Genomic DNA, 57671 nt, shown 5'->3' on the forward strand with positions numbered 1-57671 from the left:
CTCAGCGAGACGTACTAACCAGAACTTGGGGGAGGTACCGGCGATACGCCGGAACGTCAGGGGCCGGGCCACATGTGGCCCGGCCCCTGACGCGTACGTGACCCGATCAACCCAACCTCACTCATGAGCTGTGTCCGACGGTTGTCTACGGATCGATCGGCCCGTGGCGTCCAATAGAGCGTGACGTTCGAGGAATACGCGTTCGCCCGCACTGCGGCGCTGGTGCGGCTCGCCCGGTTGCTGACCGGTGACGAGCACCGGGCCGAGGATCTGGTTCAGGACGTCCTGGCCAGGGCGTACGCCCGGTGGGGGCGCATTTCCCGAACGGATCGGCCCGACGCGTACGTCCGTCGAATGCTCGTCAACGCCCATCACTCGTGGTGGCGTCGGCGCAGCAGCCGGGAGATCTCCGTCGCCGCCGTGATCGACCGGCCGGGGACCGTGGACGAGGCGACCAATGTCGCCGAACGAGACGCGCTGTGGCGGCTCATCTGTGACCTGCCGACGCGTCAGCGCACCGTGATCGTCCTGCGCTACTACGAGGATCTTGACGACGCGAGGATCGCCGAGATCCTGAACTGTTCGACCGGCACGGTTCGTACGCACGCGAGTCGAGCCCTGACAACGCTCCGCAAGCGGCAGGGAGCACCCGCCGCCGCAACGACGGGAGGGTTCTGATGTCGACCGACCTCGACCAGCGGCTCGCCGCGACGCTCAGGCACCGTGCGGGCGCCGATGTCGACCCGGCGCCGATCGTCGAGCGCGCACGGCGCCGTGGTCGCCGCCTCCGGCTGCGCCGCCACGGACTGATCACCGGGGGCGCGGTGGCGGCGTGCGCCGTCCTGGCTGCGGCGGTCATGGTGATCCCGGCCAACAGGGCACCCGATGAGGTGATCATGCCGGCGACGGCGCTCGCGCTGCCGGACGCGCCGGGTCAGCCCGGAGCCATCGCGCGCCCCGAGGCTGTGGGAGTTGATCCCGGCGTGATCCATTTCAGGACCGACAGCCTGGTCGATGGTGCCGAGTACGCCACCTGGAGCGCGGGGCGCGGCGCCGAGAGCGTCGAGTTCCAGGGCCCGACCGGGCAGGCACGCTTCGTGCTGGCGCGCACCGTAGCGACGCTGGACGCGCTGCGGCAGACGTTGGCGTCGCCGGGGCGACCACAGCCGCCGACCGACGTACGCGTCGGGGAACGCCCGGGAGTCGCCTGGGTCGACCCATGGGCGTCCGGCGGCGCCGATCTGTGGTTCGTTCGTTGGCAACCGGCCGACGGCCTCTGGGCGCAGCTCGACATGTACGCGACCACGCCCGACGAGGCAACGGTCGCGGCGAGCCGGGTCCGGTTCGACGGCGCTCACCGCTGTGTGGTGCCGTTCCGCCTGCGGTCGCTGCCGTTGGGAGGTCGGCTGCTCGAATGCTCCGTCCGGCTCGGCCGGACCGAGCATGAGTCCTTCGTCGAGGGCTCGCTCGTCGTGGGTGACGAATCCGGTCGCTGGTTGACGGTTCGGGCGCAACGCGCTCCGGCGGGCTACGACGCCGGGGCCGGGGACCTCGCCGCCGGGCCGTACCGGGCACGCCGGCAGGGCGGCGACGTGCTGGAGATGTTCGTCGAGCCGTGCGCCGTCGACGCGTTCCTCGAAGGTTGGGGGAAGGGGTACACCGAGTCGGAGGGCCTGACGGTGCTGGGCGGGTACCAGCAGGCCCGCAACCTGGACCAGCCCGACACCTGGTGACATCGTCCGGTCACGGCAGAACGTACACCTTCAGTCGGTTTCGGCCGGTTTGCGTCGTCTGCGTTCGCGGGAGGCGCGCAAGTTGGCGATGTTGCCGCAGGTGGTGACGTCGTGCCAGACGCCGCTGCGGTTGCGCGAGGAGTCGTAGAAGGCCGTACGGCAGACCTCGTTGCGGCAGAGCTTGATCCGGGACCAGACGTCGCTCTGCTGGGCGAGCAGTGTCTCCGACCACAGGGCCGACGCCAGCCACCGGGACCCCTCCCCGGTCGGTACGGGTCGCACCAGGCCGCCCTCCCCCAGGGCGAGCGTCACCGTGACCTCGGGTGCCACCTGCGGCGCATTCCCGTCACGGGCGAGGAGCGCGTCGAACGTCGCCCGTAGCTCCCGGAGGGCGGCCACGTCCTCATCCGAGAGCACGCCCTCCGGGACGGTCACCCCCTGCATCGCCGCCCACCCACGGACGCTCTCGTCCCACCACGCCTGCGCCGAGCCGCGCTCGGCCAACAGGTCCGGGGTGTCCTCGACCGCGCGGGTGCAAATCAGCTCCTGCACCAGCACGGCTCCCGTGTCGGTCGTCCGTATGCCGTACCGGCCGGTTGCCATCCATGACATAACCCAACACTAGTTGGTTCTGTCGAAAGCTGCTAACCTCGGCGACACAGGCAAACAGCTTTTGGTTCTGTCGGTCATGACGGAACCCGTCCCCTCGAAGGAATCGACATGAAGATCCAAGACTCCGTGGTGTTCGTCACCGGCGGAAGCCGCGGCCTCGGAAAGGCACTGGTCGACGAGGTACTGGCACGCGGGGCGGCCAAGGTGTACGTCACCGCCCGCGACCCGAAGACGATCACGAACCCGAACGTCGTACCGCTGGAGCTGGAACTTTCCGACCCCGCCTCGGTGGCGGCCGCGACCGCACAGGCCCCGGACGTCAACCTCCTGATCAACAACGCCGGGGTCACCCTCGGCGCGGACTACCTCAACGGGGACCTGGACGAGATCCGGCGCGAATTTGAGATCAACTTCTACGGACCGCTCCAGGTCACCCGGGCCCTCGCGCCCCGGCTCATCGCGAACGGCGGCCACCTGCTCAACATCCACTCGGCGTTGTCCTGGTACGCGACCCTCGGCGCGTACGCGGCCTCGAAGGCGGCGCTCTGGTCGATGACCAACGGGCTGCGTCAGGACCTGCACCCGCACGGCGTGGGCGTGACTGGCCTGCACGTCGGCTGGATCGACACCGACCTGGCGGCCCGGTGGGCGCCGCCGACCGACCCCAAGTCCGCCCCGGCCGACGTGGCCCGACAGGCGATCGACGCGGTCGAGGCGGGCCAGCACGAGGTGCTTGCCGACGACTGGACCCGGATGGTCAAGAACGGCCTGGCGGCGGAGATCACCGCGCTCTACCCGCACGTCGCCGTCGACAACTGAGCCACAAGAGGCGGTGCCGGGTACTGGCACGAAGGCCAGTACCCGGCACCGGTCGAATCAGAGCTGCCGCACCCGGACGTTGCGGAACTCGATCAGATCGCTGTTGCCGTGGTTCTGCAACCCGACAAAACCGCTGAGGAACTGCCGCAGATCCGTGGACGGGTCGCCCTGGCGGGACGACTGCTTGCCCGGTGTGTTGTCGAACTCGCTGATCACCACACCGTTACGGATCATCGTGTAGTGCTGGCCGACGACGCGTACCTCGTAGTCGTTCCACTGGTTCTTCGGGGTGGCCCCCGCCTTGTCCAGCGGGTTCGACGCGAAGTTGTAGACCGAGCCGGTCTTCTGCGGCTCACCGGTCTCGCCGTCGTAGATCTGGATCTCGTGGCCGCAGTAGATCGCGACCCACGCCTGCGAACTGCGGGCCGATCCGACGGTGCCGCAGCTGCCCGGAGGCCGCTGCTCCAGCGGGGTTCGCGGGTCCGGGAACCGGACGAAGATCCCACTGTTGGCCCGGACGTTCTCCGGGGAGATGTCGCGGAACTGCACCTTGATCGAGTAGTCGGCGAGCTGCTGGTCGGCGTACCAGAGCATGCCGAGCCCGCCGGAACTGCGGATCGACCCGTCGCGCTGGAGGGAGAACGACCCGCTGGGAGCCTGCCGCCAGCCGGCGAGCGACTTCGCCGAACCGTCGAAGATCGGCTGGTACCCGTTGGTGGCGCCGATCGGGGACTGGGTCCCGGCCCGGCGCAGCGTCGTCGCCTCACGGTTGTCGATGACGTGCGCCGCGCTCAGCTCGGCGAGCACCGCGTCGAGGTGGGTGACGAACGAGGCCCGGTTCGGCCAGGTGGTCTCGTCGTCGATCAGGTCGTTGATCGTGCAGCCGCCGCCGACCTGACGGTTGGTCACCGTGGTGTCGGTGTCCAACATCCAGACCGTCGGGCGGGCGTCGGCCGCCGCACAACCGGCGTTGACCGGGACCGTCCCGGTGACGACCTCACCATCGGCGTACGTGACCTTCACGGTTGCCTGGAAGGTGCCGTACCGCTTGTAGGTGTGCTGCGGGTGGGCCGCGGTCGACACCTTGCTGCCGTCACCGAAGTTCCACTCCCAGGCCACGCCACCGACGTTGGCGGCCGAGAAGGCGACCGTACGCGGCTGGCTCGGCGACACGGACTGCGCGGTCGCCAGGCTCGGGTTCGGAGTGGCCTGACCACCCTGGTACGTGATCCGGATCAGCTTCTGGTTCTGGTGCAGGCTGAAGAAGCCACCGGCGTAGTCGAGCAGGTAGAGCGCACCGTCGGGGCCGAACTTCGCGTCCATCCAGGACTGGAGCTGGGTGCTGCCGTTACCGCCCTGGATGATGCTGCGCAGGTCCTCGGCGAAGGCCGGGGCCCCCGCCTGCTCGACCTTGCTCGGGTCGACGGTGACGGCGATCCGGTTGTTGGAGTTCGACTGGTCGCCGATGAACCACTTGTTGTCCCAGTACGCCGGCCAGGCGACGCCACTGTTCACGTCGACCTTGGACCGCTGGTAGGTCGGGCCGTCCATGATGGCCTGGCCGCCACCGCTGAGGTAGGGCTGGGTGTACGTCGACTGGCTGGTCACGTACGTCGGCAGGTTGCTGCCGTCGGTGCGCTTCGGGAAGACCGGGCCACCGCCCTGGGGCGAGTACCAGATCATGTTGTCCCGGGCCGGCGGGATGTTGACCAGACCGGTGTTGCGCGGCGACTCGTTCTTGAGGTTGTCGCAGTCGTACCAGCCGGTGAGCTGGGTGGCGTTGGTGTTGCTGCGGTCCCGGTACGGCTGCCGGTTGCCCATGCAGTACGGCCAACCCTGGTTGCCCGCCGAGGTGATGATCGTGGCGGTCTCGTACTTCGCCGGGCCCAGCTCCGGGCTCGGCGCACCCGCGTCCGGGCCGACCCACGCGGCGGTGAGCCAGTCGTTCACCGGGTCCCAGGCGATCCGGGCGATGTTCCGCACGCCCATCACGTAGATCTCCGGGCGGGTCTTGCCGCCGCCCTGCTCCTGACCGGTGAAGAGGTTGCCCTCGGGGATCGTGTAGGTCCCGTCGGCCTCCGGGTGGATCCGGATGATCTTGCCGTTGAGGTCGTTCGTGTTACCCGAGGTACGGCGGGCGTCCTGGAACGAGATGCCGGCGTACTCCTGGGTCCAGTTGTTGCCGGAGTAGCCGTCCGAACCACCGGAGGAGTTGCTGTCACCGCTACCGATGTAGAGGTTGCCGGACTCGTCGAAGGTCATACCGCCACCGGCGTGGCAGCAGCTGTGGATCTGGGTCTCCCAGTTCAGCAGGTCCTTGCGGGTGCCCTGGTCGATCGTCTGCTGGCCGTGGTCGTACGTGAACCGGGAAACCGTACGCTGACCGACCCGCCGTTCCCGGTCGATCGACTCGTGCGGCATCCAGTAGACGTAGAACCAGCCGTTCTCCGCGAAGTTCGGGTCGAGCGTGATGCCGACCAGACCTTCCTCGTTCTTCACCAGCTCGCTGCCGCTGCCCCGGTTACCCATCACCTTCAGCGTGGTGAGCAGCTTGACCTGCTTGGTCGTCGGGTCCCACTGGTGGATCGTGCCGCAGCCCAGACCCACGTTCGGGTTGGCCCAGTCGGCGACCGGCCCGGTGGCACAGGCGGCCTTGCCGATGTAGAAGACCTTGCCGTCGGGGGCGATGGTCAGGCCGTGCGGCTCACCGATCTGGTCGAGCTGACCGGACTGGTTGGTGGTGGTCAGCCGCTCGATCCTGTAGTTCGACGCGATGGTCGCCTGGCAGTCGCCACGGACCACGCCGGTCGTCCACTGGATCGCGCCGAGCAGGTGGCTGCGGAACTGCGCGTCGGTGGTGTAGCTGGCCTCGGTCCGGCCCATGCCGGTGTAGAAGGACCGGCCACCGTCGTAGTCGCGGCACCAGGAGATCGGGTGGAAGGCGCCGTTGCCGGCCAGCCCCGGGTTGTACGACTTCTCCTGGACCTGGGCGATCGTGTGGACCCGACCGACCGGGCTCGGGTTCCAGTTCATCCACTGGTCCGAGCGGGTCCAGTTGAGCGGCAGACCCTTGTTCGCCGGGTGCTGCCGGTCGACGACGTCCACCACCGCCTGCTGCACCGTGTTCTCCGGCGCCGGCCCGGCGTTCGGGCCGATCAGCCAGAGTTCGGCGAGCTGGATCAGCGGTTCACCGCTGTTCGCGGTGATGTTCAACCGGTAGTGCTGGTACGGCGTGGTGTTGGTGAACGTGTACTGCTTGGTCTGGAACCGACCCGAGAACGTCTCACCGCTGCGGGTGTCCAGGTTCGTCCAGGAGTTGCCGTCGGTCGAGCCCTGGAGGGTCCAGTCCCTCGGGTCGCGTCCCTGGAAGTCGTTCGCGGACGTCAGGGCGTACTGGGCGACGGCCTTCGGTTCGGCGAGCTTCGCCGTGACCCAGGCCGTGGTCGAACGGGTCAGCCACTTGGTGCCGGTCAACCCGTCGATCAGGTTCGCCTCGACCTCGCTCGGCGGGTTGCTGCCGCTGGCCGTGACACTCTGGATCCTCTCCGCGTTCGGCAGGCTCGCCGCCGGGCGGGTGCCGATCAGACCGGTGAACCACTCCGAGCTGGGCTGGGCGCGGGCGGCGTCGTGGATGCCGACGAACCCGCCACCACCCTTGACGTACGCCTGGAACGCCGCCTCCTGCGCGTCGTCGAGGGTCACGCCGTTGGCCGACAGGAACACCACGCTGCGGTAGCGGTCCAGGTTGTCCGGGGTGAAGACTGCCGGGTCGTCGGAGTCGTGGACGTAGAAGCCGTGCTCGCTGCCGAGCTTGCGGATGGCGTTGACGGCCTTGACGACCGGGTCCTCCTGGGAGGCCGCCGGCCCGTGGAAGACCAGCACGTTCACCGCCTGGCTACCCCAGGCGGGCGCCACCGCGGTCCCGCCGACACCCGGATCCGGGGCGGCCGAGACCGGCGTGGTCAGCAGACCGAGCGTGAGTACGGCGCCCGAGGCCAGGGCGACCGCGCGGCGGAACGGGCCGGCGCCGCGACGGGACGACCGGATGACGCGGGGTGGACGGTCGGCGAGGTCGGGACGGGGCCCGACCGATCGGGACAGCTGGAAATGGCGTTTTTCTGCCATTTCTCCTCCTCCAGAGGTACGGAAAGTCCTTCGGGTGGTGGAATGCGTGGTCAGGGTTGGCGGCGGATGCGGGTCAGCGGTGGTTCGTGTGAGCGCCGGGTGCCGAGCCGCCCTGCGCCGCGCCGGCCTGCGATGCACCGGCCGTGGCCGCACCGGACTGGGTGGCACCGGACTGGGTGGCACCGGACTGGGCCGGAGCCATCGGCATCGGGGTGCCGTGCGGCGGCATCGCGCCGTTCTCGTCGAGCACGTGCATCGTGGTCGACATGCCCATGTCGGAGTGGAACTGCATGTGGCAGTGCAGCATCCAGTGCCCCGGCCCGACCGAGTCCCCGGCGACGAACTGCACGCCGAAGGTGTCACCCGGCCCGAGGGTCTTGTTGTCGATCACCGGAGTCGAGTCGGCCAGGGCCTTGTTCTCCGTGGTGATCAGACCGGTACGGGTGTCCGCCCAGGAGTGTCCGTGCACGTGGAAGGTGTGCATGTCGTTCCCCATGCCGATCACGATGATCTCGACCCGCTCGCCGATCTTGGCGACCATGCAGGTCGGGCCGGGCACCGGGGTCACCGGGTCACAGGTGTCCGCCTCCGAGCTGCGGCGCAGGTTGATCGTCTGCCGGTCACCGAAGGCGGTCACGTACGTCCGGTCCGGTCGCGGATCCCCCTGCCGGCGCACGACGAGACCGCCGAAGAGGCCGGCGCCGAGGCCCTGGGTGCCGTGCGGCCCGCCGACCACGTGGTCGTGGTACCACCAGTAGCCCGCCGTGCCCGGCGAAGTCGCGGTACGCGGCTTGGCGAACCAGACGTACGTCCGCGATCCGCCCGACGGGATGAAGGAGCCGCTGTGCACCGTGCCGTCGGACATCTGGGTGTACTTGACCCCGTGCACGTGCAGCGAGACGCCGAGCGGATGCGCCGGGTCGGTACGCAGCGCCTCCAGGGTCGCGACCGGCACCTGGTTGTGCACGGTGATCGCGAGGCACTCCCCCTCGATCATCTCCATCGTCGGCCCGGGGTAGGAGGCCGTCTGCGGGGTGAGGCCGTAACCGAGCCGGACCTGGTTGGTCACCGGGTCCCGGGGCAGCTCCACCGCGTACATCGTGATCCGACGGTCCGGCGCGATGCAGCCCTCGGGCCGCTCGGCCGACCGGGCCGCGAGCTTCGCACCGGCGGCCAGCTCGGCCGGCTTGGCCGTGGTGTCGCCGGCAAGAGCCAGCCCACCGGCGCCGACGAGGGTCGCCAGCAGGACGGCGACCACCATCACCGCCCGCCCGGCACTCGACGAGAGCAGTCGGACCGGCGACGCCGGTCGGGCCTCCGGCGGGTCGGCCGGCGACAACGGCGTGGATTCGCCGGTGTCGTTCAATTCCCTGTCCAAGGTTCTGTCCAATCGCTCGGCCCGCCGCCGCCGAAGCGGCGGCGGGTGAGAACGGCGTGTGTCACGGGGTCAGCGGGGCGATCCGGATGTTGCGGAAGCTGGCGATGTCGGCGGCACCGTGGTTCTGGAGGCCGACGTAGCCGGTGGCGTTCTGCCGTCCGGCGCCGCCCGGGTCGTCCGACCGGGGCGGGTCGAAGACCGCTCCGGGTACGTTCACGTACTCGTTGATCAGTACGCCGTTGCGGAACACCGAGTAGTGCTGGCCGACGACGCGGATCTCGTAGTCGTTCCAGGTGCCCTTCGGGGTGACCTGCGCACCGGCGATGTCGACCCGGTCGAAGCCGTACACCGAACCGCTCTTGTACTGGTCGCCGTCGGTGCGGTCGTTGATCTGGAGTTCGTGGCCGTACTTGATGGCCACCCACTCCGGGCGGGACTCCTGCGGGTGCTGGTGCACCTGCGGGAAGCGAACGAACACGCCGCTGTTGGCGCGACCGTCACCGGGGGCGTCGTCACGCCACTGGAGCTTCAGCGAGAAGTCGCCGTAGCTGCGGATCGGGAACCAGAGCAGGCCCATCCCGTCGACCGAACGGCTGGTGATCGACCCGTCGGCGTTGCGACCGAAGCCACCCGCGCCGACCTGCTCCCACTGCCGGAACGAGGCGACCGAACGGTCCAGCAGCGGCTGGTAACCCTGCTTGTCCTCGGCCTTGCCGACACCGGAGTCACCGGCCGCACGGACCAGCTGGTTCTGCTCCTTGAGCAGGATCTTGCCCCGGTGGTGCAGGTGCTCGGCGATCGCCCGGACGTGGTCGACGAACTCGGCGTGGGTCGGCCAGGCCCGCTCGTCCTCGATCAGGTCGTTGATCGAGCACGCGCCGTCGACCACCCGGTTGGCCACCGGGCTGTTCGTGGTGCCCATCCAGACCGTCGGCCGGGTGTCGGTCACCCGGCAGGCCGGGGCCGGCGGGGCGCTCGCCACGACCGTGAAGGTGGTCGAGGCGGTCCCGGAGGTGTTGCCCGCCCGGTCGGTGGCCCGGTAGCTGACCGTGTGCGCGCCGACGGTGTTGACCGTCAACGGGCCGCTGTAGACGGTGTAACCCGATCCGTCGAGGGCGTATTCGAGCCGGTGGACGCCGGAACCGGAGTCGGTGGCGGTGAGCACGACGGTGGCACTGCCGACGTACGCCCAGCTGCCGTTCTGCTGCCCGGTGATGGTGGCGTTCACCGTCGGAGCGGTGTTGTCCGGGTTCGGCGGTGCGACCACGGTGAGGGTCACCGACGCCGGGGTGGAGGTGTTGCCGGCCCGGTCGGTGGCCCGGTAACTGACCGTGTGCTGGCCCGGCTGGTTGACGGTGACCGGCGCGGTGTACGTCGCGTACGGCTGGCCGTCGAGAGAGAACTCGATCCGCTCGACCCCGGACTCGGCGTCGGTGGCGGCCACGGCGACCGTGGCGGCGCCGACGTACGCGCCGTTGCCATCCCGGTTGCCGGTGACGGTGGCGGTCGCGGTCGGCGCGGTGGTGTCCGGGTTCGGCGCGCTGACCACCTGGAAGGTGAGGGTCTGCGGGGTGGAGGTGTTGCCGGCCCGGTCGGTGGCCCGGTAGTTGACCGTGTGCTGGCCGGGGGTGTTGACGGTCACCGGCGCGGTGTAGGCGACGTACGCCTGCCCGTCGACGGCGTACTCGATCCGGTCGACGCCGGACTCGGTGTCGGTCGCGGAGACGGTGACGGTCGCGGCGCCGAGGTAGGCACCGTTGCCGTCCCGGTCACCGGTGACGCCGCCGGTCACCGTCGGGGCGGTGGTGTCGTCCGGGGCCGGCGTGCCGACCACCCGGAAGCTGACGGTCTGCGGGGCCGAGGTGTTACCGGCCCGGTCGGTGGCCCGGTAGCCGACCGTGTGCTCGCCCGGCTGGTGCACCATCACCGGTGCGCTGTACGTGGCGTACGCGGCACCGTCGAGCGAGTACTCGATCCGCTCGACGCCGGACTCGGTGTCGGTGGCGGCGATGGTCACCGTCGCCATCTCGATGTACGCGCCGTCCTCGTCGCGGTCACCGGCCACGGTGGCGGTCACGGTCGGCGCCGTCGTGTCCGGGTTCGGCTGCGCGACCACCGTGAACGCGGTCGACTGCACCGGCGAGGTGTTGCCCGCCACGTCGGTCGCCCGGTAGGTCACCGTGTGCTGGCCGACGGCGCTGACGCTCACCGGCGCGGTGTACCGGGTGTACGCGGCACCGTCGAGCGAGTACTCGATTCGCTCGACCCCGGACTCGGTGTCGGTCGCGGAGAGGGTCACCGTCGCCGTGCCGACGTACGCGCCGTCCTCGTCGCGGTCACCGGCCACCGAGGCGGTGACGGTCGGCGCCGTGGTGTCCGGGTTGGGCGGTGCGACCACCGTGAACGCGGTCGACTGCACCGGCGAGGTGTTGCCCGCCACGTCGGTCGCCCGGTAGGTCACCGTGTGGTCGCCGACGGCGCTGACCGTGACCGGCGCAGAGTACGTGCCGAACGGGCCGCCGTCCAGGGAGTATTCGACCCGGTTGACGCCGGATCCGCTGTCGGTGGCCGCCAGGGTCACCGTGGCGGCGCCGATGTACGCGCCGTCGGAGTTGCGGTCACCGGTCACCGAGGCGGTCACCGTCGGCGGGGTGGTGTCCTCGGTGCCGCCGGTGACCACGAGCAGGCCGTTCATCGTGCCGTGGCCGGGGATGGCGCAGAAGTAGCGGTACGTGCCCGGCGTGAGCACGACGTCGACGGTCCACCGGCCCTGGTTGCTGTCGAACGGGTCGGCCAGGATGTTCACGTCGACGTCACTGTTGTACGCCCCACCGGTGTCGAACGTGAGGGTGTGCTGCATGCCGGAGGTGTTGCCGGTCGCGGCGCTGTTCTCGAAGACGAGGGTGGTCGGGCCCGCGACGGCGGTGGTCGGGGCGGAGGCATAGGCCTGGGTGCTGTTGTTCGCCGTCCAGGTGAGCACCTGCGCCTGGAGTTGCGCGTTCGGCGCGGGGGCGCTGGCCGTACCGGAGGCGGTGTCGACCGGTCGGGCGCCCACCGGGGCCGCGGCCAGGGTGGAGCTGACCAGCAGCACGGCCGCTGCCGCAAGCACCGTCAACGGGCGCCGGAGACGGCCGGTGCCATGCCGGGTGAGCGGGCGCAGGCGATGTGGTGAACCGCGTCGCACGGGGAGAGTAGGCATGTCGCGTTTGCCTTTCGCGAGTCTTCCCTGGACGTCCGGCGTACTCGCAGGGGGTTTCACGAGGGCGACGGCGCACAGGGCAGCAGCGGGCGGACGTGCGCGGCCCACGACGCTGGAACCGGCGCGGCCGAGGCCAACCGGTCCGGCATGTGGACAGGCATGTCTGGGATCTGGGACGTACGTGGACGGTGGGCGAGGTCGGACCCGCGCCGACCTCGTGGTCGGTCACGTGTCGGGACGGAGGGAGCGGGCCAGGTTGAGGGCGTGGCGCGCACCGCCGCGCCGGTTCGGTCTGCGGGCAACGCCGACCTCGGGGAGTGCCGCTCCCCCGGTCGACGATGAGCTAACCGCGCCGCCGGTTACCTCGACGAAACATCTTGATGTTGGCCGACACTATCGGGCTTGACATCAGCATGTCTACATCTTTCGACGGGACGGGCCGTACTTTTATCCGATATGACAAAAGGGCCTGATTGATCTTGCGCATCGCGACCGCGGCGGGCACTGGACCGGAGCGACCCCCGGCCCGGCGGACCGCATCGGTGACCGGATCAGAAGTACGTGCGCAACATGTCCACAATGGTGTATCCGTCGGCCACGACCGGAATGAACCGCCACTTGTCGAACGCGGTGCACGGGTGGGAGATGCCGAAGCAGATCAGGTCCCCCGGTCCGATGTCGACACCGGGCTCCAGGTCCAGATAGGTGTGATGGTCGTTGAGGCGGGACACGCTCATCCCGACGGCGTCGGCGGTGCTGCCGTCGACCCGCCGGACCCGTAACGGCACCGGCAACCCCTCGTCGTACGGGGCGTCGCGCTTGCCCATGCCGACCAGCGCGAGCCCCGGCTCCGGAGTGGAGGTGACCTGCGCCCAGAGCTCCAGGGCCGGGTCCAGCACACCGGCTCCGGGCAGCCGGCGAAACGGTGTGCGTTCGGCGTAGAAGCCGTGGTCGTGGGTGACGGAGGCGCCGCTGCGCAGCACCACGCGCAGCCGGTGACCGGGGAGCCAGTCGCCGCCGAGCCGGTCCGCCACCACATCGAACCAGGCACTCCCGCCCGCGCTGACGATCACCTCGTCCGCCAGCAGACCCCGCTCGGCCAGCGCGACGACCGCAGCCCGGGTCCGGTCGAGGTACGCCGCCACCGCGTCCGCGTCCGCCAGCCCGCCCTCGTACGCGGTGACGCCGTCGAGGCGTACCCGAGGGTTGGCGGCGGCGGCCTCGGCAACGACGACGAGCTGCTCGACGGTGCGGGCGCCGGTACGCCCACCGACATACCCCAGCTCGGCGAGGACCGGCACGGGGTGGTGACCGGGGTGGTCGTCGAGCGCGGCGCCGATCGCCTCGACGCCGGCCACCGAGTCCACGAAGACCAGCGCCTCGAAGCCACGGTCGAGTTCGCCCGCTAGCCAGCGCAGCGGCACCGGGTCCAGCAGCTGGTTGGCCAGCAGGACCCGCCGCACGCCGAGGGCGCGGCAGGCCAGCAGTTGGTTGGCGGTGGCGACCGTGATCGCCCAGGCACCGGCGTCGAGCTGCGCGGCGAACAGGGCCGGGGACATGGTGGTCTTGCCGTGCGGGGCGAACAGGAAACCGTGCCGGGCGCAGAAGTCGGCCATCGTCGCGATGTTGTGCGTGATCGCGTCCTGCCGGGCGACCAGCACCGGCCAGGTGACCGCGCCACCGAACAGATGGTGGCCGGCGGCGACGAACTCGGCGTCGGGCACCGGCGGTCCGGGCTGCCATAACCCCTTCGCCCGCCAGTCGAGGGTCCGGTCGTCGAACGGGTCGTGCCGCACGGGCCCTCCCACAGGTTCGGATGTGGCTCGCTGCCGGACGCACAGCCTGCCCGATCCATCCTGGAGCGTCAATGTCTTGACGGCGGCCCGGCCGGGACCGCAGGCTATCGACGCCCGTCTCAACGAGCCACTTCCGAACCTGGAGGATCGATGGTGATCGGTCTGGTGATCCACGCCAGTCACCGTGCCGTGTTCGAGGACGCCGCCCGCACCCTGGCCGGGGTGAGCCTGGAGTGGGTCGTCTACGAACACGAGGACGAGGTACGGGCACGGGTCGACCGCCTGCTCGACCGCCAGCGGGTCGACGGCCTGCTGCTCGGCCCCGTCCCGTACGCGAAGTGCCGCCACCTGCTCCCCGCGGACCTGCCGGTCGCGATCCTGCGCTCGGCCGGCCTCGACCTGTCGCTGGCCCTGTTCAAGGCTGTCGCCCGAGGGTGGCGGGCCACCCCGGTCAGCGTCGACACCTTCGACGCGCAGACCGTGGACGAGGTCGTCCGGGCGGCGGAGCTGGACCCGGCGCGGGTGAGCTGCCTGCCGTACGACCCGGAGCAGAGCGTGGCGGAGATCGTCGCGTTCCACCGGGAGGCGCTGACCCGCACCGGCGCCGACTACGTGATCAGCCTCCGTACGGCGGTCGCGGCGCAACTGGCCGGCGAGACGCGGGTGCTCGGCGGCCTGCCCGGACCGGCGACGCTCCGGGCCCAGCTGCACGAGCTGGTGCTGCGGGTGCAGTCCAAGCAGGCCAGCGCCCTGCGCCTGGCCGCCGGGGTGTTCCTGGTCGGCCGGGCCGGACCGCACCTGGACCTGGACCGGGCCCGGGTGGGGCTGATGAACCTACTGCTGAACACCCCGGAGTTCGCCGACGCGTGGATCGAGAACCGGGGCCGGCGCGGCGTCGCCGTCTTCGCCCACCAGGCGCTCTTCGAGGCGGCGACCGGCAGCTGGGTGTCGCTGCCCGCGCTGGCCCAGGCGCACGAGACGCTCGGCATCCGGGTCGCCGCCGGCTTCGGGGTCGGCGCCTCCGCCCGCAGTTGTGTGCACCTGGCCGAGCGGGCGGCGAGCCGGGCCGAGCAGGAGGAGTCGCCGAGCGCGTACCTGATCGAGGACGGTGGCGTGATCATCGGTCCGATGAGCCCGGCCGGCGCGGCACTGTCCTTCACCTACCGGGAACACGGCGCGGAGTTGGAGCAGCTGGCCGGCAGGGTCGGGCTGAGCGCGGCCACGCTGTCCCGGCTGGCCGCCATCGAACGCGGTCAGATGGGCCGGGCCATCTCCCCCAGCGACCTCGCCCAGCAGCTCGGCATCACCGATCCCAGCGGGCGGCGGCTGATCCGCAAGCTCGACGACTCCGGTCTGGTCGAGGTCCACGGCAGCGCGCAGGTGCACCGCAAGGGCCGCCCGGCCCGGCTGTACCGGCTGCGCATCGGCGCGGCGATCGAGCGCCCGTGAACGACGACCGCACACCGGCCCGGTGGGACCTGCTGCTCACCGGTGGGGACCTGCTCGATCCGGGGACCGGCCGGACCGGTCGGCACGACATCGCCGTACGTGACGGGCGGGTCGCCGAGGTGGCTGCCGCGCTGCCCCGTGCCGGCGCCGCCGAGGTGGTCGACGTGAGCGGCCGGCTCGTCACACCGGGCCTGGTCGACCTGCACACCCACGTGTACGCGGGCGCGACGTACTGGGGCATCGACCCGGATCCGGTGGCCTGGCATTGCGGGGTGACCACCTGGGTCGACGCCGGATCGGCCGGCGCCTACTCGTTCCCGGCGTTCGCCGCAGCCACGACCGGTTATGCGGTCCGGGTGCCCGCCCTGCTCAACATCTCCGCGGTGGGGCTGATCGCACCGGTCGGCGAGTCGCGGGAGCTGGACAACTGTGACGTCGACCTGGCGGTGGCGACCGTACGGGCGCACCGGGACACGATCGTCGGGATCAAGGTACGGATGGACCGGCACAACGTCGGCGCCCACGGCACGGAGCCGCTGCGCCGGGCGGTCGAGGTGGGGCGGGCCTGCGGGTTACCGGTGATGGTCCACATCGGGGCGGCGCCACCGTCGGTCGCGCGGCTGCTGCCGCTGCTGCGACCGGGTGACCTCATCACGCACTGCGCCAGCGGGATCGCCGCCGGGCCGAGCGGGTTCGACCCGGCCGCGCGGGAGGCGTACGAGTCCGGGGTGCTGTTCGACATCGGACACGGCTCCGGCGGGTTCGCCTTCGACGTGCTGGAGGCACAACTGGCCGCCGGCATGCCGCCGCACACCGTCTCCACCGACCTGCACAGCCGCTCGCTGCACGGGCCCGCGTTCGACCTGCCCACCACCATGGCCAAGATGCTGGCCGCCGGTCTGGGGCTGGAACAGGTGGTGGCGGCGACCACGGTCGGACCGGCCCGCGCGCTCGGGCTGCCCGGTGGCATCGGCACGCTCGCGCCGGGAGCACCGGCGGACATCGCGGTGTGGGTCGTCGAGCCGGGCCGGTTCGAACTGGTCGACGTGCACGGGCAGCGCCGTACGTCGCCGCTGCGCCTGGTGAACGAGGTGACGTACCGGGCCGGTCGGCCGCTGCCGCCACGGCTGCCGGCACCCGCGCCGCCGTGGGTCCCGCTCACCGCCGCACAGCGCGACGCCCTGCGCCGCCGCGAACAGGCGGTACGTCACCTGCTGACCTCGCCCCTGGTGGGTCCGGACGGGCTCGCCGAACAGTTCCCCCGACACGGAGGTTGACCCATGCCGAAGAAGATCGTGGTAGCCGACCGGGCGGCGCCGCCCGGTGGCCCGTACTCGCACGCGGTGGTCGCGGGTGGGTTCGCGTACCTCGCCGGGGCGTGCCCGGTGCGCCCGGACGGAACCTGGGTCACCGGCGACTTCGCCGAGCAGGCGCGGGCCGCGTTCACGAACCTGGCCCGGGTGGCCGAGGCGGCCGGCGGGGACCTGAGCGGGGCCGTACGCGTCGGCGTCTACCTGCGCGACTTCGCCGACTTCCCGGCGATGAACGAGATCTACACGGAGTTCTTCGGGACCGAGAACCTGCCCGCCCGTACCACCCTGCCGGTTGCCCTGGAGGGCTTCGACATCGAGATCGACGCGGTGCTGTACCTGGGCGACTGAACCACCGATCCAGCCAAATTACGAACCTGGCTCGTTACTGGAGAGGAGAGAGTCCGTGCGGAAACCCCGAGCACTCACCGCGCTGCTCGCCCTGGCCCTGGCCGCCGGTGCCTGCGCCCCGTCGACCGGCACCCCCACCGACAGCGCCGACGCCAAGACCGGAACCCTGCGGGTCTGGCTGTTCGACGAGGCGAACCGCGCCGCCAAGGAGGCGGTCGTCGCCGACGCGGTCACCGAGTTCACCGCCGCCCACCCCGGCGTGACGGTCGACGTCAGCTACCTCGCCACCGACACCCGGGCCGAGAAGTACAAGGGGGCGCTCAACGACCCGGCCAGCGCCCCGGACGTGACCGAGGTCGGCAACACCGACCTGGCCAACTTCGTCGCCTCGGGCGGCATGGCCGACGTCAGCGCCGACCTGAAGACCTGGTCCGAGGCCGGCGACCTCCCCGCCGACCTGGTGAACACGGTGACGGTCGGCGACAAGGCGTACGGGGTCCCGTGGTGGATCGGCGTCCGGGCGCTCTACTACCGCACCGACGTCTTCACCGAACTCGGCCTGACACCCCCCACCTCGTACGCCGAACTCGTCACCACGGCCCGGAAGATCCGTGCCGAACGCAAGGACATGCTCGGCATCGCCGTCGGCGGGCTCTACGTCTTCGGCGCCCTGCCGTTCGTCTGGGACGCGGGCGGCGACATCGCCACCGGTTCCACCGGCGGGTACACCGCCACCATCGACTCGGCGGCGTCGAAGGCCGGGATCACCGCGTACACGAGCCTGTTCGGCGACGACATCTGCCCGGCGCGGCAGTGCGTCGACCTGACCGGCGGCGGCACCGTCGAGGCGTTCGCCGCCGGTCGGGCCGGCATGGGCATCCTGGGCAACTTCAACCGCTCCGCCGTCGAGGCCGGCGCGGTGAAGGGAAAGTACGCCGTCGTCCCGCTGCCCGGCGCGAAGCCCGGCTCGATCGCGCCCGCCTTCGCCGGTGGCAGCAGCCTCGGGGTGTTCCGCTCCACCGGACACCGCAGCCTGGCGGTCGAGTTCATGCAACTGCTGGCGAGCCGGAAGTACACGCTGAAGCTCTACGACGCGATGGGTTTCGTGCCGGCGATGAAGTCCGCCCGGACCGAGGTGATCACAAAGGATCCGCAGCTCAAACCGTTTGTCGACACGATGACGGCGGGGACCCGGTTCGTGCCGGTGGACAAGGCGTGGACCACCATCGACGCCGAGAAGATCCTGCCGACCATGCTCCAGAAGGTGATCACCAAGCAGGCGACCGTCGACGCGGCGGCGGCCGAGGCGAACACCCGGATCAGCGCGGCTTTCGGCAAGTAGATGACGGTCCCCGCAACGATCCGCCGGCAGCGGCTGACCCCGCTGTGGCTGCTGCTGCCGGCGCTCGCCGTACTGGTGCCGATGTTCGCGTACCCGCTGTACCAGCTGGGCCTGCTCTCCCTGTTCGAGTACGGGCAACCGCAGGTGAGCGGCGCCGAGCCGGCCCGGTTCGTCGGTGCCGGCAACTTCCGGGCACTGGCCGACGACCCGACGTTCCGCGTCGTACTCGGCCAGACGGTGCTCTTCGCCGCCGGTTGTGTGCTGGCCACGCTCGCGGTCGGCGCGGCGCTGGCCGTACTCCTGACCCGGATCGGCCCGGTGGCGCGGGCGGTGCTGTCGTTCGCGGCGCTGACCGCCTGGGCCGCCCCGGCGATGACCGGCTCGGTGGTCTGGGCGTTCCTGTTCGACAGCAACCTCGGCCTGGTCAACGAGGTGCTCGGGCTCGACGGCTACAACTGGTTCTATCGACGGGAAGTGGCGTTCGCGCTGGTCGGTGCCGTGGTGGTCTGGCACTCGTTCCCGTTCGTCATGATCACCCTGTACGCCGGGATCCAGGCCGTGCCGGCATCGGTGCTGGAGGCCGCCGCACTCGACGGCGCGGGCGCGTTCGCCACGTTCCGCCGGGTCACCGCCCCGATCCTGCGCCCGCTGATCGTGATCGTGGTGATCCAGTCGATCATCTGGGACTTCAAGGTGTTCACCCAGATCTACGTGATGACCGCGGGCGGCGGCATCGCCGGCCAGAACCTGGTGCTCAACGTGTACGCGTACCAGAAAGCCTTTGCCTCGTCCCAGTACGGCCTCGGCTCGGCGATCGGCATCGTGATGACGGTGATCCTGCTCGCGGTGACCCTGTTCTACCTGCGGGCGCTGCGCCGTACCGGGGAGGTGCTGTGATCCGCCGCCGCCTCGCGGACGCCGTCGCGATCGTGGTCGCGGCCGTCACGGTGTTCCCGATCTACTGGATGGTGCTGTCGGCGCTCAAACCGACCGGGGAGATCCGGTCGGCCGACCCGCGCCCGTGGACCCTGCACCCGACCCTGGACCACTTCGGCGCCGCGCTCGGCGTCAGCGGCTTCGGCCGCTACTTCCTCAACAGCGCCGTCGTCGCGCTGACCGTGGTCGCGCTGAGCGCGCTGATCTCGTTCCTGGCGGCGGTCGCGCTGACCCGCCACCGGTTCCGCACCCGGACCACCATCCTGGTGCTGTTCCTGACCGCCCAGATGGTGCCGGTGGAGGCGCTGAGCATCCCGCTCTTCTTCCAGATCCGCGACCTGGGGCGGACCGTGCCGGGCGTCGGGCTGAACACGCTCGGCTCGCTGGTGCTGGTGCAGTTGGCGTTCAGCCTGCCGTTCGCGATCTGGATGCTGCGCGGCTTCGTCGCGGCGGTGCCGCAGGAGATCGAGGAGGCGGCCACCCTGGACGGCGCCGGACGCTTCACCATCCTGTGGCGGATCCTGTTCCCGCTGGTGGCGCCCGGTCTCGCGGCCACCGGGGTGTTCTCCTTCATCACCGCGTGGAACGACTTCCTGTTCGCCCGGACGTTCATCATCAGCGCCACCGAGAACCAGACCCTGCCCGCCGCGCTGCTGGTCTTCTTCAAGCCGGACGAGAACGACTGGGGTGGGATCATGGCCGCCTCCACCCTGATGACCATCCCGGTGCTGGTCTTCTTCATCCTGGTCCGACGCCGGCTGGTCTCAGGGCTCGGCGGGGCGGTGAAGGACTGATGCTGCCGCTGCCGGTCGAGACCCGTACCAGCGCGGGCTCGTTCACCCTGACCGAGGCCACGACGATCGGTGCGGACCCGGCCTGCGCCGGGGTCGCCCACTGGCTGACCGGGGCGCTGCGCCGCCCCACCGGCCTGCCGCTGGGCGCCGGAACCGCCGCCGACTCCACCGTCCGCCTCACCGTCGATCCCGCGCTGCCCGCCGAGGGATACCTGCTCCGGGTACGCCCGGAGCGGATCACCATCACCGGCGGTTCTCCCGCCGGGGTCTTCTACGGGGCGCAGACCCTACGGCAACTGCTGCCGCCCGAGGTCTACCGTCGCGCGCCGGTGCGTTCCGGCCCGTGGGACGTACCCGGTGTCGACATCGCCGACCGGCCCCGGTTCGGCTGGCGCGGCTGCATGCTCGACGTGGCCCGGCACTTCATGCCGGTCGCCGGTGTGAGACGCCTGATCGACCTGCTCGCCGCACACAAGCTCAACGTGCTGCACCTGCACCTGACCGACGACCAGGGTTGGCGGGTGCAGATCCGGCGCTACCCGCGGCTGACCGAGGTCGGCGGATGGCGCCCCGAGTCGATGGTCGGATCACGTCAGCACGAGCGGTTCAACGGTCGCCCGCACGGCGGCTACTACAGCCAGGACGACCTGCGCGAGATCGTCGCGTACGCGGCCGAGCGGTTCGTCACCGTGGTGCCGGAGATCGACCTGCCCGGCCACACCCAGGCGGCGATCGCGGCCTACCCCGAACTGGGCAACAACCCCGGCGAGCCGGTGGGAGTGTCGACCCGCTGGGGCGTCTCCCGGCGGGTGCTCAACGTCTCCGACGAGACGATCACCTTCTTCCGCCACGTGCTGGACGAGGTGATGGAACTGTTCCCGAGCCGGCACATCGGCATCGGCGGCGACGAGTGCGTCAAGGACGAGTGGCGGGCCAGCCCGGCCGCCCGGCAGCGCCTGCGCGACCTCGGCCTGCGCGACACCGACGAGTTGCAGGGCTGGTTCGTGGCCCGGTTCCAGCGCCACCTGGCGGCCAACGGCCGCACCCTGTTCGGCTGGGACGAGATCCTGGAGGGCGACCTGCCGCCAGGCGCCACGGTGGCGGCCTGGCGTGGCCCGGCACTGGCGGTCGCGGCCGTACGCGCCGGGCACGACGTGGTCGCGTGCTGGGACAGCTCCGCCTACCTGGACTACCGCCAGTCCGACCACCCGGACGAACCCGTCCCGGTCGGCACCGTGCTCACCGTCCGGGACGTCCGCGCCTTCGAGCCGGAGCCGGCGGCCCTGCCGGCCGACCTGCGCCACCGGGTCCTCGGCGCACAGTGCAACATCTGGACCGAGCACGCCGACCACCCGCGCGCGGTCGACTACCTGGCCTTCCCGCGCCTGTCGGCGTTCGCCGAGGCGGTCTGGTCACCGGCCGGCGCGGCGCCCTGGGACGGCTTCGACGACCGCCTCACCCGGCACCTGCGCCGCCTCGACGCGCTGGGCGTCGAGTACCGACCGCCCGGTGGACCGCTCCCCTGGCAGCGGCGCCCGGACGCACCCGGTTGGCCACGCGAGCGCACCGACCGGGCGGCCGAACTCGCCGCGCTCACCCGCAACGTCCTACCGCCGACCACCCCTGCCCGCAACGGGATCGCCGAGTAGCGGGCGGGCCGGGAGCCCATCGGTGGCAACGCGCGCCGTGGCACGTCGTGAACACCCTGCACGGCCGCCCATCATGGACACCCCTGCCCGGCTACGGCACCATCAGTCGGATGGGTACACGAACACCGGCCGGACACCGCCGTCGGTCGGGGATCGCGGCGGCAGCGGTGCTGCTGGTCGTCGGCACGGTCGTGCCGGTCGCGCTGCCCGCCCGCGCGGTCGCGGAATCCACGGGTACGACGATCGGCGCGTTGCCGGACCGGATCGGCGTACCGGTGATCGGCACCCTGCACACCTCCGACCGGCCCCGGCTCGGGCCGGCCGCCGTGCTGTTCACCGGTCGGGCGGCCGGGTTGACCGGCGGGGACGAGGACGGGGTGGTCGGCGTCGTCGGCGCCGACACCGACCGGTACCGGCGGTTCGAGGTCGGCTTCGAGGCCCCGGCCGGCGAGCAGGTGCTGCTCTCCCCCGACGGCCGCACCATCGCGTACCCGGGTTCGGACGGTGACCAGGGCTGCGTCGGGCTGGTCGATCTGGTCACCGGCGGGCGGCGGTGTCTGGCCGGGCCGACTCCGGGCAGCGCGCTCACGGTGCCGCTCGGCTGGTCGGTGGACGGGCGCCGGCTGGCGGTGCGGGAAACGGTTCCGGTCAACCCGGAACGCAGCGGCATGGACTCGGTGCTGAGCGTGGTCAGGGTCGACGGGCGGGACAGCCACCGGCTGACCGGTGCGCGACTCGTCACCGGGCCCCTGTCGTACGACGGTTTCACCGTGGCGTTCGCGCCCGACCAGCGGCGGCTGGCGTACCAGTTCGGCGGCACGATCACCGTCGCCGACCTCGATGGTCGGGTCCTCTCCGCGTTCGCCCCGGCGCCGGGCAGCAGGCTCGCCGGCAAGGGCGCCTGGACACCGGACGGGACCGCCCTGACGGTGGCCGAGCCGGAGGCCGACGGATGGGTGCTACGACGGGTCGACCACGGCACCGGCATGCCGGTCGCCGGCCCGGTTCTGCCGGCTGTGGTCGGCGTGACCGCGATCCGACTGCTCGGCTGGGACCCGGACGGTGGCGCGGTGGTGGTCGCGGGCGAGCCGGAACCGGTGGCGACCGGGGGCGGCGCGCTGCGGGCGACGGCCCACGGCGACGTCCGTACGGTTCGGGTGCTCGCCCTGACCCCGGCCGCCGCCCCGAGGACACTGCTCACGGCACCGGAACGGGTGCTCGGCATCGACGTCGCGGACTCGGTGGTGCACGGCGGGCGCACCCGTACGGCCGATCCGCCCTCCGGGGTCGGGCCGTGGTTCTGGCTCTGGGCGGCGACGATCGGCGTGACGCTGCTGCTCGTCGTCCTGGTGCGGTTCCGGCCCCGGCCGACGCACTGGTCCGAGCCCCGGTCGGCGGGTCGCTAGGTACGGCGGCGGGGCGGTTCTCCCGGTCAGGCTGGGCCGGAGCGGGCAACGCGGAAGCCCACGTCGTCGATCCGGTACGTCGGGAAGCTCCGTCGCCGGACCGAGGCCCGGCAGCTCCAGTGTTCGTCGAACCAGCCGCCGCCACGCAGCACCCGGTAGCTGCCGTAGACCTCGGCGTCGTAGATGTCCCAGCACCAGTTCCAGACGTTGCCGAGCATGTCGTACAGGCCCCAGGTGTTGGGCTGCTTGCTGCCGACCGGGTGGACCCGCTCGTCGGAGTTGTCGCGGTACCAGGCGATCTCGTCGAGTGTTCCGTAGCGTGGGCCGGTGGTGCCGGCGCGGCAGGCGTGTTCCCACTCGGCTTCGGTCGGCAACCGGTACCCGTCGGCGGAGCGGTCCCAGTCGATGCCCTCCCCGTCGGCGTGGAGCAGGTACGCGGGCGTCAGCCCCTCCCGCACCGACAGGGTGTTGCAGTACCGGACCGCGTCCCACCAGGTGACCTGCTCGACCGGTAGCCGGTCCCCCCGGGCCGCGCTCGGGCGTTCGCCGGTGACCAGCGCGTACTGGTCCTGGGTGACCGGGACCGCCGCGAGCCGGTATGGCGCCAGCTCGACCGACCAGCTGTGCTGGGTCCGCCGGTCGGACAGGGTCACCCGTCCCGCCCCGATGGCGACCATCACCGTACCCGCGCTCGTCTCCACGGGAAGCGACCCTACCGAAGCCGGTTCCCGTGGCCGGCGTATTTACCGCCCGACGGGGCTGGCGAGGGCTACGAGACGTACAGGTGCCAGTACCCGGCCTGGTCGGTCGAGTTCCACTGGTACTGGCAGTAGTACGAGCTGAACGCTCCGCCCCGGACGAGACTGTCGCCGAAGTAGCGGCACGCCTCGACGGTGTAGTAAACGCCGAACTGGTACGCGTCGATGGCGGCGACCGGCGCCGCACGATCCGCGGCCGCCGTGGCGTGTGCCGGGGACCCGGCACCGATCAACAGCGCACCGCCGACACAGGCGAGCGCGACAACGGTCCGAACTCTACGCATGGCTTCTCCTCGGAGTCGGTGCTTCCAGACCCCAAAAAGATAGTCATCCATCAATGAAACATGTCCGTAACCAGGGAAGGTTGTCGCCATCCGCGCAACCCGTCGAACCGCGTCGGCACGGCGCCGACAGGCATACGCCCCGGTGCCACGGGTAGGCGCGGTGTATGGCGCGGCACACGAAGCCCGAACTGAGGGAACAGCTGAAGGAAGAGATCAAGGCCTCCGACCGGGGCGGTCGACAGGGCCAGTGGTCGGCACGGAAGTCGCAGCTGCTCACCCAGGAGTACAAGAGGCACGGCGGGAGCTTCGAGAGCCCGAGGGACGAGCGGCAGAAGTCCCTGCAACGCTGGGTGGGCAGCAGTGGCAGACGAAGGAGGGCGACACCCGGGCGCGCCAGGACGGCGAGACACGTCGCTACCTGCCCAAGCGGGCCTGGGAGGAGCTGGCAAACTCGACACCCGCCAACTCCGGTCGGCGCTGCGGCGCGAGATGGACGGCAAGGCCCGCAAGACGCTCGTCCAGCGGCTCCAGTCGGAACTCGCCCGGCGTTGAGCTGCCGTGGGCCGATCAGGCCCCGGACCGTATGCGTTTGTCGCAGACCCGGCACGCCTGGTAGTAAACCGGGCTGTCGAAACCGCCGGGACCGATGTCCACGTGCTCGGTTCCGCCGACCGTCGGCGGACCCATGTCGTGCCAGACGCGGTAGTTGGTGTTCTCCAACTTACGACAGTGCTCGCAGAGCGAGAATTGCTTGCAGGGCCCCTGGAACATCACCTTCGCGAGTTTGACCTTCGCGGGAAAGTCCGGAAGCTCCGGCAACTCGCTGAAATAGCGCCAGGTGAACTCGTGCTGCGGCCGGAATTCGATCTCCCGGCAGACCCGGCAGGTACGGACCATGCCGCAGGTCGCCTCGTCGCAGGGCGTACGCCGGTGCCACTCGTCGAGCGAGTGATGGGTCCGATGTCGGACACTCGGGCATCCCGTACAGTCAAATGTCTGCTCACACCGCTTTTCAGCGTCGTATGTCCATTCGCCGGTATGAAAGCCGAGCTTGTGCCGGGCCTCGCTCAGAAAGCTCATGCGCGCTCCGTGACACTGAAAGAAGTCGAGGGCACTCCGAGGGGAGTATGTCAGCCTCGTCTCAGCGCCGTCCACGTACGACTGTCGCGATGGCCGGAACGAACGGACGGTCACCGTACGCCCTGTCGGCTAACCGCGATACCGGTGTACGTGATCCATTTCTGGAATGCGCGGGCGGATTCGTCGCGGCACCGACCCCGGTCGTCGCCATTTGTTCCGCTACGAGCGTTCTCCCCCGGCTCGGCCGGCCAACGGCAGCTCGACCACACCAACTCTGGGCAACAAGTTCCGGCCGGACGGCGGTAGCCAGCCGGCAACCGACCCGACCCGATGACCAACCGACGGGAACTCCACCGGGGCGGGCGGCGACCAACAGGACGAACAGCACAACGCCCGGTGGGCGATCCTGAAGGCAGAGGACGTACATGAGCACAGCCGCGTCGCCGGTCCCACGACGGCGTCCCGCACTACTGACCATCGCCTGCGCCGCCGTGGCGTCCCTGGCCCTGCTCGGCGGGGCGGCCGGCTGCGGCGGTTCCGAGCCGTCCACAACCGACCGACCCGGCCCGGCCGCCTCGCCGACCAGCGGCCCGTTCAGCCTGCGCGACCCCTGGGTCAAGGCGGCCGACTCGGGAATGACGGCCGCGTTCGGCACCCTGGTCAACAACAGCGACACCGACATCACCGTGGTGAGCGCAACGTCGTCGGTGTCCCCGATGGAACTGCATGAGATGACCATGAAAGACGGCAGGATGGTCATGCAGCCCAAGGCCGACGGCTTCGTGGTCGAGGCCCACGGCAGCCACGCGCTGGAGCCCAGCGGCGACCATTTGATGCTGATGAAACTCGCGCAGCCGGTACGGCCCGGTGACGAGGTCACGTTCACCCTGACCTTCGCCGACGGCGGCACCGCCGAGTTCACGGCCATCGTCAAGCCGTTCGCCGGCGCCGGGGAGAGCTACGACCCGGCCACCGGCATGACCATGGATCCCGGTGCGGGTCCCGGCGCCGCACCGAGCATGAGCCCGCCGGCATGACGGACCGGTCCACGCGCCGCCCGGTGAGCAGGCGGCACCTGCTCACCGGCGGATCGGTCGCGGTCGGCGGCATCCTCGCCGGAGCGGGTACGGTCGCCGCCGTCCACGCCACCGACGGCGTACCACCGAGCGGCCGTCCCGTCCCCGCCGCCGCGATCGGCACGGCGGTGGAACCGTTCCACGGTCCCCGCCAGGCCGGCATCGCCACCGAGCCGCAGTCGCACGCCGCGTTCGTCGGCCTCACCCTCGGTCGGGACACCGACCGGGCGGCACTGGTCCGGCTGATGCGCCTGCTCTGCGACGACGCCGCCCGGCTGACCCGGGGCGAGCCGGCGCTCGCCGACACCGAACGGGAGCTGGCCGTGCTTCCCGCCCGGCTCACCGTCACCTTCGGCTTCGGACCGGGGCTGTACCGGGCCGCCGGCCTCGACGACCGGCGTCCCGCGTCCGTCGCCGAACTGCCGGCGTTCCCCATCGACCGGCTGCAACCCGCCTGGTCCGGTGGCGACCTGCTGCTCCAGATCTGTGCCGACGACCCGCTCACCGTCGCCCACGCCCAGCGGATGCTGATCAAGGATGCCCGTCCGTTCGGTACGGTGCGCTGGGTCCAGCAGGGCTTCCGCCGCAGCCGGGGCGTCCAGTCGGAGGCACAGACGCAACGCAACGTCCTCGGTCAGCTCGACGGGACCGCCAACCCGAAACCGGGCACCACCGCCTTCGAGCAGGCCGTCTGGGTGCCCGAGGGCCCGGCCTGGCTGCGCGACGGCACCACTTTGGTGCTGCGGCGGATCCGGGCCGAGATGGAGACGTGGGACCTGCTCGGCCGGGCCGACAAGGAACTCGCCGTCGGCCGACGTCTGGACACCGGGGCACCGTTGAGCGGCACCGCCGAACACGACCCGCCCGACTTCGCCGCCACCGATGCCACCGGGTTGCCGGCGATCCCCGACTTCTCCCACCTCAGCCGCGCCCATGTCACCGACGACCGGCTGCGCATCCTGCGTCGCCCGTACAACTACGACGGGGTGCCGAACCCGGACGGCCACCCGGACACCGGGCTGATCTTCGCGTCGTACCAGGCGGACATCGAACGGCAGTTCCTGCCGATCCAACGCCGCCTCGCCGAACTGGACCTGCTCAACGAGTGGACCACTCCGATCGGCTCGGCGGTCTTCGCCATCCCGCCCGGCTGCGTACCGGGCGGCTGGGTCGGTGAGCAGCTCCTCGGCTGACGAATGCCCCGGCTCTGCCGCGGGCAACCGGATTCGGGGCCCGCCGGATCCGCCCCGCCGTCACCCGACGGTGCTCTCGGCCCGGCGCAGCGTGCGGTCCAGCGTGTACCGGCGTTGGAGCAGTATCGCGACCACCATCAGCGCCGCGGGGACCAGGCCGAAGCCGAGCCGGATCATCGTGTGCGCGGACTCCGGCTGCACGACCTCGGTGCCCGCGCCGCTGGCGAGGAAGCCGCCGACGGCCAGGCAGGCGGAGTAGACGTACGGGCCGAGCGCGCCGCCGGTGGCCTCGGCCGCGGTCCACACGCCGGTGTACGTGCCGGCCCGGCTGGTGCCGTCGGCGCCTCCGGCCCGGATGACGTCCGGGACCATCGAGAACGGCAGCAACTGCATGGCGGCGAACGCGATGCCGAGCACCGCCACCGCGCCGACCAGCACGGGCAGGCCGGCGGCGTTGCCGAGCGCCAGCACGAGCGATCCGAGGACGAAGGCGCCCTGCGCGACGAGCAGTCCGGGCTGCTTGCCGGTACGGCGGGCCACGACGACCCATACCGGGGTGGCGATCAGGGCCGGGGCGACGAACGCGGCGACCAGCACGGTGGTCAGGCCGGGGCGGCCGAGTTCGTACTTGGCGAAGTAGGGCACGGCGGCCAGGACCAGGTGGGTGGTGGTCGACATGGCCAGGTAGGAGCCGACCAGCCAGCGGAACTGCGGGTCGCGCAGTGCGACGAGCAGCGTACGCAGACCGGCCGCCCGGTGCCCGGCGGCGGTGACCGGGGTCGGGGCGGCCGTGGTCAGTCGCCGGGTGCCGGTGATGCCGATCAGCAGGGCGACCAGCATCGACGCACCGAGCACGAGGCCCATCAGGGCGTAGCCGCCACGGGTCGGGTGCTCGCCACCGGTCAGCATCGGTGCGAGTACGCCACTGAGCAGGATGCCGACGGTGAGCACCACCATCCGGAAACCCATCAACCGGGTGCGCTCGTGGTAGCCGATGGCGAGGTCGGCGGGGGTGGACAGGTACGGCACCTGGTACGCCGCGAACAGCAGGTTTCCCGCGACGAACGCGACGGCGACCCAGGCCGCGGCCGGGGTGCCGGTGAGCCCGCCCGGCACCAGGAAGAGCCCGACGAAGGCCACCGGCAGGACACACCCGACGGTCATGAGCAGCCGGCGGTGTCCGTGGCGGGCCAGGTCGGCGTCGGACAGGTGCCCGATCCACGGGTGCAGCAGCACGTCGGCGATCTTCGGCAGCAGCAGGACGATCCCCGCGACCAGCGGCGCCACCGCCAGTACGTCGGTGAGGAAGTAGAGCAGCAGCAGGCCCGGCACGGTGACCCAGGTGCCCATGCCCAGCGACCCACCGGCGAAGGCGAGCAGGCCGCTGCGGGGAAGCCGCGCCGCCTCGTCCATACCGTCTCCTCGCCGCGCCGCGCGGGTGTTATCCAACGTTCGCTGGATAGTAGGGCACGATGGGGCGCATGACCACACCCCGCCGGGGACCCGGCCGCCCTCGGCGTACCGACCAGCACACCACCCCCGAAACGATCATCGAGACGGCGGCGGGACTGTTCGCGCGGCGCGGGTTCGACGCGGTCGGCATGCGCGAGATCGCGGCCGCCTGCGGCGTGGACGTCGCCACCGTGCACCACCACGTGGGCACCAAGGCGGCGCTGTACGAGAGCTGCTTCGCGCGGGTCTTCGCGGCCGAGAGCGTGGTGCTGACCGGGGCCGTGGCCGCCGCCCGGGAGGGCCTGGCCGGCGGAGCGGGTACGGCCATGGCCGCCCTGCACGAACTGGTCGACGTGTTCGTCGACTTCCTGGAGGACCACCCCGAGACGACCGGCCTCTGGCTGCGGCGTTGGCTGGAACCCAACCGCCACGGCGAGTTGGACGAGCGCTACTCCGCCCCGCTCTACCGGGCGGTCGAGCAGGTGCTGACCGATGCCGACGCGGCCGGGATACTCAGCGAACCCCAACCCCACCTGGCCGTACGGAGCCTGGTCTGGTCCGTCCACGCCCACGTCGTCGGCCTGCTGTCCGGTGCGGACGGGGCCCGCCGTCGTCGTGATTTCCGCAGCTTCGCCCATCGCTGGCTCGACCGGATGTACGCGCCCCGCTGACCTGCGCGCCCGCCTACCCGATGGGCGAAGCGCTTGACGCAGGCGCCGGCCGGGCGCAATATCCACCAGACGTTGGATTTCGTGGAGGGGCGGGCATGGAGCCACGGGTCGCCGTGATCGGCGCCGGACCGGCCGGGCTGGCCACCCTCAAGGCACTCGCCGACCGGGGTGTGCCGGCGGTCGCGTACGAGGCGGCGACGCGGGTCGGTGGACTGTGGGCGTACGGCGGCACGCACTCCTGCGCGTACCGCACCCTGCACCTGAACACCTCGCGGACCCGTACCGAATTCGCGGACCTGCCCATGCCGACCGACTGGCCGGACTACCCCGACCACACTCGGATGGCCGACTACCTGCACGACTACGCGGCACGCTTCGGCCTGCTGGACGCGGTACGACTGCGGCACACCGTCACCGAGGTCACCCGCGACGGCGCGCGCTGGCGCGTCACCGCGACGGGACCCGACGGCGCGACCACCGTCCCCGTCGAGGCCGTCGTCGTCGCCAACGGCCACAACAGCCGACCCCGGCCACCCTCCCCCACCTACCCGGGCGACCTCACCGTCGAGCAGTTGCACAGCCGCGACTACCGCGACCCCGAACAGCTCGCCGGTCGGCGGGTGCTGGTCGTCGGCGGCGGCAACTCCGCCATGGACATCGCCGTCGACGCCTCCCACGTCGCGGCAAGCACCCTGCTGTCACTGCGCCACGGCGTGTGGATCGTGCCCAAGCACCTGCTCGGCCGGCCGGCGGACACCCTCAACGGCGCACTGGCGAAACGCCTGCCGTGGCGGCTGCGCCAGCGCGTCAGCCAGACCATGCTGCGCCTGTCCGTCGGCCGTCCCGAGAACTACGGCCTGCCCGCGCCGAGGCACGGCTTCCTCCGGGACCATCCCACCGTGTCGGACTCGCTGCTGTCGCGGATCAGCCACGGCAGGATCGGCGTACGACCCGGCATCGAACGCTTCGACGGCGACCGCGTCCGCTTCACCGACGGCACCGCCGACACCGTCGACCTGGTCGCCTGGTGCACCGGGTACGACGTCCACCTGCCCTTCCTCGAACCGGCGCTGCTCGGCGCGGGCGCCGACCGGCTGCCACTGTTCCGGCATGTCTTCCACCAGCAGGCGCCCGGACTGATGTTCGTCGGGCTGATGCAGTCCACCGGCTCGGCACTGCCCGTGGTCGAGGCCCAGGCCCGGCTCGTCGCCGCGCACCTGGCCGGGGAGTACGCGCTGCCCGCCCCGGCCGCGCAGACCGCCGACATCGCCGCCGAACTGCGGGCCGCCCACGGCCGCTGGGGCGACCGCCGTCCCGCGATGCGCATCGACTTCGACGCCTACCTCGCGCTCGCGGCGAAGGAGCTGGCCGACGGCGCGACCCGGACCCGGCGCGGCCGGGGTGTGCGCTGGCACCGGGCCGACGACGTTCGGGAGAGTCCACGATGAGCGACAGGCTCGACGGTAGGCGGGTCATCGTCACCGGCGCCAGCGGCACCTTCGGTCGGCTGCTGTGCGATCGGCTGGAGCTGGCCGGCGCCCGCGTCGTCGGCATCGACCTGCGCGCCGGCGTTCTCGGCGCCACCCCGGTCCTCGGCTGCGACCTCACCGACGGCGCCGCCGTACCCGGCGTGGTCGGGCTGGCGATCGAGAAGCTCGGCGGGCTCGACCTGTTGGTCAACAACGCCGGTGTCGGCGGACCCGCCCCGGCCGAGTTGCCGCCGGGCGACGCGGCCCGCCGGCAACTGGAGGTCAACCTGATGGCGGCATGGCACACCACCGCGGCCGCGATCCCGGTGCTGGAACGCAACCGGGGGCGGATCGTGTTCGTCTCCAGCCGGATGGCCCTGCTGCCGCTCCCGCTCGCCGCCGGGTACGGCGTCAGCAAGCGCGCCCTGGTCGCGTACGCCGACGCGCTGCGGCTGGAGGTCGGCACCCACATCGGGGTGAGCGTGGTCTACCCGAGCATGGTGGCGTCGCCGATCCACGACCCCACCGCCGAGGCGGGACTCTCCCTGCGGGGCGTCTCCCGGTACGAGCCCGTCGAGGGGGTCGTCGACGCGATCCTGCGTACGGCGACCGCCCGCAGGGCCCGGCGCGACGTGGCCACCACCGGACGCGGCCGGGTCGAGCTGTTCCTGGCCCGGCACCTGCCGTCCGTCGCGGGCGCGCTCGTGCGCCGCACCATCGCCCGGCGCGTCGCCGCCGGGGACCTGGACCGGGCCCCGCTGGCCGAGGGGATGCGCCGCCGCGCGGGCCACTGATCTGCCGCCGCCGGCCGCCCGCGCTGTTTATCGTCGGAATCGACGCCGTCGGGTTGAGCATCCGGCAGTGCGGGCGGGGTGGTGAGCACCACAGGCAGTCAGGGCCTATCCAGCTGGAACGGAACACCCTGGGTTCAGTAAGCTGACCCAGCCCATCCAGAGCGGCTGAGAGACCTGGCTCGTCGACGTCGCAGCAACCCCCCGCCGGGTGCGGGTGCTACCGCCAGGACCGATGGAGGTTGTGTTTCCGTGCGTACGCCCGCCGAGCGAGCGAGTCGGCTGCACGTCACCTGGCACTGGTGGCGGCGGCACGTCGATCTGTGCCGTACCAGCACCATGCTCTGTCGCCAGCACGGCTGACACCACCTGCCGGCCGAGCCGTCGCGCCGGCATCTTTCCCCCACCACCCCCGAGTCGGCGGTAACACGCCGTCCGGGTCGGGCTGCCGCGCGTCCATGTCCTGCCGGTCCTCCGGCAGCCATGCCGCGTGCACTTTTCTGGGAGTTTGCGCACATGCGTCTGTCACCTGTTCTCACCCGTCTGCTCTCCGCCGCGACGGCTGTCGTGCTGCTCGGCGTTGCCGCCGGCTGCGGTTCGTCGTCGTCCACCGACTCGGCGGATAATCCGTACAATCTGCTCCAACCAGGCACCCTGCGGGTCGGTACGCTGAGCGACGCCCCGCCGAACGTCTTCCTCAAGGACGGCAAGTTCACCGGCTTCGACAACGACCTGCTGACCGCGGTCGCCGGCAAGGTGGGGCTGGAGGTCGAGTTCGTCGGCACCGAGTTCTCCGCCCTGCTCGCGCAGGTCAACAACCACAAGTTCGACGTCGGCAGTTCCTCCATCACCATCACCGAGGCCCGGAAGAAGACGGTGGACTTCGGTAACGGTTACGACTTCGGCTACTTCGGTCTCGACGTGCCCGCCGGCTCGCCGATCAAGAGCTTCACACAGCTCAAGGGCGCCCGCGTGGTGGTCGTCCAGGGCACCGTCCAGGACGACTACGCCACCAAGGAAGGGCTCGACCCGGTTCGCGTACCGGACTACAACGGCGCGATCAACCAGTTGAAGGCCAAGACCGCCGACGCCTGGATCTCGCCCGCCGAGATCGGCGAGAAGTCCGCTCAGGACAGTGCCGGAAAGATCGTCCTGGTCGAGAAGCAGCTCAGCTCGGCACCGACCGCGTTCGCCGTGGCGAAGGGCAACAACGCCCTGCGCGAGGCGCTGGACAAGGGCCTCGACCAGGTGATCGAGGATGGCACCTGGACCCGCTTGCAGGAGCAGTACTACCCGGGACGTCCGGTCCCGGACACCTTCAAGCCCGGCAGCGGCAACGTCGCCTACCCGGCGGTCAACGCCAGCCCGGCCGCGACCCCCTCTGCCTGATCCGACGATGACCGACCAACGGGTCCGAGACAGGTAGGCGATGGACACTTTCAGGACGTTGTGGGAAACCTTCTTCGACCTGGACTCGATGCGGGAAGCCCTGCCCGAGATGCTCACGGTCGGACTGCGCAACACTCTGCTGCTTGCGCTGATCTCGGCCATCGTGGGCACCCTGCTCGGCATGCTGCTCGCCGTCGCCGGCCTGGCTCGGACCCGCTGGCTGCGCTGGCCGGCCCGGATCTACACGGACGTGTTCCGGGGCCTGCCGGCGGCGGTCACCATCCTGCTCATCGGGGTGGGGCTCGCGCCGATCGGGATGGCCTGGTGGGGACCGAACCCGTACCCGCTCGGCATTCTCGCGCTGTCGCTGATCGCCGCCGCGTACATCGGTGAGATCTTCCGGTCCGGCATCCAGAGCGTCGAGGCCAGCCAACTGGAGGCATGCCGGGCGCTCGGCCTGTCCTACCGGACGTCGATGCGGATGGTGATCATCCCGCAGGGGGTCCGGCGGATCCTGCCGGCGTGGGTCAACCAGCTGATCGCGCTCATCAAGGACTCCAGCCTCGTGTACTTCCTCGGTCTGCTGGCCAGTCAGCGGGACCTGTTCCGGGTCGGCCAGGACTACGCCGCCAACACCGGCAACGAGTCCGCGCTGCTCCTGGCGGGCCTGTTCTACCTGGCCATCACGGTCCCGCTGACGCACGCGGTGAACGGGATCGACCGCCGGCTGCGCAACGCCGGTACGAGCGGTCCCGACGAGGAGCAGAACGACAGCCTCTCCACCGGCACCGCGAACTCCACCGTGGGAGAAGGGACAGCACGTGCCTGAGTCCGGTCAGACAGAAGTGAGCCCACCGTCGGCCACCGAGACGGCGTCCGGGTCGGTGAGTCTGTCCACCCGCGACGTCCACCTCGCGTTCGGCCGCCACCAGGTGCTGCGCGGGGTCGACCTGGACGTCGGCCGGGGCGAGACCGCCTGTGTCATCGGTCCCTCCGGCTCGGGCAAGTCGACCCTGCTGCGCACCATCAACCGCCTACTGGAGCCGGACCGGGGCGACGTGCTCCTGGACGGTACGAGCGTGCTGCGGCGCGACCCGAACGTCCTGCGACAGCAGATCGGCATGGTCTTCCAGCAGTTCAACCTGTTCCCGCACATGACCGTGCTGCGGAACGTGACGCTCGCGCTCCGGCAACTCAAGCGGCTGCCGCAGGACGAGGCGGTGGAGGTGGCCCTGCGCCAACTGGACGTGGTCGGGTTGCGACACAAGGCCGAGGCGCGTCCCGTGCAGCTCTCCGGCGGCCAACAGCAACGGGTGGCGATCGCCCGGGCACTGGCGATGTCCCCGCAGGTCATGCTCTTCGACGAGGCCACCTCGGCGCTCGACCCGGAGCTGGTGAAGGGTGTCCTGGCCCTGATGGCGGACCTGGCATCGCAGGGGATGACCATGGTGGTGGTCACCCACGAGATGGGCTTCGCGCGGCAGGTCGCCGACCAGGTCGTCTTCATGGACCGGGGCCGGGTGATCGAGGCGGGCCCGCCCGCCGAGGTGTTCGACGCGCCGCGCAGCCAGCGGCTCCAGCAGTTCCTCGCCCAGGTGCTCTAGCCGACCGACCGGCGGTGTCACGGCGGATCGGCGTGGGCATGGCCCGTTCGACGAACCGCCCGTTCACCGAACCGCGCGGAGCTCGCGGGTGGCGCGTCGGCCGAGGTAGGCCGTTGCCAGGCCGCTGATCACGCCGAACATGGCGAGGACGACGACGGACAGCCAGGTGGTGCCGGTCAGCTCGTCATCGGCGGCGAAGATGACGAGCATCGCCACCGCACCGGGAGGAGAACCCGGACCCGGACGTCGAAGCCGTGGTCGTGATCGCCCGTACGACCCTCGACTGATCCGGCCGGCGGGGTGCGCTACTCCAGCTCGGGCATCCGACCCTCCGCGCGCAGTTGCTGGAAGTGCAGCTCCGGCGGCGGCTCCGGGTCCCAGTCCGACGGTCGGGGCGTCTCCGGACCGTCCGGGCCGACCCGCACGAAGGACTCCACCCGGGTCACCCGGCAGCGGACACCCTTCAGCTCGAACTCGTTCGTCCGCGGGGCTTCGAACTCCGCGCAAGCGCGCTCGTACGCCGCCCTGATCTCGTCGAACGTGGCGTTCTCGTGCGGGACGATGTCGCTGAACCTGAAGCTCGCCGATTCCCGGGCGGCCTGCGGCGTCGCGTACGAGTACGACGATCTGGGTCGCCACCTGCCGTCGACCTGCTCACCGAGGGTGAAGCCGACCGGTAGCAGCACCACGTTCGGGTGGGTGGTCAACGCCCGACGGGAGTCCTCCCGTACGTCGTCGGGAACCATGCCCAGCTTCTTGTAGAACGCGGGGGCCATCTCCATCCGCAGCAGGCCGTCCGAGAGCCCGGTGGCCGCGGCGGGATCAATGACGAATCCCTCCATCTGGGACTCGGCCCGGTCCGTCCGATCCGTCTTGCCCGTCGGGCGGGGGTCCGGGTCGGTCGGCCGGGGCGGCTCGGGCCCGTCCGGTCCCATCCGGAGGAAGGGCTGGGCGCGGATGATCCGGTAGCGACGGCCGTTGACCGTGAGGTCGTTGACCACCTCCCAGTCGAGCAGCCGGATCGCCGCCTCGTACTCCTTGCGCTCCGCCGCGTTCTCGGCGGTGTCCGGCGTCTCGCTGAGCAACCGCCGGAAGTGGGAACCGAGAGCATCCCGGGTGCCCTGCGGCTGGTTCCCGATCAGGGTCATGATCCGCCACCGGCCGTCGATCTCCTCTGCGGAGCCGAAGACGGGAGCCCCCCACATCAGTCTGGGATAGGCGAGCGAGCGACGCCGGGCGTCGTCCTCGGACACCGCCGATACCGGATCATCCCGATGCTCGATCCTGATCAGCAGGTGATCGGGCACCTGCTTACCGTGAGACGTCATGCACGCAGTGTGCCCTGCCGTACCTCGATCCGCGGCCCGCACCACGCCCACGGCCAGAACGACTTACCTGGTGAGACACCCTTGCCAGCGGCCCCCTGTGGGTCAGGGAAGACCATCGTGGACGGGTGTTGGTCGACGAGCGATGAGCGGCGCGGACGATATCGCGGCAGAACACCCGGTTTGTCGGATAATCCTGCCGCCCCCGCCGATCCGAGCGGCAGCGCGGCCGGTCAGGTCGGCCACCCCGAGTTCGACCGGCTCCTGGCTGCCGGGCACGACCCTGTCACGTCGGCATGGGCGAGGGTGGGGACGATGACGACGGTGGGCGGTTGAGGTGTCGGTAGGTGAGCACGACGAAGAGCAGGACGATGTTGACCGCGCTCGCCGCGACGAGGGGTGGCGCCACGAGCAGGCCGGGTGTCATGGCCCCGACCGCGAGCAGTCCGGCGAGGGCACGCCAGGGTCGACGAGCCCGGAACACCAGGGTGAGCAGAATCCGCCCGACGATGTGCAGTGCGACCCCGCCGACGATCACGACCGACCACACCGCCCGGGTCTCGCCCAGTGGTTGCCGGATGAGCAGTGCGTCGCCGACCGCGATGACGACCACTCCCGCAATCATGATCCCCTGACAGTAGGAAACGGCGATGGCGGCCCGTGGGGCGTTGGCGTCGACCACGGTGCCGAGATTCCGCCCGAGCGGAAGGATGTAGATCCACAACAGCATGACGGCACCTCCGAAGGCGACCGCGAAGGCGACCGTACGCAGGTAGTCGAAGCCCGAGGCGCTGTAGCTCAGTCCGCTCACGAGGATCGGCACGCCCAGGGCGACGATGTAGATCTGCCGGTAACGCTCCGCGATGTGCTCGCCGATCACCCGCAGCTGCCGCTCCGGTACGTGACTCAGTCGGGGAACCGGCCAGCCGAGCCAGGAACTGACGCCGTCCAGGGCGATCGCGACCGCCCACAGGATCAGCCGGGGCCCCGCCGGCAGAGCGGCGCCCACCAGCCACGGGACGGCGGAGATGCTGAACCAGATGAGGATCCGCACCGAGCGCGCCTGGAGCGGATGGCCCCACAGGACGGGGATGATCACCAGTCCCCGACCGACGTTGATCGCGGTGTACGCACCCGCGAACAGCAGACCGTCCTCGCCGAAGGCGCGGGGTACTGCGGCGGCCATCAGCAGTCCGGCGAACATGACGCCGATGATGAGACGTTGAAGGTACGGCTCGTCCGGATTGAACCAGTCGGTGGACCAGGCGGTCGCGACCCAGACCCACCAGATCGCGGCGAAGAGGACCGCCGACTGCGCCCCGTTGAGCAGGCTCGGATCGTCCAGTAACCGCTGCGCTATCTGGATCAGCGCGAAGATCAGGGCCAGGTCGAAGAAGAGTTCGTGGAAGGAGACCGACTGGGGCTGTTCCCGCTTGCGGAGGAGCCGTTCCCGCAGACTGCCCAGGCGCCGGATCGCGGGCTCGCCGATGCGGGCGCTGAGGACGACTCCGAGCAGCACCGCGTTGACCACGACCGCCGCGCCCACCAGCGGCAGGGTGATCAGCAGCGGTGACAGGGCCACCAGGATCAGCATTCCGGCCGGCGCCCGCTTGACCGGACGTTGGAACACCACCGCGACGAGCATCGTCCGTCCGGCAAGGTACAGAAACGGCCCGGCGATGAGGGCGGCCGACCAGGCGTCCGGGGCATTTCCGAGCGGCTGCCTGATCAGCACATCATCGGCCATCGCGGTGACGACAATTCCGGCGATCATCAGCCCGTGCGCGACGGAACAAAGCACCGCAATATAGGGCGGGCGCCGATTGAGCACTTCCGCGAGGTTGATTCCGCGCGGCAGCAAATAGCTCCAGAGCATCAGCACGGCGTTCACGAAGGCGAGCGCGAAAGCCACCGTACGGATTGCGTCGGGTCGCTGTTGGACGAGGGTCGTACCGCTGGCGAGAATCAGTTCACCGAGGCCGACGATGAAGACCTGCCGGTGACGCTCGGCGATGTGCTCACCGAGCACCTTCAGGTGCTCGCCGCGTACCCGGTCCAGGCCCGGCACCGGCCAGCCGAGCACGACACCGAGGTAGTCCACGATGACCGCCGCCGACCACAGCACCAGGCGCGGTGTGGTCGGCAGCGACGCGCCCGTGATCCACAGGACCGCACCCACGCCGAACCAGATCGCGGCCCGCACCGAGCGGATCTGCAACGGATGGCCGCGCAGGGCCCGGAGGATCGCCAGGTGCCGGCCGACGAGTATCACGACATACGCACCGGCGAAGACGAGGCCGTGGTCGCCGAAGGCTCCGGGAACGGCGGCGGCCACGACCAGCCCCGCGAACATGACCGCGGTGATGATCCACTGCACGTACGGCGCGCCCGGGTCGAACCAGTCCGCCGTACGGACCGCCGCCACCCAGATCCACCAGACCGCCGCCACGAGGATCAGCGTCTGCACGCTGTTTTCCCAGCCGAACCCTCTCAGCAGTCGCTGCGAAAGCTGCATGAGCGCGAAAATGATGGCGAGGTCGAAGAAAAGCTCAAGGAAGGAGACCTCCTGGGGGCCCGGCTTTCGTATGAGCCGTTCTACCCCTGTCTCCACCACAGCTCATCCGTCTCGCCGGTCCTGTCATATTCGTACCATGCGGAAAGACCGGGGCGGACCCGTACCAGGCGACGGGGCGAAGACGGGAAATCAGTGCGAGGAACATTCGGAAGCGCTCGTCCGCCGGCGACGCCGCAGTGCCGACGCACCCGGGGATCCTCCGGCCGGGCAGTGGGTCCGGGCGAAGGTTCCGGCCACGGCCGGGTTGCGCCCCAGCGGCGTACGGCGCCATCGCCACCCATCCGATCCACATTTCAACATCGCCGACTTATCACACGGCGAATACCCAGAGGTTAGCGAGGACTGTCGGATGTGAGACCGACAGTCAATGATCAACAAACTCGACAGGACCTCTCGTCAATGTGACGATTAGTGCCGGAACAGAGGGGGCCGCAGCCGTAACCGACAATTCGAATAGGCTCGACCGACCCCCTCTCTCACCGCACCGGAGGGGCTGACAGGGATGCGTCCGACACGATCAATCCGACGATTCGCCACCACCACCGCCGTCGTCGCGATGCTGGTGACAGGCACGGTCAGCGCACCAACCTCGGCCGTCGCCGCAGCACCGGGCATTGGCATCCAATCCACCACCGGATACGAGGTGATGGGCGACTGGAACGGGGACGGCATCGACACACCCGGCATTTTCCAACGACAGAACGCCACCTGGCACCTGCGCAACTCCAACACCACCGGAACTGCCAACATCACCTTCGTCTACGGCAATGCCAACGACCTCGGCTACCCGGTTGTCGGCGACTGGGACGGCAACGGCACCGACACGATCGGACTGGTCCGGGGAGACAACTGGCAACTGCGCAACTCCAACACCACCGGGACGTCCGACATAACATTCCGGTACGGCAGCGGAAGGCCCGCGCACCGGCCGGTCGTCGGGGACTGGAACGGGGACGGCGTCGACACACCCGGCGTCTTCCAGGCCCAGACCGGAACCTGGTACCTGCGCAACTCCAGCAGCACCGGCACCGCCAACGTCACCTTCGACTACGGCAGCGCCGGTGAGGGCGGCTTCCCGGTGGTCGGCGACTGGGACGGCAACGGCGTCGACACGGTCGGACTGGTCCGGGGGAACAACTGGTTGCTGCGCAACACCAACACGGCGGGCGGCGCCAACCTCAACTTCAACTACGCGAGCAGCCCGCCCTTCACCTGGGCGTTGCCGGGCGACTGGAACGGCGACGGCAGTGACACCGCCGGAGTGGTGGAACCGTCAGCGGTCTCGGTCTGGTACCTGCGCAACTCCAACACCACCGGGGTCGCCAACATCACCTTCCAGTACGGCTTCGACCCCACCCACTGACCCGGCCACCCGGGATCCGCGAGTAGCCGGTAGGAGAACCGACCTACCGGCTACTCGGCCGAACCGAGCTCCGGCTGGCGTCGCCATGCCCTCGATCCGTTCCACCGGGACCATGGTGGCGACCTGCTCGACCCCGTACGCAATGTCGAGGCGCTAGATTCCGCCCACGCAATGATTGGGGAGGGTCATGCTCGTTCTCGACACACGGTCGCTGCCCAGCACAGCGCGCGCCGAGGCCTTCCAGGCCACGGTCAGTGCCAACTGCTCCTCGAGCATGGCCTCGTTCGAGGACCCGGCCGCGATCCATGCGCAGATGACCGTCTTCGAGTTCGGTCCGGCGAAGGTCTTCAACATCGAGGCGTCGGGCACCACACTGCGACGCACATCGCGCATGTGCAGGGCCGAGAACGAGTCCTCGATCGCCCTGGCCCTGCCGATGCGGACCGACAACCACATGACGTGGGCGCGCGAGGAGCGCATGTTCGGGCCGCGCGACCTCATCCTGGTCGACCTGTCCGTCCCCTACGTCTACGGCTGGAAGGGCGGCGGCGCCTCCTACGCCCTGCATGTCGACGTGGACCAGCTGGGCCTTCCCCGGGACGCGATTCACGCCGCCGCCCGTGAGCTGCGCAGCAGCCCGCTCTACGGACTGGTCCGGGACCACGTCGCCCGGGTGACGGCACAGGCGGAGCAGTTGGTCGCCAGCGGGGCCGCGCCCGAGCTCGGCGCCGCCTCCGCCGAGCTGATGCGGGCCCTGGTGGTCTCCGCCTCGGGAGACGACCGACGGCTGAGCGACGCCATGCACTCCTCGATGCTGGCGCGCGTCCAGGCGTACGTCCGCAGCAACCTACGGGACCCGGACCTGACCCCGGCGCGCATCGCCGCGGCCAATGCCATGTCCCTCCGCGCGCTCTACAAGCTCTACGAGACGCTGGGCCAGAGCCTGGAACAGTCGATCATCGAGCAGCGACTGCAGGGCGCCCGGACCGACCTGGCGGCCTCCCGCCAGCGTTACACCTCCATCGCGGCGACCGCCCGCGCCTGGGGCTTCTCCAACCCGAGTTTCTTCTCCAGCAGGTTCCGCGAGGCTTTCGGCGTCACACCACGGCAGCTGGCCGCGACGAGGGCCACGGCCACCCGCGACAACGTCTCCTCGGACGCCGGTTGATCGCGCGCCTCGTGGCGGCAGCACGGTGGCGTCGGAGCCGGCTGACGCGGTGGGCGTCCTCCTGACGTCGGGCCGGCGGTGCTGCACGCAGGCGGCAGAACCGTGCGTCTCCGGAACACTTCCGCCGCTGCTGCGGTGCGACATTTCTCGCCGGGCCGGTCGCGACGAGGCCAGCCGGTCGCGCGACGGGTTCCGTGCGCCGAAACGTAGCTCCGCGAGGCCGTGAACACGCGTCGCGGACGTGGACGCCGCCGGCCCCGCCGCGACCTGCTCGACTTCCGGTACGGAAAGGACGCCTGACATGGCACCCGACACCATCGTGCTCGTGCACGGGTTCTGGGTCACCCCGCGCAGCTGGGAAAACTGGATCAGCCACTACGAGAACAGGGGTTTCCGGGTCATCGCACCCTCGTACCCCGGTTACGAGGTGGAGGTGGAGGCGCTCAACGCCGACCCCACGCCGATCCTGCAAACCACGGTGCCGCAGATCATCGGTCACTACGAGAGCGTGATCCGCGAGCTGGACCCGCCGCCGATCATCATCGGTCACTCCGCCGGAGGCGCGTTCACCCAGATCCTGCTCGACCACGGCTTCGGTGCGGCCGGCGTGGCGATGAACTCGGCACCCACCGAGGGTGTCCGGGTGGCACCGCTGTCGCAGGTCAAGTCGACCTTTCCAGTGCTCAAGAACCCGGCGAACCGGCACCGGGCGGTGCCGCTGACCGTCGAGCAGTGGCAGTACGCCTTCACCAACACGTTCACCGAGCAGGAGGGCCGGGAGCTCTGGCAGCGCTACGCCATCCCGGCCAACGGCGGCATCCTGTGGAGCAGCGTCCTGGCCAACTTCCAGCTCGGACGCCAGGACGCCCGGGTCGACTACCACAACGACAACCGGGCGCCGCTGCTGTTCGTCTCCGGCTCCGAGGACCACATCATGCCGCCGGCGATCCAGGAGTCGAACGCCGAGCACTACAGGTCGAACACCGTCACGGAACGCCGGGAGTACGCGGGCTACGCCCACCTGCTCCCCGCCCAGAAGGGCTGGGAGCAGATCGCCGACGAGGTGCTCGACTGGGCCCTGCAACACGCGCGCTGAACGACCGTCGTACCCCGGCGCCCTGAGCCGGTCGGCCGCCCGGCGGCGCTCCTACGGCAGTAGTTCGGCGTCGTGGATGAGGAGCGCGACCTGGACCCGGTTGTTGAGTTCCAGTTTGGCCAGCAGCCGGGAGACGTGCCCCTTGACCGTGGGCACGCTCACGCCCAGCGCGGCACCGATCTCCGCGTTCGACGCTCCGCGCCCGAGCGCGACGGCCACCTCGTGCTCCCGGTCGGTCAACGTGGCCAGGCGGTCACGGGCCCGGGCTCGCCGGGGGCCCGCCGCCGGGTCGGCGACGTGGTCGATGAGTTGACGGATCACCGTCGGAGACAGGGTGGCCGCACCCGCCGCGACGGTACGGACAGCCCCGATGATGTCGTGCGGTGGGGTGTCCTTGAGCAGGAAGCCGCTGGCTCCGCCGCGCAGCGCCTCCAGGACGTACTCGTCGGCGTTGAAGGTGGTCAGCACGATCACCTGCGGCGGCGACGGACGGCACCGGATGCGTCGCGTGGCGACCAGGCCGTCGACCCTGGGCATCCGGATGTCCATGAGGATCACGTCCGGCCAGTGGGCGTCCACGAGCAACACCGCCTGGGCGCCGTCCCCGGCCTCGGCGACCACCTCGATGTCCGGTGAGCCGCCCAGCAGGATCCGCAGCCCGGCGCGTACGAGTGGGTCGTCGTCGACGATCGCCAGCCGGATCGGGCGGTCCCGCCTCAGGCCGGCCACGGCAGCCAGGCCCGGAGCCGGAAGGTGTCGCGGTCGACGCCGTACTCGACCCGGCCGCCGGCCAGCGCGACCCGTTCACCGAGGCCGACGAGCCCCATCCCCGCGCCCGGTATCGTCGGCGGCTCCAAGGTGCCGGTGCACGGGTTGGTGATCGCGATCCGGAGTTCCTCGCCCGGCGTGCCGGCGAGCAGCACCTCCACCGCAGCGCCCGGCGCGTGCTTCCGGGCGTTGGTAAGCCCCTCCTGCACGAACCGGTACGCCGTCCGGCCGAGCACCACGGACGGGCCGGTCGGTGGCACCCCGCAGGTGTAACCGACCGTCATCCCCGTCGCGCGGGCGCTCTCCACCAGCTCGGGTAGATCGGTGAGGCCCGGCTGCGGCGGCTCCGGCCGCCCGGTCGTGCCGTCCCGGAGCACTCCGACAACGGTTCGCAACTCCTGCAACGCCTCGTGCGCGCTGGCCCGGATCGCCCCGGCCGCGAGGGCCACCTCCTCCGGCCTCGCGTCGGTGCGGATCTCCAGGGCTCCGGCGTGCAGGCTGACCAGCGACATCCGGTGGGCGAGCACATCGTGCATCTCGCGGGCGATCCGAGCACGTTCGGTCAGCCGCGCCTGCTCGACCCGCAGCTGCTGTTCGGCCTCGACGCGGGTCGCGTGGTCGCGCAGCGACCGGGTCAGCCCCCGGTACGCCTGCACGAACAGCCCCCATCCCACGACGGCGGCGCTGGTCACCAGACGCATCAGGACGTCGACCCAGAGCGGGTACGGCGGATGGTCCTGCAACAGGAAGTACCCGACACCGGTGAGGACGTTCACGGCGCCGAGCAGGAACGCCACCGGCGCCCGGCAGCGGATCGAGACGGTGAACAGCGCGACGGTGATCGCGCCGGTCGCCATGACGGACACCGCGCCGAACGGCAGGAGCACCAGGGCGAGCCCGAGCGGCCAGTGTCGACGTACCACCAGGGCGAACGCGCACAGCGTGCCGATCCCGACATCGACCGGCCAGGGCAGGGCCGCGCCGGGGGCGGTCGCGTCGCCCAGTGGCACCATCAGCGCGCCGTAGCCGCAGGCCAACCCGATCGCGATGCCGTCGGCGAGCCGGTCGCGTCGCGCCGATCGGCTGCCGCCCGCAGGCTCGGGGACGAGCAGGGCGAAGAGCAGGGCCGACATGTGCGCAGCCTACGAGGTCCGGGTACCCGGCGGGACCTACCAAAGTCGTGGTCGGGACCGGATCGGCCGGAGGGTGCCGGACCCGACCCTCGGCCGATGTGCTGCGGGCGTCGCCGGGCCATCCTCGGCCCCATGACGAGCAGAGAACTGTGGCGGATGGTCGCGGTGGTGGCCGCCGCGACGGCCTGGGGAATCGTGGCGGCCCGGTGGACACCGCGCGGGCCGCTGACCAACGGGCAGGCACTCTGGTCGGTCGGGATCAGCGCCTCGCTGGGTCTCGCCGCCGGTTGGTGGAGCCGTTCGCGGTGGGCGATGCTCGCGGCCCCGGCGGCCTTCGTGGTGGCGCTGGAGCTGGCCCGGATCGGGGTACGCGGACCGTCCGTGGACGCGCCGCACGCGAGCCCGTTCGGGATGGTCGCCCTGCTCGCCGGTCGGGGCGTGCACGGTGTGCTGTCGGTCCTGCCACTCGGGCTCGGCGCCGCCTACGGTGCCGGACTCACCCGCCGGGGCGGCAGCGGCAGCCGGATCCGGCGGGCCGGTACGGTCGCGCTGACCGCCGTCCTGGTCGTGGCCACGGTGGCGGTCGCCGTACCGGCCCGGACGGCTCCGATTCCGGGCGGGGTCGCCGAGCTGACCCTCGTCGACGTCGGCCCGCACCGGCTCGGCATGATGATCCGTGGCGCCGACGTCGAGGCGCCGGTGCTGCTGTTCATCCCCGGCGCACCGGGCGGCACCGAGATCGGTTCGATGCGCCAGCAGCTCGCCGCGTTGGAACAGCGCTTCGTGGTGGTCACCCTCGACCGGCGCGGCGGCGGGTCGTCGTATCCGGCGCTGGAACCCACGGGCACGGTCACCCTGGACGGGGCGGTCGCCGACACCCTGGCCGTCACCGACTACCTACGGAACCGGTTCCACCAGGACAAGATCTACCTGCTGGGACACTCGGGTGGCTCGATCGTCGGTGTGCTCGCGGTCCAGCGCCACCCGGAGAAGTTCCACGCGTACGTCGGCGCCGGTCAGGCGGTCGACCTCGCGGCCAGCGACCGGTTGTTCTACGACGACATCCTGGCCTGGGCCGGTGAGACGGGCCACGACAGCCTGGCGCGGCAGCTCACCGGCCAGGGCCCGCCGCCGTACGCGGACGTGTACCTCTACGAGCCGATCATGACGTACGCACCCCGCGTGTACGACTACGACCACGGCCCCAACGCGAAGGGCGCCACCGGTTTCGGTCTCGACGTCCCCGAGTACACCCTGCTGCAGAAAGTCCACCTGACGAACGCGGTCCTCGACACCTGGAGCGCCCTGTACCCCCGAATGCAGCACGTCGACCTGCGCCGCGACGCACCGCGACTGGAGGTACCGGTCTACTTCGTGCAGGGCGGGCACGAGATGCGCGGTCTGGCGACGGTCTTCGCTCAGTGGTACGAGCGGCTGCGGGCGCCACGGAAGCACCTGGACGTCTTCGAGACGGCCGGCCACCGGGCCATGTTCGAACAGCCGGACCGCTTCGTCGCGGTGATGGACCGGGTCCTGAACGGACGGTGACGCGCTGACCGCGTACCCGCGAGACCGAACCAACGTCGCTGTCAGCGCAAACCCATGGTGTCCCCGAGCAACCGGGCCGGCCCGCGCTGGCGGGCGGGGTGATGCGCACGGGAACCGGCGAGGATCGGTCGCACCCGAGGCCGCGGAGTGCCTCGGGTGCGACGAGATCGGCAAAGAAGCCGCTCACGGATGCCAGCGTGGTGCGGCAGCCGAGGCCGCCGCACCACGAGTGCGCTGTCAGGAGGTCGTGGGATCAGCCCGTGCGGCAGGTGACCGTCGGCCAGGTCCAGTTACCGTTGGCCATGATCGTCACCCCGAAGTTGTTGCCGCTGCCGTTCGGTCTGGCGGTGACGGTTCCGCTCGTGCCGCTGACGGAGGCGTTCCAGCTGTTCTGCACGCTCTGACCGCCGTTCAGGGCGAGGGTGACGACCCAGTTACTGGCGCCGCTGACCGCGACGTTCAGGTTGAACCGGTCGCTCCACTGCTGACCGGCGGAGAGCGTCGCGGTGCAGTTACCGTTTCCGGGTGGGCCGGTGGTGGGTGCGGAGGTGGGGTTGCCGCCACCGCCCTCCCGGACGGTGATGTCGGAGCTCCCGCTGCTCTGGTAGCCCTCGGTGGCCATGATCTGGTATGCCCAGCTGGAGCCGAGGTTCAGGCCGGCGCGGGCCCAGGCGTCGAAGTGGTTGGCGGTCGTGATGGTGCCGCTGCTGCGCTTCTGCTGTCGGACGCTCCAGTACTGGTAGAACGTGGCGATCCCGTCGATCGACGGCTGGTTGACCCGCTGGCTGCGGTAGATGTCGTAGGTGCTGCCGTCGGTGGTGACGGAGCCCATCCGGGTGGCGCCGGTGCTCGGGTTGTAGGTGCCGAAGTTCTCCACGACGTAGTACTCGATCAGCGGGCTCCGCGTCCATCCGTACAGGGCGAGGTAGCTGTTGCCGTTCGGGCTGTAGCTGCCCGAGTAGCTGACCGTCCTTCGGCTACCCGTGGCCCAGCCCTTGCCGCCGACCCAGTTGTTGGTGCCGCTGCCCCACTGGCTGGAGTACCGGCCGTCGGCGCGCAGGGTCATGCTGGCGTTGCCACTGTCTTTCCAGAACGAGAAGAAGTAACCGTTGTGCGTGCCGGTGGTGTTGGAGCTGACGGTCCGGTCGGCCTCGGCGTACGCGTTGGTGGCCATCGCCGTGCTGCCGACGGCCAGTACCGCGGCGCACATGGCGCCGAGGAGTAGCCGTATCCGGCCGCGCCTGCTCGATCTGGTGGGGGTGTGGTTGATGTCGGTCATGTTCTTGCTTCCTCCTCGGGACGGCTGACGGGAAGCCGGCAGTGCGATACGACCCGGCGGGCTGCCGGTGGCCGGGTGACGACCACCGGTCATCGGCGTCGTACCAGGCGGTGGTGGTGGTTGGCGGTCGTCCTGCGCGACGACCGGGAGAATGGGTCGCGGTGGATGGTTTGACAGTGATTGAGCACCGTCGATGGCGACGCTATTGACCCGGCCGTCGACTTGTCAACAACTTCCGGAAACATTTCGGAAACATGGCTCCGGTAGCAGGCTTCCCCCGGTGAGCTGTTCATCCTGAGCAACCGTCCTATCTGGTCGATCGGGATTGCCCGAGATCACATCGAAGTCTCGGCCCGAGAACCATGATCAGAGCGAGCGACACCGGAAATTCCGAAAACCTTCCGGATCGTCACGGCGCTGGCCGGGGTCCGCTGACCACGGGCCGTACCAAGCCCTGGTTCCAGGAGACCGGCCTTCAGGACGCCGCACAGCAACTCGCTTCCGATCTACCTGTACGGAATTGGTTGACAAGCGAACGCCCGAGATCAAAACATTGACTAATCCGAATTTGTGGGGCGTTTTCGACTGGGACGCAGCGTCGCGTCGGCGCGCCGCCCCAACCTGTCGAGGAGGATGGTCTTGATCAGACGAGGGCGCTGGATGCTGGCCACAGTGGTCGCAACGGCCGTGGTGCTGGCCGGCGCGACACCGGCCTACGCTCATGATCCGTTCCTCAACGCGAGCGAACCGACCCAGCCGTACGCCCAGCCTGCGGACGTGGCCGTACCGAAACGAGGGTGTGCGACGGTCGCCACCACCCCCACCTCGCCACCCACGCCGACCATCCCCGCCATTCAGATCATCTACGGCTGGCACGAGAGCGAAGGCAACCACTACGAGGCCTTCGTCGACGAGATCGCCAAGGTGGTGGATCGGATCGACTGGCTGCTGGACGAGTCGAGCAACTACGACCAGCACGTCAACTTCTCCTGCCGGTACACCCCGAACAGCACCTACGCCGACTACGCGCGGGCGCTGGTGGTGCCCGAGAAGCTCGACATCACGACCCCGACCGGCCAGGGCTCGGACTGGGTCGGCGTCTACAACGACATCACCGCCGCCGGGTACGACGACCCGAACCGCTGGTACTTCGTCTTCACCGACGCGCACGTCCCGTCCGCGACGAACTCCGCCTGCATGGTCCTGCCGGCGATGACCACCGGCGGCAACGGCTGCTTCGGCACCGCCGAGCTGTGGGACAGCGGGATCGTCGGGCACGAGTTGCTGCACCTGCTCGGCGCCGGCCACGCCTGGTCGCAGGAGACCAATCAGCAGTACGTCGCCGACATCATGATGGACTGGGCCAACTACTGGATGCTCGACCAGGACTTCAACACGAACTACGACCCGAGCGAGGTCTCGGCGAGGTTCTACCGGGACAGCCCCACCGGCTCGGGCGTCCTGCCCTGGAACGTGGCCGCCCACCCGACCCTCACCACGCCCACCTGCTGCGACGTCGGCTACAGCAACGACCTGCTCACGGCGCAGGAGCGCACCGTCGAGGCGAACACCCCGAGCGCGACCCCGACCGGATTCTCCGTGAGCGGGGGCGCCTGGATGCAGGTCACCCCGTCGTGCGGAGACGGCAACCTCTCCTGCTACTACTACGACGGGCGGCGCTCGCTCCAGGCGAACGTGCAGTCGCACGCCGAGGGGAAGGTGTCGGTGACCGCCCGGAAGTCCGTCACCGCCGGCCAGTACTACAAGTTCTTCGCCCGGATCCGGTCGGCCTCGGCGGGCTCGGTCAAGCTGCGGCTGTCCTGGTACAACGGCTCCGGCACCTGGATCGGCGACAGCGACAGCGGACTCTTCAGCATGGCCACCGACTGGCCGGAACGGACCTGGAACCCGGTCCAGGCCCCGTCCGGCGCCACCCAGGTCCAGCTCTCGGTGGTCAGCCCCGCCGGGCAGAACTTCAGCTACCAGCTCGACAGCCTGCAACTGATGCACTGCAACCCGAACTGCCGCCCCGGAATGTGAGTACGGCGTACGAATGAGGTTCGGTCCGGCGTCCGGTACCCGGACGCCGGACCGAACCGGCGTCACCGTGCACGGTCGGCTCCACGCACAGATCTGCGCGATCACGTTCCCGTAGTCCGCAGCCAGCCGTGGCATGGTGCAACGCTCCAGCACCGCCGTCCTGGCACGCTCGCCGAGATCTCGGCGCAACCGCGCCTCGTCGGGCAGCGTGGCGAGCGCCAGCACCGGACGACCGCCCGGCAGGACGCCCGGCAGGACGACTCCTGCCGGGCGTCCTGCCTGTCTGCCGGCAACGGACATTGCTTGACTGACCGCCATGACACCAATTCGGAAAGCGATCACCCGTACGGTGGTCGTCGGGGCACTGGTCGGTGCGACGGCGCTCACCGGTCCCACCTCCGCGTACGCGGAGTCCGGCCAGACGGCGCTTACCGGTCCCACCTCCGCGTCTGCGGAGTCCGGCCAGCCGGGGGCGGCCGGGGCCGCCAGGTCCATCCTCAACATCATCCCGGCACAGACCCGGGACCGGATGATCGCCCAGGCCCCGTTGGTCGACGCGGCCAATGTCATCCGCACCGCGGTGGAACGCGCGCCGGCACGCGGCTACGCCGGCATCGGCCTGGTCGACGACCACGTCACCCTGTGGTGGAAGGGCACGCCACCCACCGACATCACCGCAGCCGTCACCGCCGCCAGCCGCACCGCACCGGTCGAGGTGTCCAACGCCACCTACTCCCGCGCCGAACTGCGCAAGGCGGCCGCCAGACTCACCCCGGTGGTGGAAGCCGACCCGGCGGACGCGAGCCACTCGGTCAGGCTGCGCACGGACGGCACCGGCATCGAGATCGCCGTGGACGACACCCTGGGCACCAGGTTGCCGAAGCTGCCGCTCACCGGTGTCCGTACCAGCTTCGTCGAACGCGACCGGATGGTCGAAAGGTCGCGGGCCAACGACTCCGCGCCGTTCGACGGTGGGTCGGGCATCGGGTTCACCACACCCGGCTGTACCGCCGGTTTCGGCGTACGCGACGCCGACACCGACGCCGGTTACGTCCTCACCGCCGAACACTGCGGAGCCGTCGGCTCGCCCTGGCACGTCGGCTGGGACACGACCACCGGCACCGGCACGCTGGTCGGCTACGCGGTCGACAGCAACGACGACCACGACACGATGATCATCTCGACGTCGGCACCCGGCGACCACCTCTACGTCGGCGGCCAGCATGACGAGGTTCGCGCCCAGGTCGTCGGCTGGACCGAGGTCTTCCCCGGCCAACTGCTGTGCCAGTCCGGGTACACCTCGGCGGGGGAGATCGGTGGCCCCGTCTGCAACCTGCGGGTCGACTTCCACTACGACGACATCGAGGACCTCGTCGAGGCCACCCAACTCGACGGCGACGAATCGGCCCGGGGCGGCGACAGTGGCGGCCCGGTCTACGCCGTCAACGGCGACGGCACCGTGCTCGCCGCCGGCACCACCACCCGGTCGGCCGGCCCGGGCTTCGGATTCCAGGACTTCGCCACCGCCCGTGACGACTACGGCAACCTCGTGCCCGCGACGGCGATCGTCAGCACCTGCCGGGTCTCCTTCGTCGTCACCGACTCGTGGGGCACCGGCTACACCGCCAGCGTCACCGTCTACAACGACGGCCCGACCGTCAACAGCTGGTCGCTGGGCTGGGCCTTCCCCGCCGGGCAACTCGTCCAGGGCCACTGGAGCGGCGTCTTCCAGCAGACCGGCCCGGCGGTGACCGTCACCAACGAGACCTACAACGCCACCATCCCGACCGGCGGCGCCGTCAACTTCGGCTTCACCGCGAGCGGCTCCCCCGCCACTCCGGCACCGTTCACCCTCAACGGCACCACCTGCAACTGACGCCGTCCACCGGCACCGGGCCCCACCGCATCGCCGGCGGGGCCCGGTACGTGTCCGGTCAGGACTCGGCCAGTTCGCGTCGCAGGGTGGCGCGCAGGGTTCGCACCTCCGGGGCGTCCAGCTCGCCGCACCGGTCGAGCGCCCGCTGGCGCAGCAGGCGGGCGTCGGCGGCCCGGTCCGGAGCCGCGTCGGCCAGCGCCGCGAGCGCGTACAGAGTCTGCGCCTCCCACCAGGGGCAGGACAGCGCCGTATACAGGGCCAGCGCCGCCCGCAGCGCCTCGGCCGCCGTGTCGATCTCGTCCAACGCCTGAAGCGCGAGCCCGTACCGGTGGATGGCGCTGGCCTCGCTGAACGTCGCGCCGCACCGGTTGAACACCCGGCGGGCGCGCGCGTACTCGTCAGCGGCCTCCCGCCAACGGCCCATCCCGGCCAGATCCGCCCCGAGACTCATCATCGCGCCGGCCCGGGCCACCGCCGTGCCGGTACGGCTGAGACCGTTGCCCTGGCCGTAGAACGCCAGCACGTCGCGGTGCAACTCGGCCGCTTCGGCGAACCGGCCGAGCGCGGCCAGCGCCCCGCCCTGCGCGCTCGCCGCACTGTGCTCGCCGAGGGCGTACCCGATCTCGCGGAACAGGCCCACGGCCCGGCGGCAGTGGTCGATGGCCGACCCGCCGCGGCCGATCCGAATGAGGATCGCGGCGGTGTAGGTCAGGGCCCACGCCTCCTCCCGGCGGTCCCCGATCCGCCGGGCCAGTTCCAGTGCCCGGCCCAGGGCGGCCAGCCCCTGGGTGTTGCGGTCCCGGCAGAAGTACCGGGCCCAACCCAGGAAATTCAGCAGTACGGCCTCGTCGCGAGGGCTGCCGGCGGCTTGGGCCGCAGCCACTCCCAGCGAGAAGATCTCGTCCCACGAGTGCCGGTGACTGTTGGCGTCGGAGTACCAGTGCAGTGCCCTGGCGACCGCGACCACGTCGGCGTGCCGACCGCGCCGGGCCGCCTCGCGCAGCGCGGCGAGCCAGTTAGCGGACTCCCGATCCAGCCAGTACGCCGCAGCCCGATCGTCGTCGAACGGGGAGTCCGCCCGCCCGGCGACCGGTTCGAACATCGCGCCGGCCTGCCGGGTACGCCGCAGCAGCCAGCCGATCATCTGATCGTGCGCCGCCGTCCGGCAGGCCTGCTGTTCCTCGGCGTCGAGGCGTTCCTGGGCGTAGAGCCGGACCAGGTCGTGAAACTGGTACCGGTCCCCCGTGCTCAGCAGGACACCGGCCTCGACCAACTCCTCCAGGGCCACCGCCGCGCTCTCCTCGTCGGTGCCGGCCACGGCGGCGACCAGCGCGGGTTCGAAGTCGGTGCCGGGAATCATCGAGGCGCGCCGGAACACCCGCGCGGTCATCGGGTCCAGTTGCCGGTACGAGACCTCGAACGCAGACCGGACGCCCAGGTCTCCAGCGGTCAGCACGGTCAGCCGCCGACGCTGGTCGCGGAGCAGGTCCACCAGCCAACCGACCGACCATTGCGGTCGGCTGGCGAGGCGGTTGCCGGCGATCCGGACGGCCAGCGGCAGCCGGCCGCAGAGCTTGACGAGCTGGTCGGCGGCGGCCGGCTCGGCGGCGATCCGGTCGGCGCCGACGATCGCCGCGAGCAGCAGGCGACCGGCAGCCGGGGCGAGCAGGTCGAGCGGCTGACGGGCCGCCCCGGCAAGACCGGTCAGCGGACGCCGGCAGGTGACCAGCGCGAGGCATCCCCGCCCGGCGGGCAGCAGTGGGCGTACCTGGGCCTCGTTTGCGGCGTTGTCCAGGACCACCAGCAGTGGCCGGTCCCGGGTGAGGGTGCGGAACAGACCACCCCGCTCGGCCGACGACACCGGCACCCGGCTGTCCGGCACCCCGAGCGAACGCAGCAGTCCGGCCAGCGCCTCGGCCGGGTCCACCGGTCCGTCCGGAGAGGCGCCCTGCAGGTCGACGAAGAGTTGTCCGCCGGCGAAGTCCGGACTGAGTCGATGTCCGGCCGCGACGGCGAGGCTGGTCTTGCCGATCCCCGGCGGCCCGTGCAGCACCACCACCGAGGCGGTGTCCGGCCGGCCGGCGGTGACGTCGGCGGCCAGCGTCGACAGCCGTTCCAGGATCTCCGCCCGGCCGGCCAGGTCCGGGACGGCGGCGGGCAGTTCCCCGGGTACGACCACCGTCACGAACTCGTACGGCACCGCCGCGCGGTCGTGCGGCTGCCGCTCGGCCCGGGCCAGGGCGACGAAACCGTCGCGATCCGTCCCGGCCAGCCGCAGGGCGTCGGCGAGCAGCACCACCGTCCGTCGTTGCGGGCTGCGTACGCGGCCGCGCTCCATCTCCCGGATGCCACGCACGCTGGACCCGGCCGCCTCGGCAAGCTCCTCCTGGGTCAGCCCCCGCTCCAGGCGAAGAGTCCTGAGCAGACCCCCGAACTGGTCACGCCGCACCTGACCTATGGGCATGCTCCCCCAACCAGTCAACGCCCGTACCTACGTAACGTGCGTCGATGCTCGCATATGCGTGACGAGAAACGGACCCAGTACACAGAGTGTGAGTATTGCCATGGCTAATCCGTGACGAGTCACCTGTTGTCCTCGCCGTACTCGCCGCGGATGGGTAGGTAGTAGGCGGGCAGGAAGCCGGCGATGATGGCGACGCCCGCGATCGGCACGAATGCGCCGACAAGGATGCCGGAGCCGATCCAGACCAGCGCGAGCGCGAATCGGCGGCCGATGGCTCGGACACCGAGGGTGCCGAGGCTGGAGTCCAGCAGTTTGGCGCGGCAGAGATGAGCCCAGATGATGTTGAACAGGGCTGCCGCCGTCCACAGTGTGGTGCCGTAGACGACGACCGCCGTACGTAGGCCCTGATCCGCGCGCAATGCGGCGGCGAGGAGCGACGTGGAGAACGGCAGGAACGCGATGACCATCAATAGCAACGTGTTGAGGAACAGGACCCCACGGTCGACGTGCCGGACGCGGTCGAACATGACGTGATGATTGACCCATACCTGCCCGATGAGCAGGAAGCTCAGCGCGTACGCCAGGTACGACGACCACAATGCCCCGAGGCCCTGCAGGAGGTGCCCGAAGTCCTTCGGCGGTTGGATCTCCAGCACGAGAAGCGTAACGGCGATGGCGAAGACGCCGTCGCTGAATGCCACCAGCCGCCCCGGATGGCGCGCGAGTTGCGGACTGTCGTTCCTGGGTGGCACGCCCAAATTATGCTACATGCCCGCTTTTGTCACGCTCGCCGCCACGGAAACCACGCCCATGATCAAGCCGTGCCCCTGACGGCGCATCGTCCACCATCGCGCATGACGCTTTCAGCGCCCCGATGCCCAGCGTCGGGCGAGCACGCCGGCGGCCGTCAGCGCGCCCGCCACCGCGAGTCCTGCCGCGGTGGCGGTACCGGCCCGCTGACCGGCGGTGGGGCCGGTAGGACGTTGCGCCATCTCGCGTTCCGGCTGTGGGCCGCCGTGGTCGCCGCGCAGACCCGCACGCAACAGTTCGGCCAGGTGGATCGCCTGGCGGCCGTTCGTGGCGCCCTGTTCGACCTGGGTACGGCAGCTGAAGCCGTCGGCAAGGATCACGTCGTGCGGGTTCGCGGCTCGTAAGGCGGGAAGGAGGGCGCGTTCGGCGCACGCCTCCGACACCTCGTAGTGGCCCTGTTCGAAGCCGAAGTTCCCGGCGAGTCCGCAGCAGCCGGAGTCGAGGAAATCGGCCTGTACGCCGGCGTCGGCGAGCACCGCCCGGTCCGCCTCCGTGCCGAGGATGGCGTGCTGATGGCAGTGGGTCTGGATCAGTGCGGTGCGGGGCACCTGTGGGGCCTGCCATCCGGGGCTGTGCTCGCGCAACAGCTCGGCGAGTGTGACGGTCTGCCGAGCGAGCTTCCGTACGTCCTGGTCGTCGGGGAACAGCTCGGTCGCGTCGGAGCGGAACACGGCGGTGCAGCTCGGCTCCAACCCCACGATCAGGGTGCCTTCGCGCAGCTGGGGCCGCAGCGTGTCGACCGTACGTCGCAGTATCCGTTTCGCTGTGTGCAGTTGCCCGGTGGAGATCCAGGTCAGGCCACAGCAGAGCTGCCGGTCCGGTACCCGGACCCGCCAACCCGCCGCCTCCAGGACCTCGACGGCGGCCTGGGCCACCCCGGGGTGGAAATGGTTGGTGAAGGTGTCCGGCCACAGCAGCACCTCACCCCGAGACCCGTCGCCGCCGGGCTGCCGCCCGGCGAACCAACGTTGGAACGTCCGCTCGGCGAAGATCGGTAGTTCACGACGCTGGTCCACCCCGGCGGCCATTTTCACGATCCGGGCCAGACCGGGGGCGTGCGCCACCGCGTTGACCAACCTCGGCGCCAGCGATGCCACGATCGAGGCCGCCGGCAACCAGCCCATGGAGTAATGGGCGCGCGGCCGCAGCCGACCCGCGTAGTGATGGGAGAGGAACTCCGCCTTGTAGGTGGCCATGTCGACGTTGACCGGGCAGTCCGCTTTGCAGCCCTTGCAGGCCAGACAGAGGTCGAGCGCATCGTGTACGGCGTCGGACCGCCAACCGTCGGCGATGGTGCCGCCGCGCGCGCTGCCGTCGAGCATCTCGAACAACAGCCGGGCGCGGCCCCGCGTGGAGTGCTCCTCCTCCCTCGTGACCATGTAGGAGGGGCACATCACGCCGCCGTGCTCCCGGCGGCATTTCCCGACCCCCACGCACCGGAGCACGGCGTGGGCGAAGCTGCCACCATCCTGGGGATAGCGGAACACCGTGTCGGTGGGCCCGTGGTCGTAGTCGACACCGAGCCGTAGGTGGCTGTCGAGCGGGTATGGCGGCATGACCTTGCCCGGGTTCATCCGGTCTTCCGGATCGAACACGGCCTTGAACTGCCCGAAGGCGCGCATCAGCGGTTCACCGAACATCTTGGGCAGCAGTTCCGCCCTGGCCTGCCCATCACCGTGCTCCCCGGAGAACGAGCCGCCGTACCGCAGGACGAGGTCGGCCGCGCGCTCAACGAACGAACGGAACTGCCGTACGCCCTCGGCGGTACGCAGCTCGAACGGGATCCGCGTGTGCACACAGCCCTGGCCGAAGTGCCCGTACAGGGAGGCTTGTTCGAAGCCGTACTCCCGGTAGAGCTGATCCAGGTCGCGCAGGTAGTCGCCGAGATGGTCCGGCGCCACCGCGGAGTCCTCCCAGCCCGGCCAGGCGTCGTGCTCGCCGGGTACGTGGGCCGTCGCGCCGAGTCCGGACTCGCGTACCTCCCAGAGCTGCCTCTCGTCCGCCTCGTCCTCGAAACGGTGCACACCCGGGCCACCCGCGCGGCGCATAGCCTCGGCGAACCGGTTGGCGGCGGCCTCGGCCTCTTCCTTCGTGTCGGCCCCGAACTGGGCGAACAGCCACGCGCCCCCCGGGGGCATTTTGTGCAGGGCGGCGGGGTGCAGGTCCTTGCGCTGCTCGAAGCGGAACAACTTGTCGTCGATACCCTCCAGCGCGATCGGGTCGAAGGGCAATATCCGCAGTACGTCGTCACCGGCACTCGCGAAATCGGGATAGCTCAGGACCACCAGCGACCGGGCCTTGATGGCGGGCAGCAGCCGCAGCCGCGCGCGCAGCACGGTGACCAGCGTGCTCTCCGAACCGACCAGCGCACGGGCGATCTGGAAGCCTCGTTCAGGCAGCAGACTGTCCAGGTCGTACCCGGACACCCGCCGTGGGATGTCCGGGTAACGGGCCCGGATCTCGTCGCCGTACTCGTCACGCAGTGCCCGCAACCGCCGGTAGATCTCCGCGCGGCGGCCGCCCAGGCGCTGGATCTCGGCGTACTGTTCGTCGCTGGTCGCGCCGACCCACATCCGGGTGCCGTCGTAGAGCAGCACCTCCAGCTCCACCACGTTGTCGACGACCTTGCCGGTCCGCTGCGCGGTCGCACCACACGAGTTGTTGCCGATCATCCCGCCGATCGTGCAGTGATCGTGGGTGGCGGGTTCGGGGCCGAACTCCAACCCGACCGGTCGGAGCTGCTCGTTGAGCGTATCGAGCACGATGCCCGGCTCCACCAGGCAGGTTCGCTGATCCGGGTCGACCTCCAGCAGACGATTGCAGTATTTCGACCAGTCCAGCACGACCGCGGTGTTGGTGCACTCTCCGGCCAGGCTTGTCCCGCCGCCACGGGAGACCAGCGGGGCGCCGTATCGCCGACACACCGCCACCGCGGCCACGGCGGCGTCGACGGTCCGGGGCACCACCACCCCGAGCGGGACCTGTCGGTAGTTCGAGGCGTCGGTCGAATAGGCCGCGCGGGAGCCGGCATCGAAGCGCACCTCACCGTCGACCATCGCACGTAGGTCCGCTTCGAGCCCCCGCAGGTCGACATCGACGGCGGGCGCGGGTGGCCTGACGATCGGCTCGGGCAGGAAGACCGTGCTCATGAAAGCTGCTCACTTATCGTGTTCCGCGCGACGACGGCGACGGGTCGCTCCACTGCTACCTCAACTCGCCGACCATAACCGAACCTTCGGACACTTTTCCCATAAAGTTATATCTACAGCAAGAGCCCGCACTCCAGGCACTTATCGCAAGATCGCTCGCTGTGGCCGCGCGGGCACCCATGCTCGAAGTCGACGCGGTTCGTGGTCCGGGTACGCCTCGCGACGGCCCGGCCCGTCGACATTGACGAGCGCCCCCGTACGGGTCAGCGGAATGCTCGCGGGTCAGGCGGCCTTCAGTTCCGCCGCCCCGAACGAGACCGCGAAGCGTTTGCACCAGATCGAGACGCTGCGGAAGGCCGCCGGATCGATCGACGGCGGCAGCTCGTACACCTGGTCGCCGCGATTGCCCTT

The 57671-nt window shown here is 70.5% G+C and carries 44 protein-coding genes, 1 pseudogene and 1 riboswitch (1 of these 46 running past the window's edge); of the genes and pseudogenes, 26 read left to right on the forward strand and 19 right to left on the reverse strand.

The annotated features are described in order from the left end of the window. Nucleotides 1-180: 180 nt before the first annotated feature. The gene (locus ACZ6QQ_RS26215; RefSeq protein WP_465879847.1) at nt 181-678 is read left to right on the forward strand and encodes a SigE family RNA polymerase sigma factor; all 498 of its coding nucleotides are present in this window, start codon (nt 181-183) and stop codon (nt 676-678) included. Further along, nucleotides 678-1733 carry a hypothetical protein gene (locus ACZ6QQ_RS26220; protein WP_465879849.1) on the forward strand — a complete coding sequence of 352 codons (1056 nt, stop codon included), beginning with the start codon at nt 678-680 and terminating at the stop codon, nt 1731-1733. Before ACZ6QQ_RS26215 ends, ACZ6QQ_RS26220 begins: the two co-directional genes overlap by 1 nt. Before the next feature lie 30 nt (nt 1734-1763). Here ACZ6QQ_RS26220 and ACZ6QQ_RS26225 read toward each other — a convergent pair whose 3' ends face one another. Next, entirely contained in the window at nt 1764-2345 is a 582-nt protein-coding gene (locus tag ACZ6QQ_RS26225) for a CGNR zinc finger domain-containing protein (RefSeq protein WP_465879851.1), read from the reverse strand. A 108-nt stretch (nt 2346-2453) separates the two neighbouring features. Here ACZ6QQ_RS26225 and ACZ6QQ_RS26230 point away from each other — a divergent pair, with 108 nt between their 5' ends. Beyond that, nucleotides 2454-3164, forward strand: coding sequence for an SDR family oxidoreductase (locus tag ACZ6QQ_RS26230; RefSeq protein WP_465879853.1), 711 nt, complete (start codon nt 2454-2456; stop codon nt 3162-3164). Nucleotides 3165-3221: 57 nt separating this feature from the next. On the opposite strand, the gene ACZ6QQ_RS26235 is transcribed toward ACZ6QQ_RS26230, so the two are convergent. The 4 genes from ACZ6QQ_RS26235 to ACZ6QQ_RS26250 form a co-directional block, all read right to left on the reverse strand. After that, a complete protein-coding gene (locus ACZ6QQ_RS26235; protein ID WP_465879855.1) occupies nt 3222-7289 on the reverse strand; it encodes a ThuA domain-containing protein in 4068 nt (1355 codons plus the stop codon). A gap of 73 nt (nt 7290-7362) precedes the next feature. After that, entirely contained in the window at nt 7363-8667 is a 1305-nt protein-coding gene (locus tag ACZ6QQ_RS26240) for a multicopper oxidase domain-containing protein (protein ID WP_465879857.1), read from the reverse strand. A 61-nt stretch (nt 8668-8728) separates the two neighbouring features. Further along, nucleotides 8729-11866, reverse strand: a complete 3138-nt coding sequence (locus ACZ6QQ_RS26245) for an OmpL47-type beta-barrel domain-containing protein (protein ID WP_465879858.1) — start codon at nt 11864-11866, stop codon at nt 8729-8731. A 551-nt stretch (nt 11867-12417) separates the two neighbouring features. Beyond that, entirely contained in the window at nt 12418-13662 is a 1245-nt protein-coding gene (locus ACZ6QQ_RS26250; protein ID WP_465879860.1) for an alanine racemase, read from the reverse strand. A 150-nt stretch (nt 13663-13812) separates the two neighbouring features. Here ACZ6QQ_RS26250 and ACZ6QQ_RS26255 point away from each other — a divergent pair, with 150 nt between their 5' ends. The 8 genes from ACZ6QQ_RS26255 to ACZ6QQ_RS26290 all read left to right on the forward strand — a co-directional run bounded on the left by ACZ6QQ_RS26255 (nt 13813) and on the right by ACZ6QQ_RS26290 (nt 22899). Continuing rightward, a complete protein-coding gene (locus tag ACZ6QQ_RS26255) occupies nt 13813-15111 on the forward strand; it encodes a transcriptional regulator (RefSeq protein ID WP_465879862.1) in 1299 nt (432 codons plus the stop codon). Continuing rightward, the gene (locus ACZ6QQ_RS26260; protein ID WP_465879863.1) at nt 15108-16388 is read left to right on the forward strand and encodes an amidohydrolase/deacetylase family metallohydrolase; all 1281 of its coding nucleotides are present in this window, start codon (nt 15108-15110) and stop codon (nt 16386-16388) included. Before ACZ6QQ_RS26255 ends, ACZ6QQ_RS26260 begins: the two co-directional genes overlap by 4 nt. A gap of 3 nt (nt 16389-16391) precedes the next feature. After that, nucleotides 16392-16772, forward strand: coding sequence for a RidA family protein (locus ACZ6QQ_RS26265; RefSeq protein ID WP_465879865.1), 381 nt, complete (start codon nt 16392-16394; stop codon nt 16770-16772). Between the two features lie 55 nt (nt 16773-16827). Next, nucleotides 16828-18114: an extracellular solute-binding protein gene (locus ACZ6QQ_RS26270; protein WP_465879866.1), complete on the forward strand. Its 1287-nt coding sequence runs from the start codon at nt 16828-16830 to the stop codon at nt 18112-18114. Continuing rightward, nucleotides 18115-19011, forward strand: a complete 897-nt coding sequence (locus tag ACZ6QQ_RS26275) for a carbohydrate ABC transporter permease (protein ID WP_465879868.1) — start codon at nt 18115-18117, stop codon at nt 19009-19011. Further along, complete coding sequence (locus ACZ6QQ_RS26280; protein WP_465879870.1) at nt 19008-19844, forward strand: carbohydrate ABC transporter permease; 837 nt, start codon at nt 19008-19010, stop codon at nt 19842-19844. The genes ACZ6QQ_RS26275 and ACZ6QQ_RS26280 overlap by 4 nt, the downstream gene beginning before the upstream one ends. Continuing rightward, nucleotides 19844-21493 carry a beta-N-acetylhexosaminidase gene (locus tag ACZ6QQ_RS26285; RefSeq protein WP_465879871.1) on the forward strand — a complete coding sequence of 550 codons (1650 nt, stop codon included), beginning with the start codon at nt 19844-19846 and terminating at the stop codon, nt 21491-21493. Before ACZ6QQ_RS26280 ends, ACZ6QQ_RS26285 begins: the two co-directional genes overlap by 1 nt. A 110-nt stretch (nt 21494-21603) precedes the next feature. Further along, nucleotides 21604-22899 carry a WD40 repeat domain-containing protein gene (locus ACZ6QQ_RS26290; protein WP_465879873.1) on the forward strand — a complete coding sequence of 432 codons (1296 nt, stop codon included), beginning with the start codon at nt 21604-21606 and terminating at the stop codon, nt 22897-22899. A gap of 26 nt (nt 22900-22925) precedes the next feature. Here the strand turns inward: ACZ6QQ_RS26290 and ACZ6QQ_RS26295 are convergent, their stop codons facing one another. Both ACZ6QQ_RS26295 and ACZ6QQ_RS26300 read right to left on the reverse strand, forming a co-directional pair. After that, on the reverse strand, nt 22926-23576 hold the full coding sequence (locus tag ACZ6QQ_RS26295) for a formylglycine-generating enzyme family protein (RefSeq protein WP_465880042.1): 651 nt from the start codon (nt 23574-23576) through the stop codon (nt 22926-22928). Between the two features lie 92 nt (nt 23577-23668). Beyond that, the gene (locus ACZ6QQ_RS26300; protein WP_465879875.1) at nt 23669-23941 is read right to left on the reverse strand and encodes a hypothetical protein; all 273 of its coding nucleotides are present in this window, start codon (nt 23939-23941) and stop codon (nt 23669-23671) included. 164 nt (nt 23942-24105) lie between these two features. On the opposite strand from ACZ6QQ_RS26300, the pseudogene ACZ6QQ_RS26305 reads away from it, so the two are divergent. Beyond that, nucleotides 24106-24493, forward strand: a pseudogene (locus ACZ6QQ_RS26305) (hypothetical protein). 15 nt (nt 24494-24508) lie between these two features. Here ACZ6QQ_RS26305 and ACZ6QQ_RS26310 read toward each other — a convergent pair. After that, a complete protein-coding gene (locus ACZ6QQ_RS26310) occupies nt 24509-25021 on the reverse strand; it encodes a hypothetical protein (protein WP_465879876.1) in 513 nt (170 codons plus the stop codon). A 425-nt stretch (nt 25022-25446) separates the two neighbouring features. On the opposite strand from ACZ6QQ_RS26310, the gene ACZ6QQ_RS26315 reads away from it, so the two are divergent. Both ACZ6QQ_RS26315 and ACZ6QQ_RS26320 read left to right on the forward strand, forming a co-directional pair. Next, nucleotides 25447-26058 (forward strand): copper chaperone PCu(A)C, encoded by a 612-nt coding sequence (locus ACZ6QQ_RS26315; RefSeq protein ID WP_465879877.1) that lies wholly within the window; start codon nt 25447-25449, stop codon nt 26056-26058. Next, nucleotides 26055-27290 carry a Dyp-type peroxidase gene (locus tag ACZ6QQ_RS26320; RefSeq protein ID WP_465879879.1) on the forward strand — a complete coding sequence of 412 codons (1236 nt, stop codon included), beginning with the start codon at nt 26055-26057 and terminating at the stop codon, nt 27288-27290. The genes ACZ6QQ_RS26315 and ACZ6QQ_RS26320 overlap by 4 nt, the downstream gene beginning before the upstream one ends. A gap of 60 nt (nt 27291-27350) precedes the next feature. On the opposite strand, the gene ACZ6QQ_RS26325 is transcribed toward ACZ6QQ_RS26320, so the two are convergent. After that, nucleotides 27351-28703, reverse strand: coding sequence for an MFS transporter (locus ACZ6QQ_RS26325; RefSeq protein ID WP_465879880.1), 1353 nt, complete (start codon nt 28701-28703; stop codon nt 27351-27353). 68 nt (nt 28704-28771) lie between these two features. On the opposite strand from ACZ6QQ_RS26325, the gene ACZ6QQ_RS26330 reads away from it, so the two are divergent. The 6 genes from ACZ6QQ_RS26330 to ACZ6QQ_RS26355 all read left to right on the forward strand — a co-directional run bounded on the left by ACZ6QQ_RS26330 (nt 28772) and on the right by ACZ6QQ_RS26355 (nt 34666). Further along, nucleotides 28772-29413 carry a TetR/AcrR family transcriptional regulator gene (locus ACZ6QQ_RS26330; RefSeq protein WP_465879881.1) on the forward strand — a complete coding sequence of 214 codons (642 nt, stop codon included), beginning with the start codon at nt 28772-28774 and terminating at the stop codon, nt 29411-29413. Between the two features lie 95 nt (nt 29414-29508). After that, a complete protein-coding gene (locus ACZ6QQ_RS26335; protein WP_465879883.1) occupies nt 29509-30861 on the forward strand; it encodes a flavin-containing monooxygenase in 1353 nt (450 codons plus the stop codon). Then, nucleotides 30858-31676, forward strand: coding sequence for an SDR family NAD(P)-dependent oxidoreductase (locus ACZ6QQ_RS26340; RefSeq protein ID WP_465879884.1), 819 nt, complete (start codon nt 30858-30860; stop codon nt 31674-31676). The genes ACZ6QQ_RS26335 and ACZ6QQ_RS26340 overlap by 4 nt, the downstream gene beginning before the upstream one ends. A gap of 149 nt (nt 31677-31825) precedes the next feature. Continuing rightward, nucleotides 31826-31915, forward strand: a riboswitch (SAM riboswitch). A 274-nt stretch (nt 31916-32189) separates the two neighbouring features. Continuing rightward, nucleotides 32190-33062 (forward strand): ABC transporter substrate-binding protein, encoded by an 873-nt coding sequence (locus tag ACZ6QQ_RS26345; protein WP_465879885.1) that lies wholly within the window; start codon nt 32190-32192, stop codon nt 33060-33062. Between the two features lie 40 nt (nt 33063-33102). Then, entirely contained in the window at nt 33103-33891 is a 789-nt protein-coding gene (locus ACZ6QQ_RS26350) for an amino acid ABC transporter permease (protein WP_465879886.1), read from the forward strand. After that, the gene (locus tag ACZ6QQ_RS26355; RefSeq protein WP_465879888.1) at nt 33884-34666 is read left to right on the forward strand and encodes an amino acid ABC transporter ATP-binding protein; all 783 of its coding nucleotides are present in this window, start codon (nt 33884-33886) and stop codon (nt 34664-34666) included. The genes ACZ6QQ_RS26350 and ACZ6QQ_RS26355 overlap by 8 nt, the downstream gene beginning before the upstream one ends. Nucleotides 34667-34729: 63 nt before the next feature. On the opposite strand, the gene ACZ6QQ_RS26360 is transcribed toward ACZ6QQ_RS26355, so the two are convergent. The 3 genes from ACZ6QQ_RS26360 to ACZ6QQ_RS26370 all read right to left on the reverse strand — a co-directional run bounded on the left by ACZ6QQ_RS26360 (nt 34730) and on the right by ACZ6QQ_RS26370 (nt 38605). After that, complete coding sequence (locus ACZ6QQ_RS26360) at nt 34730-34882, reverse strand: hypothetical protein (RefSeq protein ID WP_465879889.1); 153 nt, start codon at nt 34880-34882, stop codon at nt 34730-34732. An 89-nt stretch (nt 34883-34971) separates the two neighbouring features. Then, the gene (locus ACZ6QQ_RS26365) at nt 34972-35994 is read right to left on the reverse strand and encodes a DUF5954 family protein (protein ID WP_465879891.1); all 1023 of its coding nucleotides are present in this window, start codon (nt 35992-35994) and stop codon (nt 34972-34974) included. A gap of 283 nt (nt 35995-36277) precedes the next feature. Continuing rightward, nucleotides 36278-38605, reverse strand: coding sequence for a low temperature requirement protein A (locus tag ACZ6QQ_RS26370; RefSeq protein WP_465879892.1), 2328 nt, complete (start codon nt 38603-38605; stop codon nt 36278-36280). 517 nt (nt 38606-39122) lie between these two features. Here ACZ6QQ_RS26370 and ACZ6QQ_RS26375 point away from each other — a divergent pair. From ACZ6QQ_RS26375 to ACZ6QQ_RS26385, 3 genes are all read left to right on the forward strand, one after another. After that, entirely contained in the window at nt 39123-39929 is an 807-nt protein-coding gene (locus ACZ6QQ_RS26375; protein ID WP_465879894.1) for a hypothetical protein, read from the forward strand. Between the two features lie 187 nt (nt 39930-40116). Beyond that, a complete protein-coding gene (locus ACZ6QQ_RS26380) occupies nt 40117-41097 on the forward strand; it encodes a helix-turn-helix domain-containing protein (protein WP_465879895.1) in 981 nt (326 codons plus the stop codon). A 301-nt stretch (nt 41098-41398) separates the two neighbouring features. Further along, nucleotides 41399-42193, forward strand: coding sequence for an alpha/beta hydrolase (locus tag ACZ6QQ_RS26385; RefSeq protein ID WP_465879896.1), 795 nt, complete (start codon nt 41399-41401; stop codon nt 42191-42193). 51 nt (nt 42194-42244) lie between these two features. On the opposite strand, the gene ACZ6QQ_RS26390 is transcribed toward ACZ6QQ_RS26385, so the two are convergent. Then, the gene (locus ACZ6QQ_RS26390; protein WP_465880044.1) at nt 42245-42931 is read right to left on the reverse strand and encodes a response regulator transcription factor; all 687 of its coding nucleotides are present in this window, start codon (nt 42929-42931) and stop codon (nt 42245-42247) included. After that, nucleotides 42910-44094: a sensor histidine kinase gene (locus ACZ6QQ_RS26395; RefSeq protein ID WP_465879898.1), complete on the reverse strand. Its 1185-nt coding sequence runs from the start codon at nt 44092-44094 to the stop codon at nt 42910-42912. Before ACZ6QQ_RS26395 ends, ACZ6QQ_RS26390 begins: the two co-directional genes overlap by 22 nt. Before the next feature lie 132 nt (nt 44095-44226). On the opposite strand from ACZ6QQ_RS26395, the gene ACZ6QQ_RS26400 reads away from it, so the two are divergent. Continuing rightward, nucleotides 44227-45642, forward strand: coding sequence for an alpha/beta fold hydrolase (locus ACZ6QQ_RS26400; RefSeq protein ID WP_465879899.1), 1416 nt, complete (start codon nt 44227-44229; stop codon nt 45640-45642). A gap of 253 nt (nt 45643-45895) precedes the next feature. Here ACZ6QQ_RS26400 and ACZ6QQ_RS26405 read toward each other — a convergent pair whose 3' ends face one another. Next, entirely contained in the window at nt 45896-46921 is a 1026-nt protein-coding gene (locus tag ACZ6QQ_RS26405; protein WP_465879901.1) for a glycoside hydrolase family 11 protein, read from the reverse strand. Between the two features lie 639 nt (nt 46922-47560). Between ACZ6QQ_RS26405 and ACZ6QQ_RS26410 the strand changes: the two genes are divergently transcribed. Further along, nucleotides 47561-48961 (forward strand): hypothetical protein, encoded by a 1401-nt coding sequence (locus tag ACZ6QQ_RS26410; protein WP_465879902.1) that lies wholly within the window; start codon nt 47561-47563, stop codon nt 48959-48961. A gap of 316 nt (nt 48962-49277) precedes the next feature. Beyond that, the gene (locus ACZ6QQ_RS26415; protein WP_465879904.1) at nt 49278-50837 is read left to right on the forward strand and encodes a cellulose binding domain-containing protein; all 1560 of its coding nucleotides are present in this window, start codon (nt 49278-49280) and stop codon (nt 50835-50837) included. Nucleotides 50838-50895: 58 nt separating this feature from the next. Here ACZ6QQ_RS26415 and ACZ6QQ_RS26420 read toward each other — a convergent pair whose 3' ends face one another. From ACZ6QQ_RS26420 to ACZ6QQ_RS26435, 4 genes are all read right to left on the reverse strand, one after another. Then, nucleotides 50896-53286, reverse strand: coding sequence for an ATP-binding protein (locus ACZ6QQ_RS26420; RefSeq protein WP_465879905.1), 2391 nt, complete (start codon nt 53284-53286; stop codon nt 50896-50898). Nucleotides 53287-53420: 134 nt separating this feature from the next. Beyond that, a complete protein-coding gene (locus ACZ6QQ_RS26425; RefSeq protein WP_465879906.1) occupies nt 53421-54053 on the reverse strand; it encodes a TMEM175 family protein in 633 nt (210 codons plus the stop codon). A gap of 111 nt (nt 54054-54164) precedes the next feature. Continuing rightward, nucleotides 54165-57260, reverse strand: a complete 3096-nt coding sequence (locus tag ACZ6QQ_RS26430) for an FAD-binding and (Fe-S)-binding domain-containing protein (protein ID WP_465879908.1) — start codon at nt 57258-57260, stop codon at nt 54165-54167. A 282-nt stretch (nt 57261-57542) separates the two neighbouring features. Continuing rightward, nucleotides 57543-57671: the 3' portion of a DM13 domain-containing protein gene (locus ACZ6QQ_RS26435; RefSeq protein ID WP_465879909.1), read on the reverse strand. The gene runs 441 nt beyond the window's last position; the window shows 129 of its 570 coding nt (coding positions 442-570); its start codon lies off the right edge, out of view — the gene reads right to left on this strand; it ends in the stop codon at nt 57543-57545.

This window comes from Micromonospora sp. NPDC049529, assembly GCF_055586685.1.

Bases quoted from the DNA above. Each gene is read 5' to 3' on its own strand.
- ACZ6QQ_RS26220 (WP_465879849.1), top strand. From the start codon at position 678: ATGTCGACCGACCTCGACCAGCGGCTCGCCGCGACGCTCAGGCACCGT.
- ACZ6QQ_RS26225 (WP_465879851.1), bottom strand. From the start codon at position 2,345: ATGTCATGGATGGCAACCGGCCGGTACGGCATACGGACGACCGACACG.
- ACZ6QQ_RS26230 (WP_465879853.1), top strand. From the start codon at position 2,454: ATGAAGATCCAAGACTCCGTGGTGTTCGTCACCGGCGGAAGCCGCGGC.
- ACZ6QQ_RS26235 (WP_465879855.1), bottom strand. From the start codon at position 7,289: ATGGCAGAAAAACGCCATTTCCAGCTGTCCCGATCGGTCGGGCCCCGT.
- ACZ6QQ_RS26245 (WP_465879858.1), bottom strand. From the start codon at position 11,866: ATGCCTACTCTCCCCGTGCGACGCGGTTCACCACATCGCCTGCGCCCG.
- ACZ6QQ_RS26255 (WP_465879862.1), top strand. From the start codon at position 13,813: ATGGTGATCGGTCTGGTGATCCACGCCAGTCACCGTGCCGTGTTCGAG.
- ACZ6QQ_RS26265 (WP_465879865.1), top strand. From the start codon at position 16,392: ATGCCGAAGAAGATCGTGGTAGCCGACCGGGCGGCGCCGCCCGGTGGC.
- ACZ6QQ_RS26275 (WP_465879868.1), top strand. From the start codon at position 18,115: ATGACGGTCCCCGCAACGATCCGCCGGCAGCGGCTGACCCCGCTGTGG.
- ACZ6QQ_RS26285 (WP_465879871.1), top strand. From the start codon at position 19,844: ATGCTGCCGCTGCCGGTCGAGACCCGTACCAGCGCGGGCTCGTTCACC.
- ACZ6QQ_RS26290 (WP_465879873.1), top strand. From the start codon at position 21,604: ATGGGTACACGAACACCGGCCGGACACCGCCGTCGGTCGGGGATCGCG.
- ACZ6QQ_RS26295 (WP_465880042.1), bottom strand. From the start codon at position 23,576: ATGGTCGCCATCGGGGCGGGACGGGTGACCCTGTCCGACCGGCGGACC.
- ACZ6QQ_RS26300 (WP_465879875.1), bottom strand. From the start codon at position 23,941: ATGCGTAGAGTTCGGACCGTTGTCGCGCTCGCCTGTGTCGGCGGTGCG.
- ACZ6QQ_RS26310 (WP_465879876.1), bottom strand. From the start codon at position 25,021: ATGAGCTTTCTGAGCGAGGCCCGGCACAAGCTCGGCTTTCATACCGGC.
- ACZ6QQ_RS26315 (WP_465879877.1), top strand. From the start codon at position 25,447: ATGAGCACAGCCGCGTCGCCGGTCCCACGACGGCGTCCCGCACTACTG.
- ACZ6QQ_RS26320 (WP_465879879.1), top strand. From the start codon at position 26,055: ATGACGGACCGGTCCACGCGCCGCCCGGTGAGCAGGCGGCACCTGCTC.
- ACZ6QQ_RS26325 (WP_465879880.1), bottom strand. From the start codon at position 28,703: ATGGACGAGGCGGCGCGGCTTCCCCGCAGCGGCCTGCTCGCCTTCGCC.
- ACZ6QQ_RS26330 (WP_465879881.1), top strand. From the start codon at position 28,772: ATGACCACACCCCGCCGGGGACCCGGCCGCCCTCGGCGTACCGACCAG.
- ACZ6QQ_RS26335 (WP_465879883.1), top strand. From the start codon at position 29,509: ATGGAGCCACGGGTCGCCGTGATCGGCGCCGGACCGGCCGGGCTGGCC.
- ACZ6QQ_RS26340 (WP_465879884.1), top strand. From the start codon at position 30,858: ATGAGCGACAGGCTCGACGGTAGGCGGGTCATCGTCACCGGCGCCAGC.
- ACZ6QQ_RS26345 (WP_465879885.1), top strand. From the start codon at position 32,190: ATGCGTCTGTCACCTGTTCTCACCCGTCTGCTCTCCGCCGCGACGGCT.
- ACZ6QQ_RS26350 (WP_465879886.1), top strand. From the start codon at position 33,103: ATGGACACTTTCAGGACGTTGTGGGAAACCTTCTTCGACCTGGACTCG.
- ACZ6QQ_RS26365 (WP_465879891.1), bottom strand. From the start codon at position 35,994: ATGACGTCTCACGGTAAGCAGGTGCCCGATCACCTGCTGATCAGGATC.
- ACZ6QQ_RS26375 (WP_465879894.1), top strand. From the start codon at position 39,123: ATGCTGGTGACAGGCACGGTCAGCGCACCAACCTCGGCCGTCGCCGCA.
- ACZ6QQ_RS26380 (WP_465879895.1), top strand. From the start codon at position 40,117: ATGCTCGTTCTCGACACACGGTCGCTGCCCAGCACAGCGCGCGCCGAG.
- ACZ6QQ_RS26385 (WP_465879896.1), top strand. From the start codon at position 41,399: ATGGCACCCGACACCATCGTGCTCGTGCACGGGTTCTGGGTCACCCCG.
- ACZ6QQ_RS26395 (WP_465879898.1), bottom strand. From the start codon at position 44,094: ATGTCGGCCCTGCTCTTCGCCCTGCTCGTCCCCGAGCCTGCGGGCGGC.
- ACZ6QQ_RS26400 (WP_465879899.1), top strand. From the start codon at position 44,227: ATGACGAGCAGAGAACTGTGGCGGATGGTCGCGGTGGTGGCCGCCGCG.
- ACZ6QQ_RS26405 (WP_465879901.1), bottom strand. From the start codon at position 46,921: ATGACCGACATCAACCACACCCCCACCAGATCGAGCAGGCGCGGCCGG.
- ACZ6QQ_RS26415 (WP_465879904.1), top strand. From the start codon at position 49,278: ATGACACCAATTCGGAAAGCGATCACCCGTACGGTGGTCGTCGGGGCA.
- ACZ6QQ_RS26430 (WP_465879908.1), bottom strand. From the start codon at position 57,260: ATGAGCACGGTCTTCCTGCCCGAGCCGATCGTCAGGCCACCCGCGCCC.